A 53,066-nucleotide genomic window follows, 5' to 3' on the forward strand; every position below is an offset into this window, starting at 1 on the left:
CCTCGCCCGAAGCCCTCCGTCTGCCCCACCCCGGCGCGGCCAGGGTCGGACAGACGCTCTACTTCGGCAGAAAAGTCAGTAGACGACTACCGGGGTGCCCGACGGCGCTCCCCACGTGTCCCAGATCCAGTCCATCGCGCTGTTCGACACACGCACGCATCCGTGCGACGCCGGGAACGCGGGCACCGACGCCGAGCCGTGCACCGCGATGCCGCCGGTGAAGAACTTGGGCCGCCACATGTCGCCCAGCTCGAGCGTCGACGAGTGCATCCCGTTCACCTCGCGGAACACGGCGAACGACCCGCGCGGCGTGTACGCGGTGTAGGTGGCGCCCTTCGCCTCGTACGTCTCCCCGTTGCCGGACGACGCGTTGATGATCTTGACGACCTTGCCGTTCTCGACGGCCAGCACGAGCTGCCGGTCGACGTCTATCTCGAGCACCTTGCCCGACGACGTCTGCGCCTTGGGCACGACGCCGTCGTCCGCCGCGTTCTGCGTGGCGTCACCCACCACGCCGTCGCGGTACAGGCCACCCGCCTTCTGCAGCGCGAAGATCGCCTGCTGCGTCTCGCCGCCGTACGCCTTGTCGACGGAGGTGACGAAGTAGCCGAGGTCCTTCAGCCGCTGCTGCAGCTTGCCCACCCGGGCGCTGACCTCGCCGTACTCGATGTAGTCGGGCTTCTCGGGCTCCTCCTTCGGGTCCTTGTCACCCCCCTTGCCCTCGGGCTTTCCCTCACCCTGCGACGTGCCGTCGCCCGGCTCGGACGATTCGTCGCCCTCGTCCTCGCCGGGCTTCGCGGTGCCGTCGCCGGCGTCCTCCCCGGCACCCTCGTCAGCGCCGTCGCCGCTGGGCTCGGACGACGGCTCGCTCGCCGAAGCCTCCGGCTCCGGTTCCTCGGCGCTCGGCCCCGGGCTCGGGGCGCTCTCCTCCGGGCTGGGCGAGCTCGTCGCCGGCGTGTCCACAGGTGGCTGCTCGCCGCCGTCGCAGGCCGACAGCAGGCCCACCGTCAGCGCGACCGCGCCCAGCGAGCCAAGGACCCTCTTACCGACTGCCGTGCCCACACCAGGGGCCGGCCTGCCGTGCATTACCCGCATCGTGACTCCTCCTCGACTGCACCTTCTGGGGTGGTGGTGCAGTACCGCACTCGCGAGACGACGTCGTCCCCTCGCGAGTGTCCTGTATCTCCCACTGACGCGCGGGTGTCCACGATGGTTGCGTCGGTCGATCGTCACCCAATCGTGATCGCCACCCGATGGCGGTCGTCACCCGACAGTCACAGTGCCGCCCGCAGGGAGCGCGTCCAGGGTGTCAGCGGGATCAGGAGCCAGCAACCACGCGTCGACGCCGGCCAGGAGCCGTTCCTTGGTGCTCGACGACGCCCGGCTCGCCCGGATCGACGACGCCGCGAGCCCGGCGAGCTCCGGATCGGTGAAACCGTGCGCGCTCCGCGCGATCTCGTACTGGTCGACGAGCCGCGATCCGAACAGCAGCGGGTCGTCGGCGCCGAGCGCCACCATCGCCCCCGCATCCACCAGGGTGCGCAGCGGCACCTCGCCCGCCTCGCTGTACACGCCGAGGCCGATGTTCGAGCCCGGGTTCACCTCGAGGGCCACACCACGGTTCACGATCTCGTCGAGGAGCCGCTCGTCCTCCGCGGCGCGCACGCCGTGCCCTATCCGGTCGGGAACGAGCTCCCGCATGACCTCGCTGATGTGGTCGGGTCCCAGCAGCTCGCCACCGTGCGGCACGGCCGCGAGGCCGGCGCGGCGCGCGATCTCGAAAGCGTGCCCGAACTGGGACGTGTCCCCGCGGCGCTCGTCGTTCGACAGCCCGAAGCCCACCACCTCGCCCACGCCGTCGCCCGCGTACCGGGCGGCGAGCCGGGCGAGCGTGCGCGCGTCGAGCGGATGTCTCATGCGCGACGCCGCGATGATCACGCCCACCTCGATGCCGTGAGCGGCGCTCGCGGCCTGGGCGGCGTCGATGACTATCTCGACGGCGGGGGTGATACCGCCCACGAACGGGGCATAAGAGGTCGGGTCCACCTGGATCTCGAGCCGGCCGGAGCCCTCGGCGGCGTCGTCCGCCGCGGCCTCGTCGACCAGGCGGCGCATGTCGGCCTCCGAGCGCACGCAGGCGCGGGCGGCGTCGTACAGGCGCTGGAAACGGAACCAGCCACGCTCGGTGGCGGGCAGGCGCAGCGGGTCGTTGTCGATGAGCGCTTCGGGCAGCCGGACCTGGTACGCGGCTGCCATGTCGACGAGCGTCGGCACCCGCATGGATCCGGTGAAGTGGAGGTGGAGGTGCGCCTTGGGGAGGAGTGCGAGGTCGCGCATCTGCGTAGTCTGGCAAAGCGGTGCTCCGGCGGCAGCCGGGAACGTGATACTCCGCACTACTCACACATCCCGCCGTCCATCTTTGGTGTGCGTGCGCTCCGCTCCGTATCCTGAGAAGAACATGCCCCAGATAGCCGAAATGACTGATTTACTCGATGCGCAACCACGGACACCGGTGAACCAGTGAGCGAAGAGACCACGAGCGAGGACAACGCCGCAGAGCATTCGGTGCACGTCGTTCTCGGCGGTAAGTACGAGCTGGTCGACGTTCTCGGCACTGGCGCAACGTTCACGGTCTACGAGGCGCAACGTGTCGCACCCCCTGCGGGTCCGGAGCCCGCGGCGAGCGGCGACGGCGACACCGGCGCCGACGGAGAGACCGGCGCCGACGGAGAGACCGGCACCGCTGAAGCAGACGCCAAAGAGCCCGACGCCGAAAAGCCCGACGCCGACGAGACCGACGCCGACGAGGCCGACGCCGACGAGGCCAACGCCGACGAGGCCGAGTCCGGCGGGACGTCCGACGACGAGACGTCCGGTGCCGACGACGCCGACGCTGCGGACGCCGAGACCACGACAGCTCCCGCGGACGCCGAACCGGACGAGCCCGAGGTCGACCTCGACCAGCCGCTCGTGGTCAAGGTGCTGCACCCCCACCTCGTCGACGACCAGAACGCCCGCGACTCCCTGCGACGCGAGGTCGAGGCCTCGGCGCTGGTGGACCACCCGGGCGTCGTGAAGGTGCTGGACTCGGGCGAGGACGACGTCGCAGGCGCGAACGTCCCCTGGACGGTCATGAACCGGATGCCGGGCGTCTCCCTGTCCGACCTCGCGGGCGACCACGGCCTGCCCTGGCGCGACGCGCTGGCGATCGTCGACGGCCTGCTGGAGGCGCTCGGCGCCGTGCACGCGGCAGGTCTCGTGCACCGCGACGTCGCTCCCCGCAACGTGATGGTCGACAAGCAGGCCGACGGCACGTACGTCGTCGGGCTGCTGGACCTCGGGCTCACCCGGCCCGCGGGTGGCGACGGTGACGGCGCGACGGTGGCCGGTTCCGTCATCGGGATGTCGCCGGAGCAGGCGCGGGGCAAGCCGCTCGACGCGCGCAGCGACATCTACGCCGTCGGTGCGCTCGCGTACTACACGCTCACCGGGCACGCGCCCTACGAGCGGGCGCAGGCGGAGGACGTCCTGCGGGCGCACGTGAACGCGCCGGTTCCTGCGGCCTCGGCGCGCCGTGCGGCCGTTCCGGCGTCCGTGGACCGCCTCGTGTCGCGTGCGATGGCCAAGGACCCGGGGCGCCGGTTCCCCACCGCCGAGGCGATGCGCGGGACCGTGACGATCCTGCTCGGCGGCCCCGCCGGCCGGCTCGGAACCAGCGGCGAGACCATGCAGCTCGGCGTGGGCGCCGGCGGCACCGAGGTGATCGACCCGGTCCTCGGTGCGGGGGCCGGCTCGGGGACCATGAAGCTGGGCCAGGTCGACGAGGGCACCGACCGGACCATGATGGTCGGCGCCGTGGGCGCCGCGGCCGTCGGAGCGGGTGTCGCAGGGGCGGCAGCCGCTGCCGGGGCCCAGGGTGCGTCCGGCGCGGCGCCGACCATGGTGTCCGCACCGCCCTCGGTAGGGCCGCCTCCGATCGGCCCCTACCCGGCGGTGCCAGAGGAGGAGCGGAAGTGGTGGCACCCCCTGACGACCGGGCGCGGCCGCGTGATCACGATCATCGTGTTCGCGCTGCTCGTGCTCGGCGGTGCAGGTCTGGTGATCGCGAACATCCTCAACAGCCAGGGCACGCCGACTCCCACGCCGACCGTCAGTACGATCACTGACGATCCGACGCCGACTCCGTCGTCGTCGCCCGTCCCGAGTCCGTCCGACAACAACGACGACGAGTTCACGCCGACGCCGACACCGACGCCGACCCCCACGCCGACGCCGACTCCCACCCCGACGCCGACTCCCACCCCGACGCCGACGCCGTCTCCCACCCCGACGCCGACGCCGACCCCGACCCCCACGCCGACCCCCAGCCCGGAGGTGACGCCTACCGACGAGCCGGTCGAGCCGACGGGCGAGCCGACCGACGGGGGAGAAGCGGGCGGCGACCCGTCGGCGCCCGCCGACGGCGATGGTCGCTAGGCCGCTTCCCGGGGCGGGGCGGCGACCGGCGATCAGGCGATCCAGCCCCGCTCCCTGGCCACGGTCACCGCTGCCGTCCGGTCGGCGACACCGAGCTTGGCGAACGCCCGGATGAGATGCGTCTTGACCGTCGCCTCCGTGATGGACAGCTCGCGCCCGACCTGTGCGTTCGACCGGCCGAGCGCCACGAGCGCGAGCACCTCCGCTTCTCGGGCAGAGGGCCGTTCCGCAGAGCTGCGTACTGAGCTGACCAGGCGTGTCGCCACGCTGGGGGCCAGCACGGTCTCGCCACGGGCCGCCGCACGAACCCCAGCGACCAGCTCGGCGCGGGGCGTGTCCTTGAGCAGGTAGCCGGTTGCCCCGGCCTCGACGGCGCGCAGGATGTCGGCGTCGGTGTCGTAGGTGGTCAGCACCACTACGCGGGGTCCGGTGCCCACTATCCCTGCGGTCGCGGCCACGCCGTCGAGCACCGGCATGCGCAGGTCCATGAGCACGACGTCAGGCCGCAGCGACGCCGCGAGGGCCACTGCCTCCTGCCCGTCGGCGGCCTCGCCGACCACCTCCAGGTCGTCCTCGACGCTCAGCATGCCCGCCAGGCCCGACCGCACCACCGGATGGTCGTCCACCACCAGCACCCGGATCATCCCGCCACCCCCCGTGTCCTCTCGTGTTCTCCGGCAGCGGTGCGTGCCGCCGGGCCGACCTGCCCATCGACCGGTACCCGGGCGCACAGCGTGGTGCCGCCGTCGTCCCCCGGCCCGACCGCCAGCGTGCCGCCCGCCGACCGTAGGCGCTCCCGCATCCCCGCCAGCCCGAACCCGTCGACGGCTTCCGCGTCGAACCCGCGCCCGTCGTCGGACACCGTGAGCGTCACCTCTCCCTCCGCCTGCCCCAGCCGCACGACGACGGAGCGCGCCCGCGCATGCCGTCGCACGTTCGCGAACGCCTCCTGCGCTGCCCGCAGCAGCACCACCTCGACGGTCGGCGACAGCGACCCGACCCGGTCCGTCTCCACGGCCACCGCAAGAGCGGTCTCCTCGGCGAACCGGCTACCGAGCCGGCCGAGCGCCTGGGGGAGCGACGCGTCCTGCAGCGCCACGGGAGCGAACGCCGCCACCAGGGCGCGGGCCTCGGCGAGGTTGTCGCGGGCCGTGTCCTCCACGACGTGCAGCCGCTCGCGCACCGCGGCGTCGTCCCCGATGTCGAGGGCCGCCGTCGCGGCCTGCGCCTGCATCACCACGCTCGTGAACCCCTGGGCGAGCGTGTCGTGGATCTCGCGGGCCAGGCGCTCGCGCTCGGCCAGGACCCCCGCCTCGTGGCTGGTCAGCGCCAGCTGCTTCTGTGTGGCGTGCAGCTGGCCGAGCAGCCGCACCTGCTCCTCGGCCCGGCGCATCGCCACGTGGAACCACAGCCCGAGCCCGATCGCGAACACGAGGGTGACCAGCATCTGCGGCACCACCTCGCCCATGACCGCGACGTCGAAGTCGTACTGCGACGAGATGCCGACCGACACCGCCGCCGTCAGGGCGACACAGCCGACCACACCGTGCCGTATCGACTCCAGGAGCATCCAGACCTGCGCGAACGCGATGAACAGCAGGAGCGACGCCACACCGCCCTGCGACACCGTCACCCCGGTGCCGGCCACCAGCACCACCAGGTACAGCACGGCCGGCCGCTGGTCCCGGGTCCGGGCCGCCCGCGCGCCCCACAGCAGGTAGGCCAGCACGATCACGCCCATCGCCGAGTACGCGACGGCGAGCTGCGTCCCCCGCGTGCCGTCCAGCGCCAGCGCGACGGCGGTCAGCGCGATGATCACGCCGAACGCGGCGTCCCACCACCGCACCTGGTCCTCCCACCCGGCGTACAGGCGCTCCAGGCCCTGGTCGCGGTCCGCCTCGCCCTGGTCGCCCGCCGTCTCGTCAGCCGTCATCGTGCCGCCGCCACCGGAACGTCCGTGTGCCGATCACGAGCCCCACCACCAGCCATGCCGCCAGTACAGCAGCCGTCGTGCCGGACTGCCAGGCCCCGGACGGCTCCGCCGCGGCGAAGGCGTCCGGCAGGAACACCGACCGCATGCCCTGCGCTATCCACTTGAGCGGGAACAGGGACGACAGGTCGATCATCCAGCCGGGCAGCTGACTGACCGAGAAGAAGACCCCGGACGTGAACTGAAGGACCAGGAGCGGCGTGACCACCACCGCGCTCGCGGACCGCCCGGAACGGGGCACCGACGAGTAGGCGACCCCGCACACGGCCCCTGCCGCCGTGCCGAGCACGAACACCCAGGCGAACGTGGCCCAGCGTCCCGGGTCGTCCGGCAGCGGGACGTCGAAGACGAGCGCCGCGACCGCGAGCAGCAGTGCCGTCTGCGCGAGCACGGTGACCAGCGACAGGAACACCTTGCCGAGAAAGTACGACGTCGCGGGCAGCGGCGTCGCACGCAGACGCTTCAGCGTCCCGTCGTCCCGCTCGACGGCTATCGACATGGCGAGCGTCTGGTACGTCGAGAGCATGACGCCCGTCGCGACCATGCCGGGCAGGAAGTACTGCGCGAAGCTGAGCGTGACGCCGTCGGCGACGATCGGGTCGTCATCGCCGAACACCGTCGCGAAGATCGCGAGCATGACGATCGGATAGGCGAACCCGAAGACCACCGAGTCGCGCTCACGGACGAACTGCAGCAGCTCGACGCCGCCGCGCACCAGCCCCAGGCGAAGCACGCCGGGCAGCCCTCTCTTCGGTCGGTCGAGCTCGTCGGGACCCCGCCCCTCGAGCACCTCCCGCTGGTCGAGCCTGTCGAGCCCCGTCCCCTCCGTCGCGCCCATCACGCCGCCTCCCTGCCCTGGTCGTCGATATCGATGCCGTCAACGGGTGCCTCGCCGATCAGCGAGAGGTACACGTCCTCGAGCGTCGGCCGGGTCACGGCCAGGCCGGGCACCTCGCCGTCGGGTCCGGCGCTCGCGATCAGCCGGGCGACGGCGGCCGTCGGCCGGTCCGTCCGCTCGGTGCGCCGCACGCCGCCGTCGTCCCATGCGACGACGGGTGTGCGGGCCTCGGAGCCGCCAAGGGTCTCGGGAGTGCCCGAGGCGACCACCACGCCGTCACGCACGACCACCACCCGGTCGGCCAGCTGGGCCGCCTCGTCGAGGTAGTGGGTCGTCAGGAGGATCGTGGTGCCGTCGTCGCGCAGGCTCGTCACCAGGTCCCAGAAGGATCTGCGGGCCTGCGGGTCGAACCCGGTGGTGGGCTCGTCGAGGAACAGCAGCTCGGGCCTGCCCACGATGCCGAGCGCCACGTCGAGCCGGCGCCGCTGCCCGCCGGACAACCCGCGCGTCCGCGCCCGGGCCTTTTCCGCGAGCCCCACTGCCGCGATGACCTCAGCGGGGTCGCGCGGGTCCGGGTAGGACGCCGCGGCGGCCCGCACCTTCTCCAGGACGGTGAGCTCGCTCATGTCCCGCGAGTCCTGCATGACGACGCCGATCCGGGCCCGCCAGGCGCGTCCGGCGTGCCGGGGGTCCTCGCCGAGCACCGCCACCTCGCCGTCGTCGCGGTCGCGGAAGCCCTCGAGGATCTCGACCGTGGTGGTCTTGCCCGCGCCGTTGGGCCCGAGGACCGCCACGATCTCGCCCGCGGCGACGTCGAGGTCGAGACCCGCGACGGCGTCCTTGTAGCCGGCGCGTGTGTTGCCGTAGCGCTTGCGGAGGCCGCGTACTCGCACGGCCAGAGGGTCGGAGGTCTGCATACCGTCGAGCATGCTCTCGCCGACGTCCCTGGCGGGACGCCCGTTCGGCTGCACCTGCTGTCCACCGTTCGATGGACACCGGCCCGGCGCGTCGTCGCTGGTCGAGCCCTCGTTGGTCGAAGTTGTCGGGACCCCAAGGGTCCGTCAGGAACGAGTTCGACCTACAGCGTTGGGTACCGTACAGTTGTGCCTCGGTGATCGATCCTCACCCGAAGTGGCGTGCCTCCCCGGAGGCAGTTGTTACCTTGGCAGAGGCATCGAACGCAGAGGGTAGTGGCGCAATTGGTAGCGCAGCGGTCTCCAAAACCGCAGGTTGCAGGTTCGAGTCCTGTCTACCCTGCCAGCGTGAACCCCAGCGGGGCCGCGCGCAGCGGGCCCACGTGAGTGGACCTGGCAAGCCAGTCCGCGCCAGCCGGCGCGCCGGGCCACAGGAGTGGGGTAGCAGTGAGCGACACCGAGGTGATCCAGAGCGCCGCGGAGCGTCCGAGCAAGGGCGGCGGCAATATCTTCGCCCGAATCGCGCTCTTCGTGCGCCAGGTGGTGGCCGAGCTCAAGAAGGTCGTCTCGCCGACGCGCTCCGAGCTCATCACGTACACGACAGTGGTGCTGGTCTTCCTGATCGTGGTCATGTTCTTCGTGGTGGTGCTGGACTACGCGTTCGGCATGCTCGCCGGCTGGGTCTTCGGCTGACCCGGTCCTCCGCGACGGCACGTTGACGCAGCCGTAGACGACCTCGACCACGGTCGGTGTCGGTCCGGGTGCGCCGGACAAGCAGATGGGGCACGCTGCGCAGTACTTCGCTGTGACCGTTCTCGCCTGTTGCTGATTGTCGCTTCGCGGCACTTTCGCGCGACAATGGGCGAACACAGCTCGTAGAAGTACGCACACACGTGCCGGGCGCAGCCCCGGCGCACGAAGAGAAAGCAGGTTCGTTTCGTGTCCCAGGACTCTCTGGACCAGACGGAGAACGTCTCGCCGTCCGACGGCGACGATGCGGCCGTCGACGCGCCCCTGGACGCCGAGAACGCCGACGTGCCTGCGGACGCCGAGACTCCGGTCGACACCGACGCCGAGACCACGGACGAGAGCGAGGTCGAGGGCGTAGCCACCGACGAGCGCACCGTCGACGCCGACGGCGACGTCATCGTGGACGAGGCCGAGGAGTTCAAGCGAACCCTCCGCGGACAGTCCGGCGACTGGTACGTCATCCACTCGTACGCGGGTTACGAGAAGCGCGTGAAGACCAACCTCGAGAACCGCATCCAGAGCCTGAACATGGAGGACTACATCTTCCAGGTCGAGGTTCCGATGGAAGAGGTCGCCGAGATCAAGAACGCGCAGAAGAAGATCGTGAGCCGGGTGCGGATCCCCGGTTACGTCCTCGTGCGCATGGACCTGACCGACGAGTCGTGGGGCGCCGTGCGGCACACGCCGGGCGTCACGGGCTTCGTCGGGCACACGCACCAGCCGGTGCCGCTGAATCTCGACGAGATCTACTCGATGCTCGCGCCGTCCATGCTGCAGCAGCCGGCACAGGCCGGCCAGGCGGCAGCCGGTGGTGGCGCGTCGACCGGTGGCAAGGCCCCGGTCCACGTGGACTTCGAGGTCGGCGAGTCGGTGACCGTGACCGACGGTCCGTTCGACACGCTGCCCGCCTCGATCTCCGAGATCAACGTCGAGGCCCAGAAGCTCAAGGTCCTCGTCTCCATCTTCGGCCGGGAGACCCCGGTCGAGCTGGGGTTCAACCAGGTCGCCAAGATCTGATCGTTCGTCCCTCAGCATTTGCAACCGGGTCATCGCCCACGGCGTCGGCCCAACCGAACAGAAGGTAGAAAAGCATGCCCCCGAAGAAGAAGGTCTCCGGCCTCATCAAGCTGCAGATCAACGCCGGTGCCGCGACGCCGGCCCCGCCGATCGGCCCCGCGCTCGGTCAGCACGGCGTGAACATCATGGAGTTCTGCAAGGCGTACAACGCCGCGACCGAGTCGCAGCGCGGTAACGTCGTCCCGGTCGAGATCACGGTGTACGAGGACCGCTCGTTCACGTTCATCACCAAGACCCCGCCGGCCGCAGAGCTGATCAAGAAGGCCGCCGGTGTGCCCAAGGGCTCGCCCACGCCGCACACGGTCAAGGTCGCGACGATCACGAAGGCTCAGGTCCGCGAGATCGCGACGACCAAGCTGCAGGATCTGAACGCGAACGACCTCGACGCCGCGTCGCTGATCATCGCGGGCACCGCCCGCTCCATGGGCATCACCGTCTCGGAGTGATTCCCTCCGGGGTTGCTTCCAGCCCCGGACCGCACGAGGTGACCGGCGGACGTCGTCGGTCACCACAGTGGCAGGGCCGACAGGTCCGCTACGACCACAAGGAGAGAAAACATGGCAAAGCGCAGCAAGGCGTACCTCGCCGCCGCGGAGAAGATCGACAGCGAGAACCTGTACTCGCCGCTCGAGGCCATCCGCCTGGCCAAGGAGACCGCCACGGTCAAGTACGACGCCACCGTCGAGGTCGCGTTCCGGCTGAGCGTGGACCCGCGCAAGGCGGACCAGATGGTCCGCGGCACGGTCAACCTGCCGAACGGCACGGGTAAGACCGCCAAGGTCATCGTGTTCGCCAACGCCGCCAAGGCGGAGGAGGCCCGCGCGGCCGGTGCCGACGAGGTCGGTGGCGACGAGCTGATCGAGAAGGTGGCCGCCGGCTACACCGACTTCGACGCGGCTGTTGCCACGCCGGACCTCATGGGCAAGGTCGGTCGCCTCGGTAAGGTGCTCGGTCCCCGTGGCCTCATGCCGAACCCGAAGACCGGCACCGTGACGATGGACGTGACCAAGGCTGTCACCGACATCAAGGGCGGCAAGATCGAGTTCCGCGTCGACAAGCACGCGAACCTGCACTTCATCATCGGCAAGTCCTCCTTCACGGAGGCGCAGCTGCTGGAGAACTACGCGGCCGCGCTCGACGAGGTCCTCCGCCTCAAGCCGTCGTCGTCGAAGGGTCGCTACATCAGCAAGGCGACCATGGCCACGACGATGGGCCCCGGCATCCCGCTGGACCAGAGCAAGACCACCAAGCTCCTCGAGGAGCTCTCGGCCTGAGCCGAGCTCTCCTGAGCGCAAGAAGGCCCGCATCCCGCAAGGGGTGCGGGCCTTCTTGATTTGGGTTCAGCAGGATGTATCGAACGCGACGCTCGCCCCTCTTGTCTGATGAGCGGCATTGAGCCGACGTGCGCCGAGGAGAGGGGAGTGCCTGATGGGCACAGTGTTCTATCTCCCCGGATCCGCAACCCCCGCCGTACACTCGGTTGGTCCAAGTGGTTCACGTCCGACACCGGACGTGGAGACATCCGCCAGCAGAGAATCCCGTGGTGCAATGACAGGATCAAGGGAGGCCCTGCCCGACGTCGACGGGTCCGGGCTCACGCTCGGCGATCGCGCTGCGATCGCCTTGACCGAGTACCGCGAGGGCAACCACCAGGCGCTGGGTGATCTGGTCCGCGAGGCGACGCCGCTGCTGTGGCACACGGTCCGCGCGCAGGGCGTCGAGCACGACGCCGCCGAGGACGTGGTGCAGAGCACCTGGGTGGCCCTCGTGCGCCACGCGGACTCGATAGCCGAGCCGAAAGCCGTGCTGAAGTGGCTCCTGGTGACGGCGAAGCGCGCCGCCTGGGAGGCCGTGCGCAAGCACCGTGACGACGAGAAGCGCCGCACCGAGCTCCCGGACGACAGCCCTGAGCACCCGATGGCCCTTCCCGCGAAGGATCCGCTGCCGGACGACGAGGTCCTGCGCGAGGAACGCGATCGCATCCTGTGGATGTCGCTCCAACAACTACCCGGACGCTGCCAAGAGCTGCTGCGTCTGGTTTCGCTCGCCGACCGGCCGGACTACCGGCACATCTCGGCGGCGATCGGAATGCCGATGGGTTCCATCGGCTCGACTCGTGGCCGCTGCTTGGCGAAGCTGCGGACCATCCTCGACGAGCAGGGGGACTTCTCGTGGACGTGACGCCGGAACCGAACAAGGACGAAGAGGCCGTGGGGGACCTCTCGTACGACCCGAAGGGCATGCTCGACGCCGATGACGGGGCTGTGCTGACCCGTCTTGCCGAGCTGGTCGACGCGGTTGACCCGGTGCCGAGCGACCTCGTGGAGCGCTCGCTGTTCGCGATCACGCTGGCCGGCCTGGAGGCCGACCTCATGGAGGCCGTCTATCTCGACGCGCCGCTCGCAGGCGTCCGGGGGGCCGCCGCCGCAGCGCGCGCAGACGACACGGCGCCTGCCGAGGCGAAGACGATCACCTTCACGCACGACTCGCTGACCGTCATGATCAGCCTGTCACCGGCCGCCGGGGGTCGGGTACGGATCGACGGCTGGGCCGCTCCCGCGGCCGGGCTTGACGTGGAGCTGCACCGACCGGGGGCCGACGTCGTCACTGTCGCCTCCGACGAGGACGGCCGGTTCGCGTTCGACTCGGTCGAGCGCGGCCGCGCGAGCCTGGTGGTGCGCAGGACCGACGGCGGTGGCGGTGCGGTGAGCACGCCGGTCATCGAGCTCTGAGCTCCGGAACATTTGAATCTCTGAAATCACCGACCCGGCTGTGGGGGCGCGGCGGGGTTGGCCGAGTGCGCCTATCGATGGAGAGGTAATGCTGTGAGTGAGCCGATGCCTGAGGGAATGCACGTCCGGGACCACACCGGAGGGTGGCGGCCGGTCCGGGAGCTGGACCCGGCCACGGACCGGCTCCCCGGTGGGCGCGTCGCGCCGACGCGTTACGTGCGGGACCGGGTGATCGTCCGCGGTGACTCGGAGGGCGGGCACAACGCGCTCCTCGAGATGATCACTGCCCGTGCCCGCGAGAACGGTGTCACCGTCACGACCGGAGAGTTCCAGCAGGCGCCGTCGCGCGAAGGCGGCGACATCGTGGGCGCCCGGCCCGACGTCGAGGTGCGGCTCGACGACGTGCGGGACGACTGGGACGCGCTCGGGCTGCTCGCTGCGGTGGCGGAGGAAGCGGGCGACAACCGCAGGCGGGTGTCGCTGGACCACGTGGTGATGGGACATCGGCAGAGCGGAGGTTTCGGGGACCCGGACAAGCGGGTTCCTGCCGTGTATCCGGGAAGTGCTCCCGTTCGCGCGGCCGACGGAGTCTCGCCCCTTGTCACGCGGGAAGGCGTCGACCGGCCCGTGGTGGCGATCCTGGACACCGGGATCGGGCGACACCCGTGGTTCGACGAGCCCGGCACCGCGGTGCTTCGCGACGTGCAGCTGGATGGCAGCCCCATCGGGACCTATCCCGAGGAGGACATCGATGCGGAGCGCGAGGGGCGCAGAGATGGTGGGGCGTCCCACCTGGACCCGTACGCCGGGCACGGTACCTTCATCGCCGGCGTGGTCCACCAGGTCTGCCCGGACGCGGCGCTGCTTCCGGTCCGCGTCTACGGCGGGGACGGTACGGCCTCCGAGTGGGACTTCGCCCGGTCGGTGGAGCGGCTCCTGGAATTCCATCTGCGCGGACTCGCGGGCGTTCCCGGGCACTTCCCCGTCGACATCGTGGTGATCGCCAGCGGCTACTACCTGGAGCACCCCGAGGATGACGACGACTACGAGGGTCTCTACCGCGGCAGGCTTCGTGACCTGCGCCGGGCAGGCGTTCTGGTGGTGGTGTCGGCCGGGAACGACGGATCGACCCGCAAGACCTTTCCGGCGGGCTGGGCGCCGCCCGTGCGCCGGACGAGCGGCGGGGTAATCCCTGGTGACGTGCACGATCTCTGCCCGGACTACACGCCGTTGATCGGTGTGGCTGCCTCCAACCCCGATGGGACCTTGGCCGACTTCAGCAACGACGGCCCCTGGATCGCCGCTGTGCGCCCCGGCGTGAATGTCCTGAGCGCGATGCCCACGACGTTCGACGGCGCCGGCGAGGGTAGGCGGTCGGCGGACGGCCTGCGTTATACGGTCGACCCGGACGACTTCACGCAGGGCTTCGGGACCTGGAGCGGCACGTCGTTCTCGTCGCCGTATCTCGCGGCCCAGCTCGCGGCGGAGATGCTTGCACATCGGTCGGCCGGCCAGCCGCCGGCGTCTGACGCGCAAGGTCGTGTCAGCGATGCCTGGCATGCTGTGACCCGGGTCGGGGATCTCTACGCGGAGGTGCCCGGAGTGCCGGTGTGAGGTTCTGATCGGGGGGCGCGTTGGGTACGGCGGAGCTGGAGGCTCTAACCGAGCGGTTCGAACGGGCGCGGGAGTGGAACGTCCGTGCCCGACCGCGCCGCGCTCGCCGCGAGTTCCGTGCGCTTCTTCGCGATCTTGGTCGGTACGCGACGGTGGAGCTGGCGGAGAGTGACCGTGTGGCTCGGGCCTGGCTCATTGCTCGCTCATGGATGGGTCTCGCGCAAGCTGATCTCGCATGCACCGGAGACCTTCCAGCCGCCCTTGAGCTGCTCGATCAGGCGCTGGAGGCGGCCAAGCTGCTCGACGGTTCGGAACGTCGGCGCATCGAAGCGGTGACGGACGGGCAGCGCGGTCTGCTCCTGCTGTGGGTGGCGGGGGAACCCGCGGAGGCAGTGCGCCTCTTCGACCGGGTGCTCGCAGTCGGTGACGCCGGGGAACCGCGAGATCTTGCGATGGCCCACCTCAACCGGGCGATTGCCTTGTCGGACCTCGGAGACGTCGAAGGCGCGCTGGCGGACAACTTCGAGGCCGTCCGGCACGCCGAAGCGGCCGGTACACCGATGCTCGTGGCATTCGCGCGGCACAACTTGGGCTACTACCTGAGCATGCGTGGTGACGCACCAGCAGCGCTCGCCGAGATGGCCGCCGCACGAGAGCTCGCACCAGACCAGGACGATGGCATCCCCATGCTGGGGCGGGCTGAGGTGCTGTACGGCGTGGGCTTGCTGGACGAGGCGGAAGCGCTGCTGGATGAGGCGATTCCGCAGTTACGGGCGGCAGGACGGCGCACCGATCACGCTATCGCGGAGTATGTGCGGGCCCGGTGTCTCCTGGCACTCCTGCGTTTTGAGGAGGCCTCGGTCTTCGCCGCACGGGCGCGTACCCACTTCACGGCTGCGGGCTACGAGCAATGGGCAGTCCTGGCACGAGTTCTGGAGCTCGAGGCAGCGCTTGCACCGTTTCGCCGCGGCGTACGCGTACCGGCACGAGCCGAGATCCGACGTCGGGTCGGACAAGCCCTCACCGCTGCCAAGGACGGCGACGCCGCAGGACCGGTCCTGGGACAGCACCCCGGTCATGCCGCACGTCTGGTCGCTGCGCAGTGGTTCCTGCTGTCCAACGACCTCGATACGGCTCGTGCAACGCTCAAGGGCCTGCCCCGCGGCCTGACGAGCGCTCCGCTGACGATGCGGATCCAGCACTACACGGTTCAGGCGGAGCTGGCGTTCGCGGCAGACGACCGCGCGAAGGGACTTCGTGCCGTGCGGGCGGGTCTGAGGCTGCTTGCCGACCATCGCAGCAGGCTCGGCGCGGTTGAGTCAGTCACGGCCGCCGCCGCTCATGGCGTGGAACTGACGCGTATCGACGTCGGGGCTGCCGCACGCACCGGACGGCCGGCGGCGCTGTTCGACGCGGCGGAGCGAGGTCGTTCCACGTTCGCCGGTACGGGCCGCGTCACTCCGCCGGACGACCCGAAAGCTGCCGCGCTCCTCTCCGAGGCTCGGGGCCTGCTGGCCAGGGCGCGAGAGATGCCTGCTGACCAGGCCAAGGAGCGGGAGCGGCTCACCCGCCGTGCGCACAGGGCCCAGAGCGAGGTGCGGGAACGCTCGTGGCGCCATGCGGGTAACGCGGGCGGGGTGCAGCGTTCGGTGACCGCCCGCGAACTACGGCAGGTGCTCGTCGGGCGAGGCGACGACGCGGCAGTGGTGGCCAACTTCGTGGTGCTCGACGGCATGTTGCGCTGCGTCCGTGTCGATGCCGAAGGTGTGACGGCCATCGAGTTCGGCCCGGCGAAGGACGTGACAGAGCGGGTTCGCCGCCTGGGCGCCGACTTCGCCATGGCCGCCAACGACCTGATCCCGGCTCCGCTCCGGGCCGCGGCCGGTTCCTCGCTGAGACGTAACCTCGAGGCTCTCGACAGCATGCTGCTCGCGCCTCTGCACGCACGGGGCGACCTCTACGTCGTGGGTCGCGAACCCCTGCTCAGCGTCCCTTGGACCGCGCTCCCGTCCCGCAGCGGTCTGCGCACCGCCGTCAACTCACACGTCGCCCGAGGTCGCACCCACGCCCGCCCGAGCGGCAAGCGACGTCTGCTCGCAGCTGCGGGACCCGGCGTGCAGCACGGCACCGAGGAGGTCCACGCCGTCGGCAGGCAGTGGCCGGGCGCAACCGTGCTGACCGGGGACGACGCCGTCACCGAGCACGTCCGTACCGCGCTCGCCACGCACGACGTCGTGCACCTCGCCACCCATGGCCAGCACGACGCGGACAACCCGCTGTTCGCGAGCATCGACCTGGCCGACGGCCCGTTGTTCGCCCACGAGCTCGACGGGACGCCGCTGCCCGGCTCGGTCGTGATCCTGTCCTCGTGCGAGGTCGGCGGCTCCACCCAGGTCCTCGGCGGCGAGGTACTGGGCCTGACGTCGGTGCTCCTGCGCCTGGGTGCGCGTGCGGTGATCGCATCCGTCGCGAAGCTCTCGGACGAGCTCGCCGCCCAGGTCATGCCGCGCCTGCACGCTCACCTTCGCGAGTCCGACGACCCGGAGGCTGCCCTCGCGGCGGCCCTGAAGGACGTTGCCGAGCCGGTCCCGCTGGTCTGTTTCAGCTCGGTCGAGGGCCTCGCCGGCGCCTGATCCCCGGACGGGCGAATTGTGGTCCCATCGGCCCACCTTCATCCAGGCCCGAGCCGCTGACCTGCGGCGTCGGAAAGGGCGGTGACACAAGACATCTCACCCCGCTAGCGTGTCCCGCCTGACGCCCCACGAGGGCGTGGAAAGGGCTAGGGGGCGACATGTGGCCGGAACTGGAGGCGGAGCTGCTGGTCGCGCGGGACCTCAGCTCGCGCTCGCGGCCGGGCGACGCTCTGCCGCGGTTCCGGAAGGTGCTCGACCGGCTTCGGGTCATGGACCTCGCAGATCTCGAGCCCGGGGACCACGAGCGCTGGGCGGAGGGCGTGGTGCGTTCCCTGACGGGGGAGGCGGTCGCCGTCCATGCGGTCGAGGACGCGCTCGACAAGCCGCTGGCCATCCTCGACGACGCCGAGTCCCGCGCCGAGACGGCGCCGCCGGCGGTCCGGGCGCGCCTCGTCGCCGTTGTCGAGGGGGCACGCGGCCTGCTCCTGCAGCGCTCCGGCCGGCTGGCTGATGCCATGGCCGCCTTCGACAAGGTGCTCGCGGATCCGGGAGTGCTCCACGGGCGGGACCTCGCGACGATGCTGCTCAACCGCGGCGCGACAGCCATCGAGCTGGGTCGGCTCGACGCGGCGCTCCGGGACTTCGACGTCTGCCACGAGCAGGCGGTGCGGGCCGGCACGCCCTCGATCGCTTCCCTCGCCCTGCACAACACCGGCTTCGTGCGGTACGCACTCGGTGATCTGCCCGGCGCGCTCCGGGCCATGGAAGCGGCCCGCGCCATCGACCCGGAGCGGGCCGACGGCCTGCTGGACATCGGCCGTGGCGCCGTCCTCTACGAAGCAGGGCTGCTCGAGGACGCAGAGCGCGTACTCACCGAGGCGATCTCCCGCATGGTCGGTCCTGGCCGCGCGCCGCACCGTGCGGAGGCCGAGTACTTCCGCGCCCGCTCCCTCATGGCACTGCACCGGTGGGACGAGGCCCGCTTCGCCGCGGCCTTCGTCCGGCAGTACTACACCGGAGTAGGCCATCCGCAGCGTGCGGCGGTCGCCCGTGTCGCGGAGCTCGAGGCGATCCTCCTGCCGGTCCGGCGTGGCGAGGCTCCCGTACCGGACGACGCGCGCCACCGCGCCGAGCAGGCCATCGAAGCCGCGGAGGCCGGCGACGAGGTGGACCCGCTCCTCGGACAGCACCCAGGCCTGGCAGCGCGGTTCGTCGCCGCACACTGGTACCTCCTGGCCGACGACGCCGTCGCCGCCCGCGCCGTGCTCGACGGCCTCCCGGACGGCATCGTCGACGCTCCGCTGACCACGCGGATCCAGCAGCAGACGGTGCTCGCCCAGCTCGCGTTCGCCTCAGGAGACCGGGACGCCGGGGTCGCCGCCGTCCGGACCGGCTTCGGCCTGCTCGCTGACCACGGTCTGGGGCTCGGATCCGTGGAGTCGGTGACCGCCGCCGCCGTCCATGGCGTAGACCTGCAGCGCACCGACGTCGCGGCAGCCGTGCGGACCGGCCTGCCCGACGCGCTGTTCGAGGCGGTCGAACGCGGGCGTGCCACCTTCGCGGGGGTGGGCGCCGCCGCGGCACCGGAGGAACCCGCCGTGCGCGCACTCGTCACGGAGGCCCGGGGCCTCGTCGTCCGGGCCCGCACGCTCACGAACCGCGAGAGCGCCCCCGAGCGAGCCCATCTCTTCGAACGCTCCGGCAGGCTGCTGGCGACCGCCCGCGAACGTGCCTGGCACCGTACCGCTGCCGAGAAGGCCGCAGCGGAGGAACGCCCCGCCACCGTCGCGGACGTGCGGAACCTGCTCGCCACCCGCGACGACGGCGCAGTGGTCGCCAACTACCTGGTGCTCGACGGCGTCCTGCGGTGCGTCCGCCTGGACGCGGACGGTGCGCGCACCGTGGAGCTGGGCCCACGGGCCGATGTCGCCGAACGGGTGCTGCGCGCCCGGGCCGACCTCGGCGTCTGCGCCAACGACCTGGTGCCGACGGCCCTGCGCGCCGCGGCCCGGCGCTCGCTGACCCGTAACCTGGACGCCCTCGACGAGCTCCTCGCCGTACCGCTGGAGGCGGACGGCTCGTTGTACGTCGTCGGCCGGGACCCGCTCGTCGGCGTGCCGTGGACGGCTCTGCCGTCCCGCAGGGGCAAGCGCACCACCATGCGTTCCTACGTCGCACGCGGACGAGCCCACGCACGGCCGGGGGAGGGGCACCGGCTCCTCGCGGCGCACGGTCCGGGCGTGACCCTCGGTGCGAGCGAGGTGCGGGCGGTGGGCGACATGTGGCCGGGCGCGACGGTCCTCACCGGTCCCGCGGCCACGACGACCGCGGTACGGGAGGCGCTCGCCACGCACGACATCGTGCACCTGGCGACCCACGGCAGGCACGACGCCGACAACCCGCTCTTCGCCTCCGTCGACCTGGCCGACGGCCCGCTCTTCGCGCACGAGCTCGACGGCACCCGGCTCCCCGGCTCGGTGGTGATCCTGTCGGCGTGCGAGGTCGGCGGTTCCTCCCAGGTCGTCGGGGGAGAGGTCCTCGGCCTGACGTCGGTCCTCCTGCGCCTCGGCGCCCGCGCCGTCGTCGCGGCGGTCGCCCCGCTGTCGGACGCCGTCGCCGCCCGCGTGATGCCGCGCTTCCACGCGCACCTGCGCGCCACCGACGACCCGGAGGCCGCGCTCGCCGCGGCGCTCGCGGACGAGCCCGAACCTGCGCCGCTCGTGTGCTTCGGCTCCCTGGAGGGTCTGGAGCGCTGACTGCGCCCGCGCTGAGCATCCGCCGTCGGGCAGCGTGTGGCGCGTGCCACCGCCCGCCCGTGCAGCACCATGCGCGCAGCCATGTATGATTCTCAGGTAACCCAAGACCGCCGGTCGTCCGATGCTGCCCGCTCTTCACGAGCACAGGGCGGAAGAAGACCGAAGTCCCGCTGAGAGCGGGGGCCTGCGCAGGTGACGAACTCGAGTGCGGCTCTGCCGCGCAGACCGAGCCCCGTGCACCTGCGCCGGGGCTCTTTCTCATTTTCCGGGGCACGCCCGGGGCATGCGCCCCAGGGGACGGTGGTACCACCACCGGAAGGATTGCCATGGCGAGGCCGGACAAGGCAGCCGCAGTCGCAGAGATCGCGGGCAAGTTCCGCGACTCCAACGCGGCCGTGCTGACCGAGTACCGCGGGCTCACCGTCGCGCAGCTCAAGGAGCTGCGTCGGTCGCTCAGCGGCAACGCAACCTACGCCGTGGTGAAGAACACGCTGACGGGGATCGCGGCCAAGGAGGCCGGTGTCGAGGGTCTCGACGCCGACCTGAAGGGCCCGTCCGCCATCGCATTCGTGACCGGGGACCCGGTCACGGCTGCGAAGGGTCTGCGTGACTTCGCCAAGGCGAACCCTGCTCTGGTCATCAAGGGTGGCGTGCTCGACGGCCGCCCGATGTCCGCTGCAGAGATCACGAAGCTCGCGGACCTCGAGTCCCGCGAGGTTCTGCTGGCCAAGGTGGCCGGCGGTCTGAAGGCCACGCTGACGCGTGCTGCTTACGCCTTCACCGCCAAGCCCGCCCAGGTCGCCCGCGTCATCGATGCCCTGCGTCAGAAGCAGGAGTCGGAGGGCGCTGCCGCCTGATCCGGCGGTAGCGCTAGAACAAAAACCCCCTGCTTCTCGCGGGCCGCACCGGTCCGCGAAGCGCCAACTGAAAGGAACGCCATCATGGCGAAGCTCTCCACCGACGAGCTCCTGTCCGCCTTCGAGGAGCTCACCCTCATCGAGCTCTCCGACTTCGTGAAGGCCTTCGAGGAGAAGTTCGACGTCACCGCTGCCGCTCCGGTCGCCGTCGCCGCGGGCCCCGCGGGTGGCGCCCCGGCCGAGGCCGTCGAGGAGAAGACGGAGTTCGACGTCATCCTCGAGGCCGCCGGTGACAAGAAGATCCAGGTCATCAAGGAGGTGCGCGCGCTCACGTCCCTCGGTCTCAAGGAGGCCAAGGACCTGGTCGACGGCGCACCGAAGCCGGTTCTCGAGGGCGCCGACAAGGACGCCGCCGAGAAGGCGAAGGCCGCCCTGGAGGGCGCCGGCGCCACCGTCACCCTCAAGTGACCTCTGGCTGTACCGCCTTCGGGCTGGTGTGACGGCGCCCCGGGCTCGTCCCGGGCGCCGTCCGCCGACTGCAGAGGCCCGCACCCCTCGGGGGTGCGGGCCTCTCGTTTTCACCCACGTCAGCCGCAGCGCCGCGGCAGCGCGGGCCGGCAGTGCGGATCCGCAACGATTCGAGGATTATTGCGATCTCGGCGTGCACGTAGTAGGGCGACTGGACATACTAGAACCAGATAGGTATGCTAGCGCTTTGCGCCCGCGTGTGCCCTCGACGCCTCCCCCTGCTTCCCGAAAGTCCTGGTTGCATCCCCTCTTGTGGGATGCCCTCCGGCGACCGGTGAAGTCCGGCAGAGCTTCCTGCAGCACCGCAGAGCGTACAGCGTTCACCCGAACTGCAGGGAAGGACCCCTCTTGGCTGCCTCGCGCACCCCTTCAGCTCCGTCCGCCGAAGCCATTGCGAACCGTACCGCTTCCCGTCGCGTTTCCTTCGCAAAGATCTATGAGCCACTCGAGGTCCCCGACCTGCTTGGCCTTCAGACCGAAAGCTTCGACTGGCTCCTTGGTAACCCAGCCTGGCAGGCCAGGGTAGAAATTGCCAAGACGGCTGGCCGTAATGATGTCCCGGAAACTTCGGGCCTCGAGGAGATCTTCGAGGAGATCTCCCCGATCGAGGACTTCGGCTCCTCGATGTCCCTCTCCTTCTCGAACCACCGCTTCGAGCCGCCGAAGTACACGGCGGACGAGTGCAAGGAGAAGGACTTCACCTACGCGGCCCCGCTGTTCGTCACCGCGGAGTTCGTCAACTACACCACCGGTGAGATCAAGAGCCAGACCGTCTTCATGGGTGACTTCCCGCTCATGACGGCCCGCGGCACCTTCATCATCAACGGCACCGAGCGCGTCGTCGTCTCCCAGCTGGTGCGTTCGCCGGGCGTCTACTTCGAGCGCACCCCGGACAAGACCAGCGACAAGGACGTCTTCTCCGCGAAGATCATCCCGTCGCGTGGCGCCTGGCTCGAGTTCGAGATCGACAAGCGTGACGCCGTCGGCGTCCGCGTCGACCGCAAGCGCAAGCAGTCCGTCACCGTGCTGCTCAAGGCCCTCGGCATGAGCGAGGCGGAGATCCGCGAGGAGTTCGCCGAGTTCCCGTCCGTGCTGGACACCCTCGAGAAGGACCACGTCCACACCGAGGACGAGGCGCTGGTCGACCTGTACCGCAAGATCCGCCCGGGCGAGCCGCCCACGGTCGAGGCCGGTCGCGCGCTGCTCGAGAACTTCTACTTCAACCCGAAGCGTTACGACCTCGCGAAGGTCGGCCGCTACAAGGCGAACAAGAAGCTCGGTGTCGACGCACAGCTGGCCGAGTCCACGCTGTCGCTGACCGACGTCGTGGCGACGATCAAGTACCTCGCCGCCCTGCACGCCGACAAGCAGATCCTCTCGGGGATGCGCAACGGCAAGCCGGTCGAGGTGCGCGTTGAGGTCGACGACATCGACCACTTCGGCAACCGTCGTATCCGCGCCGTGGGTGAGCTCATCCAGAACCAGGTGCGCACGGGTCTGTCCCGCATGGAGCGCGTCGTTCGCGAGCGCATGACCACGCAGGACGTCGAGGCCATCACGCCGCAGACGCTGATCAACATCCGTCCGGTCGTCGCGTCGATCCGTGAGTTCTTCGGCACGTCGCAGCTGTCGCAGTTCATGGACCAGAACAACCCGCTGGCCGGTCTGACGCACAAGCGTCGTCTGAACGCGCTGGGCCCGGGTGGTCTGTCCCGCGACCGTGCCGGCATGGAGGTCCGTGACGTCCACCCGTCGCACTACGGCCGCATGTGCCCGATCGAGACCCCTGAGGGTCCGAACATCGGTCTGATCGGTTCGCTCGCGTCGTTCGGTCGCATCAACCCGTTCGGCTTCATCGAGACGCCGTACCGGAAGGTCGAGAACGGCAAGGTCACCGACAACATCGAGTACCTGACGGCCGATGACGAGGACCGCTACATCATCGCGCAGGCGAACACGCCGCTGCTCGAGGACGGCACGTTCGTCCTCGACCGCGTGCTGGTGCGCACCAAGGGTGGCGAGACCAACGACATCCCGGGTGCCGAGGTCGACTACATGGACGTCTCGCCGCGCCAGATGGTGTCGGTCGCGACCGCCCTGATCCCGTTCCTCGAGCACGACGACGCCAACCGCGCCCTCATGGGTGCCAACATGCAGCGCCAGGCGGTGCCGCTGGTCCGGTCCGAGGCCCCCGTGGTCGGCACCGGCATGGAGCGCCGTGCGGCGGTCGACGCCGGCGACGTCATCCTGGCGACCAAGCCTGGTGTGGTTACAGAGGTCTCGGCCGACCTGGTGCTCGTGGCGAACGACGACGGCACGACGGGCTCGTACCGCGTGCACAAGTTCGTGCGCTCGAACCAGGGCACGAGCTACAACCAGCGCGTGCTGGTCGACGAGGGTGCGCGGGTCGAGGTCGGCTCCGTGCTCGCCGACGGCCCGGCAACGGACGAGGGCGAGCTCGCGCTCGGCCGCAACCTGCTGGTCGCGTTCATGTCGTGGGAGGGCCACAACTACGAGGACGCGATCATCCTGTCGCAGCGCCTCGTGGAGGACGACGTCCTCTCCTCGATCCACATCGAGGAGCACGAGGTCGACGCTCGCGACACCAAGCTCGGCCCGGAGGAGATCACGCGGGACATCCCGAACGTCTCCGAGGAGGTCCTCGCGGACCTCGACGAGCGCGGCGTGATCCGCATCGGTGCCGAGGTCGGCGCCGGCGACATCCTGGTCGGCAAGGTCACTCCCAAGGGTGAGACCGAGCTGACCCCGGAGGAGCGCCTGCTCCGTGCGATCTTCGGTGAGAAGGCGCGCGAGGTGCGCGACACCTCGCTCAAGGTTCCCCACGGCGAGCAGGGCACGGTCATCGCGGTGCGCGAGTTCAACCGGGAGGACGGCGACGAGCTGCCCGCCGGCGTGAACCAGCTGGTGCGCGTCTACATCGCGCAGCGCCGCAAGATCACGGTCGGCGACAAGCTGGCCGGCCGCCACGGCAACAAGGGCGTCATCTCGAAGATCCTCCCGCAGGAGGACATGCCGTTCCTCGAGGACGGCACGCCCGTCGACGTCGTGCTGAACCCCCTGGGTGTGCCGGGCCGGATGAACGTCGGCCAGGTGCTGGAGACCCACCTCGGGTGGATCGCCAAGCAGGGCTGGGACGTCTCGCTGGCCGACGACAAGGGCGGGGAGTGGCTGCAGAGCCTCCCCGAGGTCGCTCACACGAGCGTCCCGGGCCGCCCCGTCGCCACGCCGGTGTTCGACGGTCTGGAGGAGGTCGCGCTCCGTGGTCTCTTCGGGGCCACCCTGCCCAACCGTGACGGCCAGCGCATGGTCAACCACGACGGCAAGGCGATGCTGTTCGACGGCCGCTCCGGCGAGCCGTTCCCCGAGCCCGTCTCGACCGGCTACATGTACATCCTGAAGCTGCACCACCTGGTCGACGACAAGATCCACGCGCGTTCGACCGGTCCGTACTCGATGATCACGCAGCAGCCGCTGGGTGGTAAGGCGCAGTTCGGTGGTCAGCGGTTCGGTGAGATGGAGGTCTGGGCACTCGAGGCGTACGGCGCCGCGTACACGCTCCAGGAGCTGCTCACCATCAAGTCCGACGACGTCCCGGGCCGTGTCAAGGTCTACGAGGCGATCGTCAAGGGCGAGAACATCCCCGACTCGGGCATCCCGGAGTCCTTCAAGGTGCTCCTCAAGGAGATGCAGTCGCTGTGCCTGAACGTCGAGGTGCTCTCCAGCGACGGTGTCTCCATCGAGATGAAGGAGTCCGACGACGAGGTGTACCGCGCCGCTGAGGAGCTCGGTATCGACCTCTCGAGGCGGCCGAACGCCGCCTCCAGCGTCGACGAGATCTGACACCGGTCCGCGCCCGCACAGCGGGCGCGGACCCGGACTCCAGGCGCGGACCTGGACACCAAGGATTTTCGAGAACTTCAGGAAGTAGGACATCTTGCTCGACGTCAACGTCTTCGACGAGCTGCGTATCGGCCTCGCCACGGCCGAGGACATCCGTGCCTGGTCGCACGGTGAGGTCAAGAAGCCAGAGACCATCAACTACCGCACCCTCAAGCCGGAGAAGGACGGGCTCTTCTGCGAGAAGATCTTCGGTCCGACCCGCGACTGGGAGTGCTACTGCGGCAAGTACAAGCGCGTGCGCTTCAAGGGCATCATCTGTGAGCGTTGTGGCGTAGAGGTCACGCGCTCCAAGGTGCGCCGTGAGCGCATGGGCCACATCGAGCTCGCCGCGCCCGTCACGCACATCTGGTTCTTCAAGGGTGTGCCGTCCCGCCTGGGCTACCTGCTGGACCTGGCGCCGAAGGACCTCGAGAAGGTCATCTACTTCGCGGCCTACATGATCACGTCGGTCGACGACGAGGCCCGCCAGGAAGACCTGCCGAACCTGCAGAACGAGATCGATCTCGAGAAGAAGGAGATCTCCGACCGCCGGGACAACGACATCAACACCCGCGCCCAGAAGCTCGAGGCCGACCTGGCCGAGCTCGAGGCCGAGGGTGCCAAGGCTGACGCGCGCCGCAAGGTGCGCGACTCCGCCGAGCGCGAGATGGCTCAGCTCCGCAAGCGCGCGGACCAGGAGCTCGACCGCCTCGAGCAGGTCTGGGACCGGTTCAAGAACCTCAAGGTCGCTGACCTCGAGGGCGACGAGATGCTGTACCGCCAGCTCCAGGACCGCTACGGCACCTACTTCGAGGGTGCGATGGGTGCGAGCGCGATCCAGCAGCGCCTCCAGAACTTCGACCTGGAGGCCGAGGCCGACTCGCTGCGCGAGACCATCCGCTCCGGCAAGGGCCAGCGCAAGACCCGTGCCCTCAAGCGGCTCAAGGTCGTGAACGCGTTCCTCACGACCACGAACTCGCCCACGGCGATGGTGCTCGACGCCGTCCCGGTCATCCCGCCGGACCTGCGCCCGATGGTGCAGCTCGACGGTGGCCGGTTCGCGACGTCGGACCTGAACGACCTGTACCGCCGCGTCATCAACCGGAACAACCGCCTCAAGCGGCTTCTGGACCTCGGCGCGCCGGAGATCATCGTCAACAACGAGAAGCGGATGCTCCAGGAGGCCGTCGACTCGCTGTTCGACAACGGCCGCCGCGGCCGTCCGGTCACGGGTCCGGGCAACCGCCCGCTGAAGTCGATCTCCGACATGCTCAAGGGCAAGCAGGGCCGGTTCCGTCAGAACCTGCTCGGCAAGCGCGTCGACTACTCGGGCCGTTCGGTCATCGTCGTCGGCCCGCAGCTCAAGCTGCACCAGTGCGGTCTGCCCAAGCAGATGGCGCTCGAGCTGTTCAAGCCGTTCGTCATGAAGCGGCTCGTCGAGCTCAACCACGCGCAGAACATCAAGAGCGCCAAGCGCATGGTCGAGCGCACCCGTCCTGTGGTCTGGGACGTGCTCGAAGAGGTCATCACGGAGCACCCCGTGCTCCTGAACCGTGCGCCGACGCTGCACCGTCTGGGCATCCAGGCGTTCGAGCCGCAGCTCGTCGAGGGCAAGGCCATCCACCTGCACCCGCTCGTCTGCGGCGCGTTCAACGCCGACTTCGACGGTGACCAGATGGCAGTGCACCTGCCGCTGAGCGCCGAGGCGCAGGCCGAGGCCCGCATCCTCATGCTCTCGAGCAACAACATCCTCAAGCCGTCGGACGGCCGTCCGGTGACCATGCCTTCGCAGGACATGATCATCGGTCTGCACCACCTCACGAGCGACCGTCCGGGCGCCGTGGGCGAGGGCCGTGCGTTCGGTTCCGTGGCCGAGGCCATCATGGCCTTCGACCGGGGTGAGCTGGACATCAACGCCAAGATCAAGCTTCGGATGTCGGACCTCGTGCCGCCGCTGAAGGACTTCGAGGCGCCCGAGGGCTGGGAGCAGGGGCAGCAGCTCCTGTTCGACACGACCCTCGGCCGGTACCTGTTCAACGAGACGCTGCCCGTCGACTACCCGTACGAGAACGGTGTCGCCGACAAGAAGCGTCTCTCGACGATCGTCAACGACCTCGCCGAGCGCTACCCGAAGGTGGAGGTGGCAGCGGCGCTGGACGCGCTGAAGGACGCCGGCTACCGGTGGGCCACGCGCTCCGGTGTCACGATCGCCATCTCCGACGTCGCTGCGCCGACCGAGAAGGCTGCGATCCTCGACGAGCACGAGGCTCGGGCCCTCAAGGTCCAGCAGCAGTTCGACAAGGGTCTGATCACCGACGACGAGCGCCGTCAGGAGCTCATCGAGATCTGGACCCAGGCGACCGACCGGGTCGCATCGGTGATGCGGGAGAAGCTCGAGAGCAACGCGCGGAACACCGTGATGCGCATGGTGGGCTCCGGTGCTCGTGGTAACTGGATGCAGGTCCGTCAGATCGCCGGTATGCGCGGCCTCGTGGCGAACCCGAAGGGCGAGATCATCCCTCGTCCGATCAAGTCCAACTACCGCGAGGGCCTGTCCGTCCTCGAGTACTTCATCGCGACGCACGGTGCCCGTAAGGGTCTGGCCGACACGGCCCTCCGTACGGCCGACTCGGGTTACCTGACCCGTCGTCTGGTGGACGTGTCGCAGGACGTCATCATCCGTGAGGACGACTGCGGTACCGAGCGTGGCCTCACGCTGCCGGTCGCCGAGAGGCTCCCGGACGGCTCGCTCGTCCCGGACGACCGCGTCGAGACCAGCATCTACTCGCGTACCTTCGCGACCGACGTGGTGGACGCCGACGGCAACGTCATCGCGACCGCCGGTTCGGACGCGGGCGACGTCATCATCGACCAGGTGATCGCGGCGGGCATCGAGAGCGTCAAGGTCCGTTCGGTCCTTACCTGCACCTCTCGCGTCGGTACCTGCGCGAAGTGCTACGGCCGCTCCCTGGCCACGGGCCTGCTCGTGGACATCGGCGAGGCCGTCGGCATCATCGCGGCGCAGTCGATCGGTGAGCCGGGCACGCAGCTGACGATGCGTACCTTCCACACCGGTGGTGTGGCTGCCGCTGAGGACATCACGCAGGGTCTGCCGCGTGTCACCGAGCTCTTCGAGGCCCGTACCCCCAAGGGTGAGGCGCCGATCGCGGAGTACACGGGTCGCGTGACGATCGAGGACACCGAGCGGACGCGTCACCTCGTGCTGACGCCGGACGACGGTGGCGAGGAGATCAAGTACCCGGTCACGAAGCGTGCGCGCCTCAAGATCGCGGACGGCGACCACGTCACCGTGGGTACGCAGCTCGTCCAGGGTGCTGTCGACCCGAAGAAGGTGCTGCGCATCCTCGGCCCGCGTGCCACGCAGACGCACCTGGTGGACCAGGTCCAGGAGACCTACCGCAGCCAGGGCGTGGACATCCACGACAAGCACATCGAGGTCATCGTGCGGCAGATGCTGCGCCGCGTGACCGTGCTCGACTCGGGTGACTCGCAGCTGCTGCCCGGTGAGCTCGCGGAGCGCATGCGCTTCGAGGACGCGAACCGCAAGGCCGTGTCGGAGGGTGGCCAGCCGGCCGCCGGCCGTCCGGAGCTGATGGGTATCACGAAGGCTTCGCTCGCCACCGACTCGTGGCTCTCGGCGGCCTCCTTCCAGGAGACCACCCGAGTGCTCACCGAGGCGTCGATGAGCGGTCGCCGTGACCCGCTGCTGGGCCTCAAGGAGAACGTCATCATCGGTAAGCTCATCCCGGCCGGTACGGGTCTGCCCCGCTACCGCAACGTCGAGGTCGAGCCCACCGAGCAGGCCAAGGCCGAGCTCTACCCGAGCTTCGGCTACGACGAGATCGACTTCCCGACGCTCGGTATGGGCTCGGGCGAGGCGATCCCGCTGGAGGACCTGGACCTCGGCGACTTCCGCTGATCCTTCCGACCGCGAAGTAGAGCGCCTGTCCTGCTTCCGCACGGGATACCCCGTGCGGAAGCAGGACAGGCGCTCTACTTCGCGGCCTTCGGGCGCATCTCACACCCGATTCGTTTTGACCCCCCGTAAACACGTGGGTATTCTTAGAATTCGTGCCCGCGCCGTCGGGCCGCACCTCTTGAAGGCCGCCGCAAGGCAGCTTCGGAAGCGGCCGATGTGAGTGCGTGGGCATCCCGGCAAGAACCTCCCGGGGCACGTCGTGCCCCGATGGCGGAGCCGGGCCATCGAGCCGGTGGTAAGTGGCGCAGCAGTCCCCGTGGGGGGCTGTGGGTGTCGCATGCAATCGGCACGCACAAGCCAAACCATCGACGGGGACGCCGGCAGGGCGTCGCCGAAGCTCAAGAAGACGACGGAGACGTAGTGCCTACGATCCAGCAGCTCGTCCGCAAGGGGCGTACCTCGAAGGTCACGGCGTCCAAGACGCCGGCCCTTCATGCCTCCCCCCAGCGGCGCGGTGTGTGCACTCGCGTGTACACCACCACCCCCAAGAAGCCGAACTCGGCGCTCCGCAAGGTTGCGCGTGTGAAGCTCTCCTCCGGTACCGAGGTCACCGCGTACATCCCCGGTGTCGGCCACAACCTGCAGGAGCACTCCATCGTGCTCGTGCGTGGCGGCCGTGTGAAGGACCTCCCGGGTGTGCGGTACAAGATCGTCCGCGGCGCGCTCGACACCCAGGGTGTCAAGGGCCGCAAGCAGGGTCGGAGCAAGTACGGCGCCAAGAAGGAGAAGAGCTGATGCCCCGCAAGGGTCCGGCCCCGAAGCGGCCGCTCATCGTCGACCCGGTCTACGGGTCCCCGGTTGTCACGCAGCTGATCAACAAGGTCCTGCTCGACGGCAAGAAGTCGACCGCCGAGGCGATCGTCTACGGCGCCCTCGAGGGTGTCCGCTCCAAGACCGACGGCGACCCCGTTGTGGTCCTCAAGCGTGCGCTGGACAACGTCCGCCCCGCGCTCGAGGTCCGCTCCCGCCGCGTCGGTGGTGCCACGTACCAGGTGCCGGTCGACGTCCGCCCCACGCGTGCCACGACGCTCGCGCTGCGCTGGCTCACCGACTTCTCCCGCGCTCGTCGCGAGAAGACGATGACGGAGCGTCTCATGAACGAGATCCTCGACGCGTCGAACGGTCTCGGTGCCGCGGTCAAGCGCCGCGAGGACATGCACAAGATGGCCGACTCCAACAAGGCCTTCGCGCACTACCGCTGGTAGTAGCTTCCGAGCGGCCCCGGGTTACCCCGGGGCCGTCGGTGGATGCTTGACCGCCGGCCCCAACCCACCTTCAGACCAAGGGGTAAGACACCGTGGCACTCGACGTGCTGACCGACCTGAACAAGGTCCGCAACATCGGCATCATGGCCCACATCGATGCCGGAAAGACCACGACGACCGAGCGCATCCTGTTCTACACGGGTGTGAACTACAAGATCGGTGAGACGCACGACGGTGCGTCGACGATGGACTGGATGGAGCAGGAGCAGGAGCGCGGCATCACGATCACGTCCGCCGCGACGACCTGCTACTGGAAGAACAACCAGATCAACATCATCGATACGCCGGGTCACGTCGACTTCACGGTCGAGGTGGAGCGTTCGCTCCGCGTGCTCGACGGTGCCGTTGCCGTGTTCGACGGCAAGGAGGGTGTCGAGCCCCAGTCGGAGACGGTCTGGCGCCAGGCGGACAAGTACGACGTCCCCCGCATCTGCTTCGTCAACAAGATGGACAAGCTCGGTGCGGACTTCTACTTCACCGTCGACACCATCGTCAACCGCCTCAAGGCGAAGCCGCTCGTCATCCAGCTCCCGATCGGTGCTGAGAACGACTTCGAGGGCGTTGTCGACCTCATCGAGATGAAGGCGCTCACGTGGCGCGGCGACACCAAGATGGGTGAGGAGTACGAGGTCGAGGACATCCCGGCCGACATGCTCGAGAAGGCGCAGCAGTACCGCGCCGAGCTGGTCGAGGCCGTCGCCGAGGCGGACGACGAGCTGCTCGAGAAGTTCCTCGGTGGCGAGGAGCTGACGATCCCGGAGATCAAGTCCGGTATCCGGAAGCTCGTCATCAAGTCCGCGGCCTTCCCGGTCCTGTGCGGCTCGGCGTTCAAGAACAAGGGCGTCCAGCCCATGCTCGACGCCGTGATCGACTACCTGCCGACCCCGCTCGACGTCCCGGCTGTCCAGGGTGTCGACGTCAAGGACGCAGAGAAGATCATCGAGCGTCGGCCGGACGAGTCGGAGCCGTTCTCGGCTCTGGCGTTCAAGGTCGCCACGCACCCGTTCTTCGGCAAGCTGACCTACGTCCGCGTCTACTCGGGCAAGGTCGCGCAGGGCGCTGCCGTGCAGAACTCGACCAAGGGCAAGAAGGAGCGCATCGGGAAGCTCTTCCAGATGCACTCCAACAAGGAGAACCCGGTCGAGGAAGCGCACGCCGGCCACATCTACGCGTTCATCGGGCTCAAGGACGTCACCACCGGTGACACCCTGTGCGACCCGCAGAACCAGGTCATCCTCGAGTCGATGAGCTTCCCGGAGCCCGTCATCGACGTGGCGATCGAGCCGAAGACGAAGGCCGACCAGGAGAAGCTGTCGACCGCCATCCAGAAGCTCGCGCAGGAGGACCCGACCTTCCGCGTGAAGCTGGACGACGAGACCGGCCAGACCGTCATCGGCGGTATGGGCGAGCTCCACCTCGACATCCTCGTCGACCGTATGCGTCGCGAGTTCAAGGTTGAGGCGAACGTCGGCAAGCCGCAGGTCGCGTACCGCGAGACGATCCGCCGCACGGCGGAGAAGATCGACTACACGCACAAGAAGCAGACGGGTGGTTCCGGCCAGTTCGCCAAGGTCCAGGTGACCTTCGCGCCGCTGGAGACGTCGGAGGGCGAGCTCTACGAGTTCGAGAACGCCGTCACCGGTGGCCGCATCCCGCGCGAGTACATCCCGTCCGTGGACGCCGGCATCCAGTCGGCCATGCAGCAGGGTGTCCTGGCGGGCTTCCCGGTCGTCGGCGTCAAGGCGACGCTGATCGACGGTGCGTACCACGACGTCGACTCCTCGGAGATGGCGTTCAAGATTGCCGGTTCGATGGTCTTCAAGGAAGGCGTCAGGCGCGCCGACCCGGTCCTGCTCGAGCCGGTCATGGCCGTCGAGGTGCGTACGCCCGAGGAGTACATGGGCGACGTGATCGGCGACATCAACTCCCGACGTGGCATGATCCAGTCCATGGAGGACGCGACCGGCGTCAAGGTCGTTCGCGCCCAGGTGCCGCTGAGCGAGATGTTCGGTTACATCGGTGACCTGCGGTCGAAGACCCAGGGTCGCGCGGTGTACTCGATGCAGTTCGACAGCTACGCCGAGGTTCCCAAGGCAGTTGCCGAAGAGATCATCAAGAAGACCCGGGGCGAGTGAGTCCCCACAGGTCGACCCGCACAACCAACCTGTAGGAAGAACCGCACGCCCCGCAGTTGTAGGCTTCTTGGCCGAGCATCTGCAACGTTCGGAACATCTACCCAAGTCCCAGGAGGACCCCAGTGGCTAAGGCCAAGTTCGAGCGGACCAAGCCGCACGTCAACATCGGCACGATCGGTCACGTCGACCACGGTAAGACGACGCTGACCGCCGCGATCTCGAAGACGCTTGCGGACAAGTACCCGGAGCTCCCGGCGAACACGCAGCGCAACTTCGACGAGATCGACGCCGCGCCGGAGGAGAAGCAGCGCGGTATCACGATCAACATCGCGCACATCGAGTACGAGACGCCGAAGCGCCACTACGCGCACGTCGACGCTCCGGGTCACGCCGACTACATCAAGAACATGATCACCGGTGCCGCGCAGATGGACGGCGCGATCCTGGTGGTTGCCGCGACCGACGGCCCGATGGCCCAGACGCGTGAGCACGTTCTGCTCGCCCGTCAGGTCGGCGTGCCGTACCTGATGGTGGCGCTCAACAAGTCCGACATGGTCGACGACGAGGAGATCCTCGAGCTCGTCGAGATGGAGGTCCGTGAGCTGCTGTCGTCGCAGGAGTTCGACGGCGACAACGCTCCCGTCGTCCGCGTCTCGGGCCTCAAGGCTCTCGAGGGCGACGCCGAGTGGGTCGAGAAGATCGTCGAGCTGATGGACGCTGTCGACGAGAACGTGCCGGAGCCGGTGCGTGACCTCGACAAGCCGTTCCTGATGCCGATCGAGGACGTCTTCACGATCACCGGTCGTGGCACCGTCGTCACCGGCAAGGTCGAGCGTGGCACGCTCGACATCAACTCCGACGTCGAGATCGTCGGTATCCGCGTGCCGCAGAAGACCACGGTCACGGGCATCGAGACGTTCCACAAGCAGATGGACCAGGCGCAGGCCGGCGACAACACCGGTCTCCTCCTGCGTGGCATCAAGCGCGAGGACGTCGAGCGCGGCCAGGTCATCGTGAAGCCGGGTTCGATCACCCCGCACACGAACTTCGAGGCTCAGGTCTACATCCTGGGCAAGGACGAGGGTGGCCGTCACAACCCGTTCTACTCGAACTACCGCCCGCAGTTCTACTTCCGCACCACGGACGTCACCGGCGTCATCACGCTGCCCGAGGGCACCGAGATGGTCATGCCCGGCGACAACACCGAGATGACGGTCGAGCTCATCCAGCCGATCGCCATGGAAGAGGGTCTGGGCTTCGCCATCCGCGAGGGTGGCCGCACGGTCGGTTCAGGCCGTGTCACCAAGATCCTCAAGTGATCTTGGAGAACGGACTCATCTGACGGAAGTCAGCTGAACGATGGGGCCCGGGTGCTTCGGCACCCGGGCCCTGTTGCGTAAGTAGCCCGTGTCACACGTCCTCCGTTTGGTACATGCGGAGACGTATGGCAAGATTGCATAGTTGCCTGTCAAGGGCGCGCTCTTTCAAGTGTCGAACAGTGTGCAGAACCGCAGTCCTTGGTCCCGGATCGTTCGGGGCCAACAGAGGCTGGAGCGGTCACCCTCCCGGGGAGAAACCGGGTGAGGGGTCGCGGGGTTTATCGCCTGTTGTTCGATACGTACGAGGCGCCCCGCGGAGCACACGTCCTTCGGTCTTCCGGAGGCACTGTTCCGAGCAGGCTCTGCAAACGTCGTGGTCGCTCTGGCTTGCAGCCAGCGCAGATCACTTCCCAACGGCCCCGGCACCAGCAATGGTGTTTTGCGCCCGGCTGTGCCGCATTATGCGACACGCCCGAGTGCGTGGGTCGGACAGTAGCGGTTCGAGAGAGAGAGTCAGACGACGCCATGGCGGGACAGAAGATCCGCATCCGGCTCAAGTCCTACGACCACGAGGTGATCGACAGTTCGGCGCGCAAGATCGTCGACACGGTCACTCGCGCTGGTGCGACGGTCGTGGGTCCGGTGCCGCTGCCGACGGAGAAGAACGTCTTCGTTGTGATCCGGTCGCCTCACAAGTACAAGGACAGCCGCGAGCACTTCGAGATGCGTACGCACAAGCGGCTCATCGACATCATCGATCCCACGCCCAAGGCCGTCGACTCGCTCATGCGACTCGACCTGCCGGCGGACGTGAACATCGAGATCAAGCTCTGAGGCTGGAGGACATCATGACCAACCAGCAGAAGAACGTGACCGCGTTGCTCGGGACCAAGCTCGGCATGACGCAGCTCTGGGACGAGGCAGGCCGCCTCGTGCCGGTGACCGTTGTCGCCGTGGGCACCAATGTGGTGACCCAGGTCCGCACAGCAGACGCCGACGGTTATGCGGCTGTTCAGCTCGCGACCGGCCAGGTTGACCCGCGCAAGGTCACCAAGCCCCTCAAGGGCCACTTCGAGAAGGCCGGCGTCACGCCGCGCCGTCACGTGGCCGAGATCCGCACCGAGAACGCCTCCGAGTACACCCTTGGCCAGGAGATCACCGCTGACGCCTTCGAGGCTGGCGCGCTGGTCGACGTGGTCGGTACCACCAAGGGCAAGGGCACCGCCGGCGTCATGAAGCGTCACGGCTTCCATGGCGTGGGTGCCTCGCACGGTGCGCACCGCAACCACCGCAAGCCCGGCTCGATCGGTGGCGCTTCGACGCCGTCGCGAGTCTTCAAGGGCATGAAGATGGCCGGTCGGATGGGTAACGCCCGTCAGACCACCCAGAACCTGACCGTTCACGCGGTCGACGTCGAGAAGGGTCTGCTGCTCGTCAAGGGCGCGGTTCCCGGCCCCAAGGGTGGCGTCGTCCTCGTGCGTAACGCCGCGAAGGGAGCGTGAACCCGATGACCGCTCTGACTGTCGACGTCCTGGACGCCCAGGGCAAGAAGTCCGGCACCGCCGAGCTCCCCTCTGAGGTGTTCGACGTCGCCGTGAACATTCCGCTGATCCACCAGGTGGTCGTTGCGCAGCGCGCAGCAGCCCGCCAGGGGACCGCGTCCACGAAGACTCGTGGCGAGGTCCGCGGTGGTGGCCGCAAGCCGTACAAGCAGAAGGGCACAGGTCGCGCCCGCCAGGGTTCGACGCGTGCTCCGCAGTTTGCCGGCGGTGGCGTCGTCCACGGCCCGCAGCCGCGCAGCTACGACCAGCGCACCCCGAAGAAGATGAAGGCTGCCGCCCTGCGCGGTGCCCTCTCGGACCGCGCCCGTTCGGGTCGCGTGCACGTCGTCTCCGGCTTCGGCATCGAGGGTGTCCCGTCCACCAAGACGGCGCTCGCCACCATCACGAAGCTGACGACGCGTGCTCACGTGCTCGTCGTGACGCTGCGCGACGACGAGGCCACGGTCAAGTCCCTGCGCAACGTTCCCGAGGTGCACCTCCTGGTCGCTGACCAGCTGAACACCTACGACGTGCTCGTCTCCGACGACGTCATCTTCACCGAGGGTGCGCTTGCCGCGTTCCTCGAGGGCCCGACCAAGGGCGCGAAGGCTGTCGCCACGGAGTCCGAGGCCGAGACCGCTGAGGAGACCGCCAAGTGAGCGTCACCGTGAAGGACCCGCGCGACATCCTGATCGCGCCGGTCGTCTCCGAGAAGAGCTACAACCTTCTCGACGAGGGCAAGTACACCTTCATCGTCGAGCCGAGCGCGAACAAGACCGAGATCAAGATCGCTATTGAGAAGGTCTTCAGCGTCAAGGTCGCGTCGGTGAACACGATGAACCGCAAGGGCAAGACGCGTCGCACGCGTTTTGGCCTCGGCAAGCGCAAGGACACGAAGCGTGCGATCGTCACCCTCCGCGAGGGCACGATCGACATCTTCGGCGGTCCGGTCGGCTGAGCTGACGAGAGACGATTGAGGACAGGTTTCCATGGGAATCCGTAAGTACAAGCCGACTACGCCCGGCCGCCGCGGCTCCAGCGTTGCCGACTTTGTCGAGATCACGCGCTCGCAGCCCGAGAAGTCGCTGATCCGCCCGCTGAGCAAGACCGGTGGTCGTAACAACACCGGTCGTATCACGACGCGTCACAAGGGTGGCGGCCACAAGCGCGCCTACCGCGTCATCGACTTCCGTCGTCATGACAAGGACGGCGTGCCCGCGAAGGTCGCTCACATCGAGTACGACCCCAACCGCACGGCACGCATCGCGCTCCTGCACTACGCGGACGGCGAGAAGCGCTACATCATCGCGCCGAACAAGCTGTCGCAGGGCGACCGCATCGAGGCTGGTGCGGGTGCTGACATCAAGCCCGGCAACAACCTGCCGCTGCGCAACATCCCGACCGGTACGGTCATCCACGCCATCGAGCTTCGGCCCGGCGGCGGCGCGAAGATCGCCCGTTCGGCTGGTGCGTCGGTGCAGCTCGTTGCCAAGGACGGCCCCTATGCGCAGCTGCGCATGCCGTCCGGCGAGATCCGGATGGTCGACCTGCGCTGCCGCGCGACGGTCGGCGAGGTCGGCAACGCCGAGCAGTCGAACATCAACTGGGGCAAGGCCGGCCGCATGCGCTGGAAGGGCAAGCGCCCGACCGTCCGTGGTGTCGCCATGAACCCGGTGGACCACCCCCACGGTGGTGGTGAAGGCAAGACGTCCGGCGGACGTCACCCGGTCAGCCCTTGGGGCCAGGCCGAGGGTCGTACCCGCCGTCCGAACAAGTCGAGCGACCGGATGATCGTCCGTCGCCGTCGTACCGGCAAGAAGCGCTGATAGGAGCCTGAAACATGCCTCGTAGCCTGAAGAAGGGCCCCTTCGTAGACGGACACCTCCAGAAGAAGGTGGACGTCCAGAACGAGAAGGGGACCAAGACAGTTATCAAGACCTGGTCCCGTCGGTCGGTTGTCACGCCCGACTTTCTCGGTCACACCTTTGCCGTGCACGACGGTCGCAAGCACGTCCCGGTCTTCGTGACCGAGTCGATGGTCGGCCACAAGCTCGGCGAGTTCGCTCCCACGCGGACCTTCCGCGGCCACGTGAAGGACGACAGGAAGGGTCGTCGCCGCTGAGGCGTGGGTTCTCCCCGCTGAAGCAGTGATGATCTGGACTGTCTGAGAAAAGGAAGCAGGACAGCAATGGAAGCCAAGGCGCAGGCGCGGTTCGTCCGTGTCACGCCCCAGAAGGCCCGGCGCGTCGTGGACCTCATCCGTGGCAAGCAGGCCTCTGAGGCCGTCGCGGTGCTGAAGTTCGCACCGCAGGCCGCCAGTGAGCCGATCCGCAAGGTCGTGGAGAGCGCGATCGCGAACGCTCGGGTGAAGGCCGACCGCGCGAGCGAGCGCTTCGACGAGGGCGACCTCGTCGTCTCCGCCGCGTTCGTGGACGAGGGGCCGACGCTCAAGCGGTTCCGGCCTCGGGCTCAGGGACGTGCTACGCGCATTCTTAAGCGCACCAGCCACATCACCGTGGTGCTCGCCGATAAGGAAGGGGCCCGATAGTGGGACAGAAGGTTCACCCGCACGGGTACCGCCTGGGTATTACGACTGACCACCGGTCGCGTTGGTTCGCCGACAGCACCAAGCCTGGTCAGCGGTACCGCGACTACGTCCGTGAGGACGTTCAGATCCGCAAGCTCATGGGCACCGGCCTCGAGCGCGCGGGTATCTCCAAGGTTGAGATCGAGCGCACCCGCGACCGTGTCCGCGTGGACATCCACACGGCACGTCCGGGCATCGTGATCGGTCGTCGAGGTGCTGAGGCCGACCGCATCCGCGGTGAGCTCGAGAAGCTCACGGGCAAGCAGGTTCAGCTCAACATCCTCGAGGTCAAGAACGCGGAGATCGACGCGCAGCTCGTTGCTCAGGGCATTGCCGAGCAGCTGGCCAGCCGTGTCTCCTTCCGTCGTGCGATGCGCAAGGGCATGCAGTCCGCCCAGCGTGCCGGCGCGAAGGGTATCCGCGTGCAGGTCGCCGGCCGCCTCGGCGGCGCCGAGATGAGCCGTTCGGAGTTCTACCGCGAGGGCCGCGTGCCCCTGCACACCCTCCGGGCGTACATCGACTACGGCTTCTACGAGGCCCGCACCACCTTCGGCCGTATCGGCGTCAAGGTGTGGATCTACAAGGGCGAGGTCACCGAGAAGGAGTTCGCCGCTCAGCAGGCTACTGCCGCACCCCGCGCGGGTCGCGGTCGTGGCGACCGTCCTGAGCGTGGCGAGCGCGGTGGCGAGCGCGGTGGCGACCGTCGCGGTGGTGGCGGACGTCGTAACGAGCGTCCGGCCGAGCGCAGCACTGAGGCAGCCCCCGCGGCTGAGGCAGCTGCTGCTCCGGCCGCTGAGACCGGAACGGAGGCCTGACCATGCTGATCCCGCGCAGGGTCAAGCACCGCAAGCAGCACCACCCGTCGCGCTCCGGTGCGGCAAAGGGTGGCACCCAGATCGCGTTCGGCGACTTCGGCATCCAGGCTCTGGAGCCGGCGTACGTCACCAACCGCCAGATCGAGGCGGCGCGTATCGCAATGACTCGCCACATCAAGCGTGGCGGCAAGGTGTGGATCAACATCTACCCCGACCGTCCGCTGACGAAGAAGCCTGCCGAGACCCGCATGGGTTCCGGTAAGGGTTCTCCGGAGTGGTGGGTCGCCAACGTCAAGCCCGGCCGGATCCTCTTCGAGCTGGCCGGTGTTGACGAGTCCCTTGCACGTGAGGCCATGCGCCGCGCGATGCACAAGCTCCCGATGAAGTGCCGTTTCGTGGTGCGCGAGGGTGGTGTCTGATATGGCTATCGGTACGCAGGGGCTTGCCCCCATCGATCTGGATGGCATGGACGACGAGACCCTCGTCGCCAAGCTGAAGGAAGCCAAGGAGGAGCTCTTCAACCTCCGCTTCCAGTCGGCGACCGGCCAGCTCGAGAGCCACGGTCGTCTCAAGGCCGTCCGTCGCGACATCGCACGGATCTACACGATCCTGCGTGAGCGCGAGCTCGGCATCCGTACGGCTCCGAGCGTGAGTGAGTGAGGCAATGAGCGAGAAGACGACGCCTGAGGCCCCCGAGGCCCAGCGCGCGACGCGTAAGGTGCGCCGTGGCTACGTGGTCAGCGACAAGATGGACAAGACCATCGTGATCGAGGTCGAGGACCGGGTTAAGCACCCGCTCTACGCCAAGGTCATCCGTCGCACGACCAAGGTCAAGGCACACGACGAGCAGAACAGCGCCGGCATCGGCGACCTGGTCGTCATCATGGAGACCCGCCCGCTGTCCGCTACCAAGCGGTTCCGGCTCGTGGAGATCCTCGAGAAGGCCAAGTAAGGACTTCTACATCGGCAGGGGCGGTGCGTGACACACGTACGCGTGCCGTCCCGGCCTAGCACAGCAACTATCCGTTCGACCAGGCTCGCCGGAAGCAGTCCGCGCGAGAACCAGTTCGACGACAGGAGTTCATTCAAATGATCCAGCAGGAGTCGCGACTTCGGGTCGCCGACAACACGGGTGCCAAGGAGATTCTCTGCATCCGCGTTCTCGGTGGTTCGGGCCGTCGCTACGCCGGAATCGGCGACACCATCGTCGCCACCGTCAAGGACGCGATCCCGGGCGGCAACGTGAAGAAGGGCGACGTCATCAAGGCTGTCGTCGTCCGGACCGCCAAGGAGCGCCGCCGTCCAGACGGTTCCTACATCAAGTTCGACGAGAACGCCGCCGTCATCCTCAAGAACGACGGCGAGCCTCGTGGAACCCGCATCTTCGGCCCGGTGGGCCGCGAGCTGCGTGACAAGCGGTTCATGAAGATCATCTCGCTGGCACCGGAGGTGCTCTGACCATGGCGAAGATCAAGAAGGGCGACCAGGTCATCGTGATCTCGGGTCGTGACAAGGGCAAGACCGGCCGGGTGCTCGAGGTCCTCAAGGACTCCGACCGCCTCGTGGTCGAGGGTGTTCAGCGAGTCACGAAGCACACCAAGGTGGGTCAGTCGCAGCGCGGCGCCCGCACCGGTGGCATCGAGACGGTCGAGGCGCCGATCCACGTGAGCAACGTGATGATCGTCGACCCGGAGACCAAGAAGGGCACCCGCGTCGGGTACCGCGAGGAGCAGGTGGAGCGCGACGGTCGTACCAAGACCGTCCGGATCCGCGTTGCGAAGCGCTCCGGGAAGGACATCTGATGACCGAGACGACCATCGAGGCCCCGGCCCAGCCGCGCCTCAAGCAGAAGTACCGCGAGGAGATCCTCCCGGCGCTGATCGAAGAGTTCGGCCACAAGAACCTGCACCAGGCCGGCGGTCTCACGAAGATCGTCGTGAACATGGGTGTGGGCGACGCGGCCAAGGACTCGAAGCTCATCGAGGGCGCTATCCGCGACCTCTCGGCGATCACCGGTCAGAAGCCGCAGGTCACCAAGGCTCGTAAGTCCATCGCACAGTTCAAGCTGCGCGAGGGCATGCCGATCGGTGCGCACGTCACGCTTCGCGGTGACCGCATGTGGGAGTTCCTGGACCGCCTGCTGGCGACCGCCCTGCCGCGTATCCGCGACTTCCGTGGTCTGTCGCCCAAGCAGTTCGACGGGCACGGCAACTACACCTTCGGTCTCACGGAGCAGTCGATGTTCCACGAGATCGACCAGGACAAGATCGACCGGGTCCGCGGTATGGACATCACGGTCGTGACGACGGCGACGACCGACGACGAGGGCCGCTCTCTGCTGCGCCGTCTCGGCTTCCCCTTCAAGGAGAACTGACATGGCGAAGAAGGCCCTGATCAACAAGGCGGCCGCCAAGCCGAAGTTCGCGGTTCGCGCCTACACCCGGTGCCAGAAGTGCGGTCGCCCGCACTCCGTTTACCGCAAGTTCGGCCTGTGCCGCATCTGCGTCCGGGAGATGGCCCACCGTGGCGAGCTTCCGGGCGTCACCAAGAGCAGCTGGTAACACAACTACGCCGTAGGTCTGTTCAGCCCCTCGAGGCTGTTCGGATACCCCGGCGAGGAAGGGCAAGAGCCCGATGACTATGACCGACCCGATCGCAGACATGCTGACCCGTCTGCGTAACGCGAACTCGGCGCACCACGACACGGTTTCCATGCCGTCGTCGAAGCTGAAGACGCACATTGCTGAGATCCTGCAGGCCGAGGGCTACATCGTCGGCTGGAACGTGGAGGACGCCCAGGTGGGCAAGACCCTCACGCTCGAGCTGAAGTACGGCCAGAACCGGGAGCGCGCCCTGGCGGGCGTGCGCCGCATCTCGAAGCCCGGTCTGCGTGTCTACCGCAAGTCCACCGATCTGCCCAAGGTGCTCGGCGGCCTGGGCGTGGCGATTCTGTCCACGTCCTCCGGCCTCCTCACCGACCGTCAGGCACAGGCCAAGGGCGTCGGCGGCGAAGTCCTCGCCTACGTCTGGTAATCCGGAAAGGAGAAAACGCCAATGTCTCGAATCGGCAAGCTTCCCGTTCCGGTCCCAGCCGGCGTGGACATCACTGTCAGCGGCGCGCTCGTGACCGTGAAGGGCCCCAAGGGTTCTCTCGAGCACAACGTGCCCGCACCCATCAATGTCGCTCAGGAGGACGCCCAGCTCGTGGTGTCGCGTCCTGACGACGAGCGGAACTCCCGTGCGCTGCACGGCCTGACCCGCACCCTGATCGCCAACATGATCACCGGTGTGACGCAGGGCTACGAGAAGAAGCTCGAGATCGTCGGTACTGGTTACCGTGTCGTGGCGAAGGGCTCGAGCCTCGAGTTCGCGCTCGGCTTCAGCCACCCTGTTGTCATCGAACCGCCCGCAGGCGTCACGTTCGCAGTCGAGAGCCCCACCAAGTTCTCGGTCTCGGGCATCGACAAGCAGCAGGTCGGCGAGGTCGCAGCGAACATTCGCAAGATCCGCAAGCCCGAGCCTTACAAGGGCAAGGGCGTGCGTTACGCCGGCGAGAACGTCCGCCGCAAGGTCGGAAAGGCTGGTAAGTGACGATGGCTATCAAGATCCTGGGCAAGGGCAAGTCCGTCGCTCGTCAGCGTCGCCACCTTCGCCTGCGCAAGAAGATCGCTGGCACCGCCGTTCGTCCGCGTCTCGTCGTCACCCGTTCCTCGCGCCACATGGTGGCGCAGGTCGTGGACGACAGCGTGGGCAAGACCGTCGCGTCTGCGTCGACCCTCGAGGCCGACCTGCGTGCGTTCGACGGCGACAAGACGGCCAAGGCCCGCAAGATCGGCGAGCTCGTCGCCGAGCGTGCCAAGGCTGTCGGCGTCGACACCGTCGTGTTCGACCGCGGCGGCAACAAGTACCACGGTCGCGTCGCTGCAGTGGCTGACGGCGCCCGCGAGGGCGGTCTGGCCCTGTGATGACCAACGCACGGAAGAAGAGGACTCTCTGATGGCTGCAGGGCAGCGCAGCGGCGCCCCCCAGGGTGCCGCCACCGAGAACAAGGACCGTAACGACCGCCGTGGTGGCGGCCGTGGCGGCGACCGTCGTGGGGCGCGCGAGGAAAAGAGCGCCTTCATCGAGAAGGTCGTCTCCATCAACCGCGTCTCCAAGGTCGTCAAGGGTGGCCGCCGCTTCAGCTTCACCGCGCTCGTCGTGGTGGGCGACGGTGACGGCACCGTAGGCGTCGGCTACGGCAAGGCCAAGGAGGTGCCCGCGGCGATCGCCAAGGGTGTCGAGGAGGCGAAGAAGAACTTCTTCCGCGTCCCTCGTATCCAGGGCACCATCCCTCACCCCATCCAGGGTGAGAAGGCCGCCGGTGTCGTGTTCCTGCGTCCGGCGTCGCCGGGTACCGGTGTTATCGCCGGTGGTCCCGTGCGCGCCGTGCTGGAGTGCGCCGGCATCCACGACGTGCTGAGCAAGTCGCTCGGTTCGTCGAACGCGATCAACATCGTGCACGCCACGGTCGCGGCCCTGAAGGGCCTCGAGGAGCCGGCTGCTGTTGCCGCTCGTCGTGGCCTCCCGCTCGAGGACGTGGCCCCGGCCGCGCTCCTGCGTGCGCAGGCCGCTGGTCGTGCCGAGTCGACTGCAAAGGCGGGTGCGTGATGGCTCGACTCAAGGTGACTCAGACCAAGTCCGCCATCGGCGGCAAGCAGAACCAGCGTGACACGCTGCGAACCCTCGGCCTCAAGCGGATCGGCGACACCGCCGTGAAGGAGGACCGTGCGGAGATTCGTGGCATGGTCAAGACGGTGGCGCACCTCGTCGCCGTCGAGGAGGTCGAGTGATCATGGCGGAGAACAAGCCGCTGAAGATGCATCACCTCCGTCCGGCCCCCGGCGCCAAGACCGCGAAGACCCGTGTGGGTCGCGGTGAAGGCTCGAAGGGTAAGACGGCAGGTCGCGGTACCAAGGGTACGAAGGCTCGTTACCAGGTCCCCGCAGGCTTCGAGGGTGGGCAGGTGCCTCTGCACATGCGCCTCCCGAAGCTGCGTGGATTCAAGAACCCGTTCCGGGTGGAGTTCCAGGTCGTGAACCTGGACAAGCTCTCAACGCTGTTCCCCGATGGTGGCTCCGTCACCGTCGAGGACCTCGTCGCCAAGGGGGCGGTCCGCAAGGGTCAGCCCGTGAAGGTGCTCGGCAACGGTGAGATCACCGTCAAGCTCGAGATCGCGGTCGACCGCGTCTCGGCAACCGCCAAGGAGAAGATCCTGGCGGCCGGCGGTACGGTCTCGGAGGCCTGATACAGCTACAGGGCCGGCGGCGCATGATGCGCGGCCGGCCCTGTGTGCTCTCTTGAGAATTTCCCGGGGCTCTTGTGGTCCGAAAGACCCCGTGAGCAACGTAGAATCCGACACGGTCTGGCTGCACCGTTGTGGTCTGGCCCACGTTCGACACATCTCGCCGGCGTTGCGCCGGCGACACTAGATCCCGCAACGGCGGGCCAGGAGGATAGGGTGCTCAGCGCTTTCGGCCGGGCTTTCCGGACGCCAGACCTGCGGCGCAAGCTGCTGTTCACGATCGCGATCATGGCGATCTTCCGGCTCGGGTCGTTCATACCGACTCCCGGCGTGGACTACCAGAACGTGCAGCAATGTATCGCGACGCAGGGTGACAACACCCTGCTCGGCCTGATCAACGTCTTCAGCGGCGGTGCTCTGCTGCAGCTGTCGATCTTCGCCCTCGGGATCATGCCGTACATCACGGCAAGCATCATCGTGCAGCTGCTTCGCGTGGTGATCCCACGCTTCGAGGCGCTGCAGAAGGAGGGCCAGTCGGGTCAGACCAAGCTGACCCAGTACACGCGCTACCTCACCATCGGTCTCGCGATCCTGCAGTCGACCACCGTCATCACGACGGCACGTCAGAACCTGCTCTTCCAGGGCTGTGCCGTCCCCGTCATCCCGGACGACAGCGTCCTGACCTCGATCTTCATGGTCATCACCATGACCGCCGGTACAGGCCTCGTCATGTGGCTCGGCGAGCTGATCACCGAGCGCGGCGTCGGCAACGGCATGTCGCTCCTGATCTTCACGTCGATCGCCGCGAGCTTCCCGACGTCGCTCTGGTCGATCGCCGGTGGCGCCAACGGCGTCCTGAACTTCACCATCATGATCCTCGTGATCATCCTGGTCATCGGCCTCGTGGTGTTCGTGGAGCAGTCGCAGCGCCGCATCCCGGTGCAGTACGCGAAGCGCATGGTGGGCCGCCGGATGTACGGCGGCACCAGCACCTACATCCCGATCAAGATCAACATGTCCGGTGTGATCCCGGTGATCTTCGCGGCATCGATCCTCGCCATCCCAGGTCTGCTCGCGCAGTTCGGGGACCAGACCTCCGACTGGGTCGTCTGGATCTCCAACAACCTGGTCCAGCAGTCGTCGCCGCTGTACATCGCGATCTACACGCTGATGATCATCTTCTTCTGCTTCTTCTACACCTCGATCACGTTCAACCCGGACGAGGTCGCGGACAACATGAAGAAGTACGGCGGCTTCATCCCCGGCATCCGGGCCGGCCGCCCGACGGCGGAGTACCTGGACTTCGTGATCACCAGGATCACCTCCGCCGGTTCCGTGTACCTCGCGCTGGTTGCGCTGATCCCGACGCTGGTGCTCGTCTTCCTCGGCGTCAGCACGGCCCTGCCCTTCGGCGGTGCCTCGATCCTCATCGTGGTCGGCGTCGGGCTGGATACGGTCAAGCAGATCGATTCACAGCTGCAGCAGCGCCATTACGAAGGATTTCTCCGTTGAGTCAGACCCCCTCCACCGCCTCTCGCCGCGAGCTCCACGCTCGTCCGGACAAGGAGGGCCAGGTCACGCGCCTGGTCATCATGGGCCCGCAGGGCGTCGGCAAGGGCACCCAGGCCGCGCGCCTCGCCGAGGTGTTCGGCATCGTGGCGATCTCCACCGGCGACATCTTCCGGGCCAACATCAAGGGCAACACGGAGCTCGGCACGACGGCCAAGGAGTACATCGACAAGGGTGAGCTCGTCCCCGACGAGCTCACCAACGCGATGGTCCGCGACCGCCTCGGTGACGAGGACGTCAAGGGCGGGTTCCTGCTGGACGGCTACCCGCGCAACGCGGCCCAGGTCGCTGAGCTGGACACCACGCTCGCCGGCTTCGGGTGGGAGCTCGACGGCGTGATCGAGCTGACGGCCGACCGGGACGTCCTGATGGAGCGTCTCACCAAGCGTGCCGAGGACGAGGGCCGTGAGGACGACACCCCTGAGGGGATCGCCCGCCGGCTCGACATCTACGGCACGGAGACGGCGCCCCTCACCGCCGCGTACGCGGAGCGCGGGCTGCTGGCGAAGGTGGACGGCGTCGGTGAGATCACCGAGGTCACCGACCGCATCGTCGCCGCCCTCGCGGCCCAGCTGGGCTGAGGCGTGGTCTTCGGGCGGGACCGGGTCGAGTACAAGACACCGGACCAGGTACGCCTCATGCGGCGTGCCGGTCTGGTGGTCGCGGACACTCTTGCCGCGGTCCGGTCCGCGGCCCGGCCTGGCGTCAGCACCGCGGACCTGGACGGCGTGGCCGCCAAGGCCATCGACGACGCCGGTGCGGCGCCGTCGTTCCTTGGCTACCACGGGTTCACCGGAGTCATCTGCACATCGGTCAACGACGAGGTCATCCACGGCATCCCGGGCAGCCGGGTGCTGGCAGCGGGTGACCTCGTCTCGATCGACTGCGGTGCGATCGTCGAGGGCTGGCACGGTGACTCGGCCGTCTCGTTCGTCCTGGGCCCCGACGGGGCCCTCGACCACACGCTGCCCGACGACGACCTGGTCGCCGCGGGTGCGGACCTCGCCGACATCGCGCTCATCCGGACCACGGAGACCGCCATGTGGGCGGGCATCGCCACGCTGGCGTCCGCGAAGCGCCTGAACGCGGTGGGCGAGGCGGTGGAGGCCGCCGTCGAGATGGCCGGCGAGTTCAACGGCATCGACTACGGCATCGTCGAGGACTACGTCGGGCACGGCATCGGCAGCGCGATGCACCAGCCGCCGGACGTGCACAACTACAAGACGTCCGGTTCGGGCCCTCGGCTGCGGTCGGGGATGTGCCTGGCGATCGAGCCGATGATCACGCGCGGCGGGTCCGAGACCAGGGTCCTCGAGGACGACTGGACAGTCGTCACCGTCGACGGATCCCGTGCGGCGCACTGGGAGCACTCCACCGCGATCATGGAGGACGGCATCATCGTCCTCACGGCGGTCGACGGGGGAGCGGAGCGTCTCGGCGTCTTCGGCGTGGAGCCGGTCTCGCTCGGCTGAGCCCGAAGCGGAACCGCAGGCTCAGTCGATACAGGTAGAGACCGAGCCGGAGGCGACTTTCACCCGAGGCCTATTTAAGTCGGAGTCAGTTGGCTACGATCGGCCTGTGACCGATGAAGCGCACACCTCGCCCGGCGGTGCCGGCACGCCTGTGCCCGGCGCGGGCAGGCGAGCTCTTCCGGCTGCGCGCCGTGGCCTCGAGCGGTCCGGACGCTGGATCGCCACCTGGGGCCGCCGGCTCGCGCCGAGCCCGTTCCTCTGGGTCGGCGCGGTGCTCGGGTTCGGCACCTCGCTGTTCGTGTGGGAGTCGGTCCTGCTGCTCGGCGCGGTGATGTGGCTGCTCGGCGTGTGGCTCTGGAAGACACAGGGCAGGCACGTGCTCGTCGCGCTCGGCCTCGGCATGGTGCTCGGCTGGCTCCCCATGCTGTTCTTCTTCGTCACCAGCCTCCCGCACACGATGATCGGCCTGCCGGGCGTCGAGTACGACCTCTGAAGGGCCTCCCGTGGCGAGGCTCACGGCCGGGAGCTGGGTTCGCCGTCGTCCTGCGCTTTGAATGCTTTCCGAAGTGACGTAGGCTGGACCGCTGGGTGTAGTCCGTTCAACGCCTCCAGTTCTTGAAAGGGTGCCGAGGCGCCTGCCGGTCCCCGCGCGAGCGGGGCGCAGGCCGAGGCACACGAGGTTGGCGGTACACGGGCACACACGACATCCACACCCGACTGTCGGCTCCGCAGGGCTCCTGCGGTGCCGTGGGCGTGGAAGCAGTCACGACGAGAGTTAGCGGAGGATATGGCAAAGAAGGACGGTGTCATCGAGATCGAGGGCAGTGTGATCGAGGCTCTGCCGAACGCGATGTTCCGCGTCGAGCTGTCGAACGGTCACAGGGTTCTCGCGCACATCTCGGGCAAGATGCGACAGCACTACATCCGGATCCTCCCCGAGGACCGCGTGGTGGTGGAGCTCAGCCCGTACGACCTGTCCCGCGGCCGGATCGTCTACCGCTACAAGTAGTCAGTCCCCGATCCGGGGCTATGTCACTCGCGGCCTGGCCAGAGGTGACGTCGCCGCACGATCGACCACCCACGACACTGCTGCGTGCGCACCGAGAGACCGGGCGCCGTGGTGGAGGAAAAACCATGAAGGTCAAGCCGAGCGTCAAGAAGATCTGCGACAAGTGCAAGGTGATTCGCCGGCACGGTCGCGTCATGGTGATCTGCGACAACCTGCGCCACAAGCAGCGCCAGGGCTGATCACGTCCCGGGCATCCGCCCGGGGTCGGTGGCTGAGGCCACCACCAGCGCACCACCTCGAACCTCATCCAGCGGGCAACCGCACAGGTGAGGGGAACCCTCGGCCCGGAGGCCGGGGCTCGCGTGAATCGCGGGATGGCGGTGCGGCAGACCTCCGATGAGCAGTACAGGAGCCGGAAGGCACATGGCACGTCTTATCGGCGTCGACCTCCCCCGCGACAAGCGGCTTGAGGTTGCGCTCACTTACATCTTCGGTGTGGGTCGTACCCGCGCGAAGGAGACCCTGGCCGCCACGGGCATCAGCCCGGACGTCCGCGTCAAGGACCTCGGCGACGCCGAGCTCGTTGCGCTCCGCGACCACCTCGAGGGCAACTTCAAGCTCGAGGGTGACCTCCGCCGTGAGGTCGCGGCCGACATCCGCCGCAAGGTCGAGATCGGTACCTACCAGGGCATCCGCCACCGTCGCGGACTGCCGGTGCGTGGTCAGCGCACAAAGACCAACGCGCGTACCCGCAAGGGTCCCAAGCGCACCGTCGCGGGCAAGAAGAAGGCCCGCTGATAGCAGTCCGTGGAGCGGTCGGCTCATCGAGCTGAGACCGCCCCGGTCCGATCAGACCAGGAGATCTAAAAACACATGCCTCCCAAGACTCGCGCCGCAGCCGGCCGCAAGCCGCGCCGCAAGGACAAGAAGAACGTCCCGCTCGGCCAGGCGCACATCAAGTCCACGTTCAACAACACGATCATCTCGATCACCGACCCCTCGGGTGCTGTGATCGCATGGGCGTCCGCCGGCCACGTCGGCTTCAAGGGCTCCCGTAAGTCGACCCCGTACGCCGCGCAGATGGCAGCCGAGTCGGCCGCCCGTCGTGCGCAGGAGCACGGCGTCAAGAAGGTCGACGTCTTCGTCAAGGGCCCGGGTTCCGGTCGTGAGACCGCGATCCGCTCGCTCCAGGCGACCGGCCTCGAGGTCGGCTCGATCCAGGACGTGACGCCCCAGGCTCACAACGGCTGCCGCCCCCCGAAGCGTCGCCGCGTCTGATATCCGTCGCGCCGCGGTGCGGCCGCGCGGCCCCTGGGCCGCGGGACCGCACCGCGATGCGACAGCGCTCACCGCATTCGGTGAGCACCTTGCCCGGACGGTGACAGAGATCCGTCCAGGCCGCGAGAGATCGCAAGCCGTGATGCGTCATATAGCGGACGCACACTCGAAAGGACACCCACAGTGCTTATCGCACAGCGCCCCACGCTGACCGAAGAGGTCATCTCGGAGAGCCGTTCCCGCTTCTCCATCGAGCCGCTCGAGCCTGGCTTCGGCTACACGCTCGGCAACTCGATGCGTCGCACCCTGCTGTCGTCCATCCCGGGCGCGGCCGTCACGTCCATCCGTATCGACGGTGTGCTGCACGAGTTCAGCACCGTGTCGGGCGTGAAGGAAGACGTCACCGAGATCATCCTCAACATCAAGAACCTCGTCGTCTCCTCGGAGAACGACGAGCCCGTCGTGATGTACCTGCGCAAGCAGGGCGCCGGCGTCGTGACCGCTGCGGACATCGTTCCGCCGGCGGGGGTCGAGGTCCACAACCCCGACCTGCACATCGCCACCCTCAACGACAAGGGCAAGCTCGAGATCGAGCTGACCGTCGAGCGGGGCCGTGGGTACGTGTCCGCCGCGCAGAACAAGCAGTTCGACGCGGAGATCGGGCGCATCCCGGTCGACTCGATCTACTCGCCGGTCCTCAAGGTCACGTACAAGGTCGAGGCCACCCGAGTCGAGCAGCGCACCGACTTCGACAAGCTCATTGTCGACGTCGAGACGAAGCAGGCAATCACGCCTCGCGACGCGCTCGCCTCGGCTGGCAAGACCCTGGTCGAGCTGTTCGGCCTGGCACGTGAGCTGAACGTCGAGGCCGAGGGCATCGAGATCGGGCCGTCGCCGACGGACACCGCGCTTGCCGCGGACCTGGCGCTGCCGATCGAGGAGCTCAACCTCACCATCCGTTCGTACAACTGCCTCAAGCGCGAGGGCATCCACCAGGTGGGCGAGCTTGTTGCCCGCAGTGAGGCGGACCTGCTCGACATCCGCAACTTCGGTGCGAAGTCGATCACCGAGGTCAAGGAGAAGCTGGCCGAGCTCGGCCTCAGCCTCAAGGACTCGCCGCTGGACTTCGATCCGGCCGGCGCTTCGTACTTCGAGGGTAGCGACTCCGCGGCCTACAGCGGCGACGAGCAGTCGTACTGACGTCCCACGTCCGGCCTAGGCCGGACGTGCGGAACCACTTCCAAGGAGACAAGTAATGCCTACCCCTACCAAGGGCGCGCGGCTCGGCGGTAGCCCGGCTCACGAGCGTCTGATTCTCGCGAACCTGTCCACCTCCCTCTTCGAGCACGGCCGCATCACGACCACGGAGACCAAGGCCAAGCGCCTGCGTCCCCTGGCCGAGCGTCTGATCACGTTCGCGAAGAAGGGCGACCTGTCCGCCCGTCGCCGCGTGCTCACCGTCGTGCGTGACAAGGGCGTGGTGCACACGCTCTTCACCGAGATCGCCCCGGCCATGGCCGAGCGCAACGGTGGCTACACGCGCATCACCAAGATCGGCACCCGCAAGGGTGACAACGCGCCCATGGCGGTCATCGAGCTCGTCACCGAGCCCGTGAGCCCCAAGCAGGCAGTCGTCAAGGAGGCCACCAAGGCCACCGAGAAGGCCGCCCCCGTGACCGAGGCCCCGGCCGAGGACGTCGTCGTCGAGGACGCTCCGGTCGAGGACGCCCCGGCCGAGGATGTCACCGACGCCCCCGCCGAGGACGCCGCTGCCGAGGCCCCCAAGAAGAAGAAGGCGGCTCCCAAGAAGAAGGCCGCCGAGGAGACGAAGGAGGCCTGAGCCTCTTTCTCCCCTGCACGACGCCGGGCCGCACCTTCCGTACGGAGGGTGCGGCCCGGCGTCGTCGTGCGCGGCTGCACGTCACTGAGCAGGCAGCAGGTCCCAGGCACGCGCGCCGCCCACCAGGGCGGCGGAGTTCGGGACGATGACGACGTCGTCGCCGAGCCGGGCGAGCGCCGACGGTGTGATGCGCCGCGCGTTGCCGCCCCCGAGGTAGAGCCGGTCCCAGTGGAAGACGGGCCGCAGCCCGTCGACGACGGTGACCACGCGTCGTGACCACAGGCCGTCGCCCAGCCGGCGTCGCTCGGGCTCGCCGATGTACTGGTCGTACGTCAGGCTGCGGCGCACCGGGGCGTGCGACCACTCCAGGTGCGGCGCGATCCGGCCGCCGTGGAACATGGCGGTCCCTAGACCCGTGCCGAGCGTGATGACCAGCTCGAGGCCGGACGCGGCGACCACGCCCGCGCCGTGCACCTCTGCGTCGTTCAGGACCAGCGCGGGCAGGTTCAGCCGGCTGGCGACGGCAGCGCGCATGTCGAAGCTGTGCCATGCGTCGAGCAGGACCGGATCCACGCGGGAGCGCGGCCCCGACCGGGTGATGTAGTGCGGCGTGTGCACGACGACGCCGCTGCGGATCATGCCGGGCATGCCGACCGTGACCCGTCCGGCCGCCGGGAGGTCGGTGGCGATCTTCGCGATCGTGTCCACGAGGAGCTCGGGCGGCAGCGGGTAGGGCGTCGGTACGCGGACCGGCGCCGCGTGAGCGGTGCCCGACGAGTCGAGAACCGCTGCCTTGATCCCGCCGCCACCGCAGTCGACTGCCAGCGTGAGGATGTCTGCCATGACGTCACTGTACGAACTCTTGCATGGGGATCGGGGAAGATGGCTGGCGTGAACGAGTTCATCAGGGTCCGGCTCGACCTCGCCTACGACGGCACCGACTTCGCCGGCTGGGCGCGCCAGCCGGGTCTGCGCACCGTGGAGGGTGCCCTCGAGGACGGTCTGGCACGGGTCCTGCGCAGCGAGCAGCTCGGTCGGCCGACGCCTCGCTTCACCGTCGCCGGGCGGACCGACTCGGGCGTCCACGCGCGAGGCCAGGTCGCGCACGTCGACCTCGAGGCCGATGCCTGGGCGGCGCTCCCCGGCCGTTCGGGGCGGTCCAGCCGAACCCCTGCGGAGGCGCTGGTGTCCCGGCTGACGGGCGTGCTGCCCACCGACGTCGTCGTGCGCGGCGCCAGGCAGGCGGCGCCCGGTTTTGATGCGCGCTTCTCCGCCCTGCGCCGCCGCTACACGTACCGGATCGCCGACGCGCCGGGCCTCCGGGATCCGCTGCGGCGCAGGCACGTCCTGTGGTCCCGCAAGCCGCTCGACGCCGTCGCGATGGACGACGCCGTGCGCCCGCTCATCGGGGTGCGCGACTTCGCCTCGTACTGCAAGCCCCGCCCGGGCGCGACGACCATCCGGGAGCTGCAGCACATCGCCTGGGAACGCCCCGCCGATGGGCCCGATGCGGGCCTCGTGGTCGGGCACGTCGTCGCCGACGCGTTCTGCCACAACATGGTGCGGGCCCTCGTCGGCGCGTCGATGGGGGTGGGAGAGGGGCGCCGCCCCGTGAGCTGGCCCGCGGAGCTCCTGGCGTCCCGCCGACGGGACGCGGGCGTCTTCGTCGTGCCCCCGGAAGGGCTGTGCCTCGAGGAGATCACGTTCCCGCCGGACGAAGAGCTCGCCGCGCGCGCGGACGCCGTCCGCGCCAAGCGCATGGACGAGGACGTCTGGGACGACACCCCGGCTGCGAAGTAGAGCGCCTGTCCGAGTCTCCCCGGCATCACCAGGGAGACTCGGACAGGTCTACTTCGACAGTCGGGCGTCAGGCCATCAAGGCGTCGA

General features: G+C 68.4%; 57 protein-coding genes and 1 tRNA gene. 51 read left to right on the plus strand and 7 right to left on the minus strand.

Annotation, left to right across the window (positions count from 1 at the left end):
• Positions 1-75: 75 nt before the first annotated feature.
• Positions 76-1,095 (minus strand): L,D-transpeptidase family protein, encoded by a 1,020-nt coding sequence (locus tag AB0I32_RS23140; RefSeq protein ID WP_357510348.1) that lies wholly within the window; start codon positions 1,093-1,095, stop codon positions 76-78.
• Between the two features lie 168 nt (positions 1,096-1,263).
• A complete protein-coding gene (locus AB0I32_RS23145) occupies positions 1,264-2,337 on the minus strand; it encodes an adenosine deaminase (RefSeq protein WP_357510350.1) in 1,074 nt (357 codons plus the stop codon).
• A 183-nt stretch (positions 2,338-2,520) separates the two neighbouring features.
• On the opposite strand from AB0I32_RS23145, the gene AB0I32_RS23150 reads away from it, so the two are divergent.
• Entirely contained in the window at positions 2,521-4,476 is a 1,956-nt protein-coding gene (locus AB0I32_RS23150) for a serine/threonine-protein kinase (RefSeq protein ID WP_357510352.1), read from the plus strand.
• Between the two features lie 32 nt (positions 4,477-4,508).
• Here the strand turns inward: AB0I32_RS23150 and AB0I32_RS23155 are convergent, their stop codons facing one another.
• The 4 genes from AB0I32_RS23155 to AB0I32_RS23170 form a co-directional block, all read right to left on the minus strand.
• Complete coding sequence (locus AB0I32_RS23155) at positions 4,509-5,120, minus strand: response regulator transcription factor (protein WP_357444003.1); 612 nt, start codon at positions 5,118-5,120, stop codon at positions 4,509-4,511.
• Positions 5,117-6,409 (minus strand): sensor histidine kinase, encoded by a 1,293-nt coding sequence (locus tag AB0I32_RS23160; RefSeq protein WP_357510354.1) that lies wholly within the window; start codon positions 6,407-6,409, stop codon positions 5,117-5,119. The genes AB0I32_RS23155 and AB0I32_RS23160 overlap by 4 nt, the downstream gene beginning before the upstream one ends.
• Entirely contained in the window at positions 6,399-7,181 is a 783-nt protein-coding gene (locus tag AB0I32_RS23165; protein WP_357510406.1) for an ABC transporter permease, read from the minus strand. The genes AB0I32_RS23160 and AB0I32_RS23165 overlap by 11 nt, the downstream gene beginning before the upstream one ends.
• 122 nt (positions 7,182-7,303) lie before the next feature.
• Positions 7,304-8,221 (minus strand): ABC transporter ATP-binding protein, encoded by a 918-nt coding sequence (locus AB0I32_RS23170; protein WP_357510357.1) that lies wholly within the window; start codon positions 8,219-8,221, stop codon positions 7,304-7,306.
• A gap of 267 nt (positions 8,222-8,488) precedes the next feature.
• On the opposite strand from AB0I32_RS23170, the gene AB0I32_RS23175 reads away from it, so the two are divergent.
• From AB0I32_RS23175 to rplQ, 49 genes are all read left to right on the plus strand, one after another.
• Positions 8,489-8,564 (plus strand) — tRNA-Trp (locus tag AB0I32_RS23175).
• A gap of 101 nt (positions 8,565-8,665) precedes the next feature.
• Entirely contained in the window at positions 8,666-8,911 is a 246-nt protein-coding gene (gene secE, locus AB0I32_RS23180; protein WP_357510359.1) for a preprotein translocase subunit SecE, read from the plus strand.
• Positions 8,912-9,157: 246 nt separating this feature from the next.
• Positions 9,158-9,985 carry a transcription termination/antitermination protein NusG gene (nusG, locus tag AB0I32_RS23185; RefSeq protein WP_357510361.1) on the plus strand — a complete coding sequence of 276 codons (828 nt, stop codon included), beginning with the start codon at positions 9,158-9,160 and terminating at the stop codon, positions 9,983-9,985.
• Positions 9,986-10,059: 74 nt separating this feature from the next.
• Positions 10,060-10,491, plus strand: coding sequence for a 50S ribosomal protein L11 (gene rplK / locus AB0I32_RS23190; RefSeq protein ID WP_116673573.1), 432 nt, complete (start codon positions 10,060-10,062; stop codon positions 10,489-10,491).
• Between the two features lie 111 nt (positions 10,492-10,602).
• Positions 10,603-11,319: a 50S ribosomal protein L1 gene (gene rplA / locus AB0I32_RS23195; RefSeq protein WP_357510363.1), complete on the plus strand. Its 717-nt coding sequence runs from the start codon at positions 10,603-10,605 to the stop codon at positions 11,317-11,319.
• A 274-nt stretch (positions 11,320-11,593) separates the two neighbouring features.
• A complete protein-coding gene (locus AB0I32_RS23200; protein ID WP_357510365.1) occupies positions 11,594-12,226 on the plus strand; it encodes a sigma-70 family RNA polymerase sigma factor in 633 nt (210 codons plus the stop codon).
• On the plus strand, positions 12,217-12,777 hold the full coding sequence (locus AB0I32_RS23205) for a hypothetical protein (RefSeq protein ID WP_357510367.1): 561 nt from the start codon (positions 12,217-12,219) through the stop codon (positions 12,775-12,777). The genes AB0I32_RS23200 and AB0I32_RS23205 overlap by 10 nt, the downstream gene beginning before the upstream one ends.
• 93 nt (positions 12,778-12,870) lie before the next feature.
• A complete protein-coding gene (locus AB0I32_RS23210) occupies positions 12,871-14,391 on the plus strand; it encodes a S8/S53 family peptidase (protein WP_357510369.1) in 1,521 nt (506 codons plus the stop codon).
• A gap of 176 nt (positions 14,392-14,567) precedes the next feature.
• Positions 14,568-17,024: a CHAT domain-containing protein gene (locus tag AB0I32_RS23215; RefSeq protein ID WP_357510371.1), complete on the plus strand. Its 2,457-nt coding sequence runs from the start codon at positions 14,568-14,570 to the stop codon at positions 17,022-17,024.
• 158 nt (positions 17,025-17,182) lie between these two features.
• Entirely contained in the window at positions 17,183-19,780 is a 2,598-nt protein-coding gene (locus tag AB0I32_RS23220) for a CHAT domain-containing protein (RefSeq protein ID WP_357510373.1), read from the plus strand.
• A 326-nt stretch (positions 19,781-20,106) separates the two neighbouring features.
• Positions 20,107-20,637, plus strand: a complete 531-nt coding sequence (gene rplJ / locus AB0I32_RS23225) for a 50S ribosomal protein L10 (RefSeq protein ID WP_357443978.1) — start codon at positions 20,107-20,109, stop codon at positions 20,635-20,637.
• An 84-nt stretch (positions 20,638-20,721) separates the two neighbouring features.
• Positions 20,722-21,105 (plus strand): 50S ribosomal protein L7/L12, encoded by a 384-nt coding sequence (gene rplL, locus AB0I32_RS23230; protein ID WP_357510375.1) that lies wholly within the window; start codon positions 20,722-20,724, stop codon positions 21,103-21,105.
• Between the two features lie 408 nt (positions 21,106-21,513).
• Positions 21,514-25,026, plus strand: a complete 3,513-nt coding sequence (gene rpoB / locus AB0I32_RS23235) for a DNA-directed RNA polymerase subunit beta (protein ID WP_357510377.1) — start codon at positions 21,514-21,516, stop codon at positions 25,024-25,026.
• Positions 25,027-25,120: 94 nt separating this feature from the next.
• On the plus strand, positions 25,121-29,005 hold the full coding sequence (locus AB0I32_RS23240) for a DNA-directed RNA polymerase subunit beta' (protein ID WP_357510379.1): 3,885 nt from the start codon (positions 25,121-25,123) through the stop codon (positions 29,003-29,005).
• 420 nt (positions 29,006-29,425) lie between these two features.
• Positions 29,426-29,800, plus strand: coding sequence for a 30S ribosomal protein S12 (rpsL, locus tag AB0I32_RS23245; RefSeq protein WP_108492305.1), 375 nt, complete (start codon positions 29,426-29,428; stop codon positions 29,798-29,800).
• Positions 29,800-30,270: a 30S ribosomal protein S7 gene (gene rpsG, locus AB0I32_RS23250; protein ID WP_182620558.1), complete on the plus strand. Its 471-nt coding sequence runs from the start codon at positions 29,800-29,802 to the stop codon at positions 30,268-30,270. Before rpsL ends, rpsG begins: the two co-directional genes overlap by 1 nt.
• A 92-nt stretch (positions 30,271-30,362) precedes the next feature.
• A complete protein-coding gene (gene fusA, locus AB0I32_RS23255; protein WP_357510381.1) occupies positions 30,363-32,465 on the plus strand; it encodes an elongation factor G in 2,103 nt (700 codons plus the stop codon).
• Positions 32,466-32,587: 122 nt separating this feature from the next.
• On the plus strand, positions 32,588-33,784 hold the full coding sequence (tuf, locus tag AB0I32_RS23260) for an elongation factor Tu (protein ID WP_357510383.1): 1,197 nt from the start codon (positions 32,588-32,590) through the stop codon (positions 33,782-33,784).
• A gap of 525 nt (positions 33,785-34,309) precedes the next feature.
• Positions 34,310-34,618: a 30S ribosomal protein S10 gene (gene rpsJ, locus AB0I32_RS23265; protein WP_019146773.1), complete on the plus strand. Its 309-nt coding sequence runs from the start codon at positions 34,310-34,312 to the stop codon at positions 34,616-34,618.
• 14 nt (positions 34,619-34,632) lie between these two features.
• Positions 34,633-35,286 carry a 50S ribosomal protein L3 gene (gene rplC / locus AB0I32_RS23270; protein ID WP_357510385.1) on the plus strand — a complete coding sequence of 218 codons (654 nt, stop codon included), beginning with the start codon at positions 34,633-34,635 and terminating at the stop codon, positions 35,284-35,286.
• Between the two features lie 5 nt (positions 35,287-35,291).
• Positions 35,292-35,984, plus strand: a complete 693-nt coding sequence (gene rplD, locus AB0I32_RS23275) for a 50S ribosomal protein L4 (RefSeq protein ID WP_357510387.1) — start codon at positions 35,292-35,294, stop codon at positions 35,982-35,984.
• Positions 35,981-36,283, plus strand: a complete 303-nt coding sequence (gene rplW, locus AB0I32_RS23280) for a 50S ribosomal protein L23 (RefSeq protein WP_357510389.1) — start codon at positions 35,981-35,983, stop codon at positions 36,281-36,283. The genes rplD and rplW overlap by 4 nt, the downstream gene beginning before the upstream one ends.
• A gap of 31 nt (positions 36,284-36,314) precedes the next feature.
• The gene (gene rplB / locus AB0I32_RS23285) at positions 36,315-37,151 is read left to right on the plus strand and encodes a 50S ribosomal protein L2 (protein WP_116673589.1); all 837 of its coding nucleotides are present in this window, start codon (positions 36,315-36,317) and stop codon (positions 37,149-37,151) included.
• Positions 37,152-37,165: 14 nt separating this feature from the next.
• Positions 37,166-37,447: a 30S ribosomal protein S19 gene (rpsS, locus tag AB0I32_RS23290; protein ID WP_253869175.1), complete on the plus strand. Its 282-nt coding sequence runs from the start codon at positions 37,166-37,168 to the stop codon at positions 37,445-37,447.
• Between the two features lie 66 nt (positions 37,448-37,513).
• Positions 37,514-37,873, plus strand: coding sequence for a 50S ribosomal protein L22 (gene rplV / locus AB0I32_RS23295; RefSeq protein WP_116673591.1), 360 nt, complete (start codon positions 37,514-37,516; stop codon positions 37,871-37,873).
• A complete protein-coding gene (gene rpsC, locus AB0I32_RS23300; protein WP_116673592.1) occupies positions 37,873-38,727 on the plus strand; it encodes a 30S ribosomal protein S3 in 855 nt (284 codons plus the stop codon). Before rplV ends, rpsC begins: the two co-directional genes overlap by 1 nt.
• Before the next feature lie 2 nt (positions 38,728-38,729).
• Entirely contained in the window at positions 38,730-39,146 is a 417-nt protein-coding gene (gene rplP, locus AB0I32_RS23305) for a 50S ribosomal protein L16 (RefSeq protein ID WP_108492297.1), read from the plus strand.
• 1 nt (position 39,147) lies between these two features.
• Positions 39,148-39,387, plus strand: coding sequence for a 50S ribosomal protein L29 (rpmC, locus tag AB0I32_RS23310; protein ID WP_116673593.1), 240 nt, complete (start codon positions 39,148-39,150; stop codon positions 39,385-39,387).
• Between the two features lie 4 nt (positions 39,388-39,391).
• Positions 39,392-39,679, plus strand: coding sequence for a 30S ribosomal protein S17 (rpsQ, locus tag AB0I32_RS23315; protein WP_357443709.1), 288 nt, complete (start codon positions 39,392-39,394; stop codon positions 39,677-39,679).
• Positions 39,680-39,816: 137 nt separating this feature from the next.
• On the plus strand, positions 39,817-40,185 hold the full coding sequence (rplN, locus tag AB0I32_RS23320) for a 50S ribosomal protein L14 (RefSeq protein ID WP_020016123.1): 369 nt from the start codon (positions 39,817-39,819) through the stop codon (positions 40,183-40,185).
• A 2-nt stretch (positions 40,186-40,187) separates the two neighbouring features.
• Positions 40,188-40,529 (plus strand): 50S ribosomal protein L24, encoded by a 342-nt coding sequence (rplX, locus tag AB0I32_RS23325; RefSeq protein WP_116673595.1) that lies wholly within the window; start codon positions 40,188-40,190, stop codon positions 40,527-40,529.
• Entirely contained in the window at positions 40,529-41,101 is a 573-nt protein-coding gene (gene rplE, locus AB0I32_RS23330) for a 50S ribosomal protein L5 (protein WP_116673596.1), read from the plus strand. The genes rplX and rplE overlap by 1 nt, the downstream gene beginning before the upstream one ends.
• A gap of 1 nt (position 41,102) precedes the next feature.
• Complete coding sequence (locus tag AB0I32_RS23335) at positions 41,103-41,288, plus strand: type Z 30S ribosomal protein S14 (protein WP_021480434.1); 186 nt, start codon at positions 41,103-41,105, stop codon at positions 41,286-41,288.
• Between the two features lie 73 nt (positions 41,289-41,361).
• On the plus strand, positions 41,362-41,760 hold the full coding sequence (gene rpsH, locus AB0I32_RS23340) for a 30S ribosomal protein S8 (RefSeq protein WP_357443703.1): 399 nt from the start codon (positions 41,362-41,364) through the stop codon (positions 41,758-41,760).
• 21 nt (positions 41,761-41,781) lie between these two features.
• The gene (gene rplF / locus AB0I32_RS23345; protein WP_357510392.1) at positions 41,782-42,318 is read left to right on the plus strand and encodes a 50S ribosomal protein L6; all 537 of its coding nucleotides are present in this window, start codon (positions 41,782-41,784) and stop codon (positions 42,316-42,318) included.
• A gap of 2 nt (positions 42,319-42,320) precedes the next feature.
• Complete coding sequence (gene rplR / locus AB0I32_RS23350) at positions 42,321-42,692, plus strand: 50S ribosomal protein L18 (protein ID WP_274993158.1); 372 nt, start codon at positions 42,321-42,323, stop codon at positions 42,690-42,692.
• A gap of 31 nt (positions 42,693-42,723) precedes the next feature.
• Complete coding sequence (rpsE, locus tag AB0I32_RS23355) at positions 42,724-43,377, plus strand: 30S ribosomal protein S5 (RefSeq protein ID WP_116673600.1); 654 nt, start codon at positions 42,724-42,726, stop codon at positions 43,375-43,377.
• A complete protein-coding gene (gene rpmD, locus AB0I32_RS23360; RefSeq protein ID WP_020016131.1) occupies positions 43,377-43,559 on the plus strand; it encodes a 50S ribosomal protein L30 in 183 nt (60 codons plus the stop codon). The genes rpsE and rpmD overlap by 1 nt, the downstream gene beginning before the upstream one ends.
• 2 nt (positions 43,560-43,561) lie before the next feature.
• Positions 43,562-44,014: a 50S ribosomal protein L15 gene (gene rplO / locus AB0I32_RS23365; RefSeq protein ID WP_116677494.1), complete on the plus strand. Its 453-nt coding sequence runs from the start codon at positions 43,562-43,564 to the stop codon at positions 44,012-44,014.
• Positions 44,015-44,227: 213 nt separating this feature from the next.
• Positions 44,228-45,523, plus strand: coding sequence for a preprotein translocase subunit SecY (gene secY, locus AB0I32_RS23370; RefSeq protein ID WP_357510394.1), 1,296 nt, complete (start codon positions 44,228-44,230; stop codon positions 45,521-45,523).
• 80 nt (positions 45,524-45,603) lie between these two features.
• Positions 45,604-46,161: an adenylate kinase gene (locus tag AB0I32_RS23375; RefSeq protein ID WP_357510408.1), complete on the plus strand. Its 558-nt coding sequence runs from the start codon at positions 45,604-45,606 to the stop codon at positions 46,159-46,161.
• Positions 46,162-46,164: 3 nt separating this feature from the next.
• On the plus strand, positions 46,165-47,052 hold the full coding sequence (map, locus tag AB0I32_RS23380; protein ID WP_357510396.1) for a type I methionyl aminopeptidase: 888 nt from the start codon (positions 46,165-46,167) through the stop codon (positions 47,050-47,052).
• A 106-nt stretch (positions 47,053-47,158) separates the two neighbouring features.
• A complete protein-coding gene (locus AB0I32_RS23385; protein WP_357510398.1) occupies positions 47,159-47,545 on the plus strand; it encodes a hypothetical protein in 387 nt (128 codons plus the stop codon).
• Between the two features lie 294 nt (positions 47,546-47,839).
• Complete coding sequence (gene infA / locus AB0I32_RS23390; RefSeq protein ID WP_116673604.1) at positions 47,840-48,061, plus strand: translation initiation factor IF-1; 222 nt, start codon at positions 47,840-47,842, stop codon at positions 48,059-48,061.
• Positions 48,062-48,186: 125 nt separating this feature from the next.
• Positions 48,187-48,300, plus strand: a complete 114-nt coding sequence (gene rpmJ / locus AB0I32_RS23395) for a 50S ribosomal protein L36 (protein ID WP_003956441.1) — start codon at positions 48,187-48,189, stop codon at positions 48,298-48,300.
• 184 nt (positions 48,301-48,484) lie between these two features.
• Positions 48,485-48,859, plus strand: coding sequence for a 30S ribosomal protein S13 (gene rpsM, locus AB0I32_RS23400; protein ID WP_253869160.1), 375 nt, complete (start codon positions 48,485-48,487; stop codon positions 48,857-48,859).
• A gap of 75 nt (positions 48,860-48,934) precedes the next feature.
• The gene (rpsK, locus tag AB0I32_RS23405) at positions 48,935-49,339 is read left to right on the plus strand and encodes a 30S ribosomal protein S11 (RefSeq protein WP_116673606.1); all 405 of its coding nucleotides are present in this window, start codon (positions 48,935-48,937) and stop codon (positions 49,337-49,339) included.
• A 183-nt stretch (positions 49,340-49,522) separates the two neighbouring features.
• Positions 49,523-50,539: a DNA-directed RNA polymerase subunit alpha gene (locus tag AB0I32_RS23410; protein ID WP_116673607.1), complete on the plus strand. Its 1,017-nt coding sequence runs from the start codon at positions 49,523-49,525 to the stop codon at positions 50,537-50,539.
• 55 nt (positions 50,540-50,594) lie between these two features.
• Complete coding sequence (gene rplQ / locus AB0I32_RS23415; protein WP_357510400.1) at positions 50,595-51,179, plus strand: 50S ribosomal protein L17; 585 nt, start codon at positions 50,595-50,597, stop codon at positions 51,177-51,179.
• Positions 51,180-51,260: 81 nt separating this feature from the next.
• Here the strand turns inward: rplQ and AB0I32_RS23420 are convergent, their stop codons facing one another.
• A complete protein-coding gene (locus tag AB0I32_RS23420) occupies positions 51,261-52,022 on the minus strand; it encodes an ROK family protein (RefSeq protein WP_357510402.1) in 762 nt (253 codons plus the stop codon).
• 39 nt (positions 52,023-52,061) lie between these two features.
• On the opposite strand from AB0I32_RS23420, the gene truA reads away from it, so the two are divergent.
• Positions 52,062-52,979 carry a tRNA pseudouridine(38-40) synthase TruA gene (truA, locus tag AB0I32_RS23425; RefSeq protein WP_357510404.1) on the plus strand — a complete coding sequence of 306 codons (918 nt, stop codon included), beginning with the start codon at positions 52,062-52,064 and terminating at the stop codon, positions 52,977-52,979.
• Positions 52,980-53,066: the final 87 nt, after the last annotated feature.

The sequence above is a fragment of the Promicromonospora sp. NPDC050249 genome (genome assembly GCF_040656015.1).
GTDB lineage: Bacteria > Actinomycetota > Actinomycetes > Actinomycetales > Cellulomonadaceae > Promicromonospora.

Excerpts from the sequence above, each read along its gene's own strand:
- rplB (WP_116673589.1), top strand. The coding sequence starts at position 36,315 with ATGGGAATCCGTAAGTACAAGCCGACTACGCCCGGCCGCCGCGGCTCC.
- rplN (WP_020016123.1), top strand. The coding sequence starts at position 39,817 with ATGATCCAGCAGGAGTCGCGACTTCGGGTCGCCGACAACACGGGTGCC.
- truA (WP_357510404.1), top strand. The coding sequence starts at position 52,062 with ATGGCTGGCGTGAACGAGTTCATCAGGGTCCGGCTCGACCTCGCCTAC.
- rpsH (WP_357443703.1), top strand. The coding sequence starts at position 41,362 with ATGACTATGACCGACCCGATCGCAGACATGCTGACCCGTCTGCGTAAC.
- AB0I32_RS23375 (WP_357510408.1), top strand. The coding sequence starts at position 45,604 with ATGGGCCCGCAGGGCGTCGGCAAGGGCACCCAGGCCGCGCGCCTCGCC.
- rplP (WP_108492297.1), top strand. The coding sequence starts at position 38,730 with ATGCTGATCCCGCGCAGGGTCAAGCACCGCAAGCAGCACCACCCGTCG.
- rpsE (WP_116673600.1), top strand. The coding sequence starts at position 42,724 with ATGGCTGCAGGGCAGCGCAGCGGCGCCCCCCAGGGTGCCGCCACCGAG.
- AB0I32_RS23160 (WP_357510354.1), bottom strand. The coding sequence starts at position 6,409 with ATGACGGCTGACGAGACGGCGGGCGACCAGGGCGAGGCGGACCGCGAC.
- rpsG (WP_182620558.1), top strand. The coding sequence starts at position 29,800 with ATGCCCCGCAAGGGTCCGGCCCCGAAGCGGCCGCTCATCGTCGACCCG.
- rpmC (WP_116673593.1), top strand. The coding sequence starts at position 39,148 with ATGGCTATCGGTACGCAGGGGCTTGCCCCCATCGATCTGGATGGCATG.
- rplO (WP_116677494.1), top strand. The coding sequence starts at position 43,562 with ATGGCGGAGAACAAGCCGCTGAAGATGCATCACCTCCGTCCGGCCCCC.
- rpsQ (WP_357443709.1), top strand. The coding sequence starts at position 39,392 with ATGAGCGAGAAGACGACGCCTGAGGCCCCCGAGGCCCAGCGCGCGACG.
- AB0I32_RS23140 (WP_357510348.1), bottom strand. The coding sequence starts at position 1,095 with ATGCGGGTAATGCACGGCAGGCCGGCCCCTGGTGTGGGCACGGCAGTC.
- rplK (WP_116673573.1), top strand. The coding sequence starts at position 10,060 with ATGCCCCCGAAGAAGAAGGTCTCCGGCCTCATCAAGCTGCAGATCAAC.
- rplL (WP_357510375.1), top strand. The coding sequence starts at position 20,722 with ATGGCGAAGCTCTCCACCGACGAGCTCCTGTCCGCCTTCGAGGAGCTC.
- rplD (WP_357510387.1), top strand. The coding sequence starts at position 35,292 with ATGACCGCTCTGACTGTCGACGTCCTGGACGCCCAGGGCAAGAAGTCC.
- rpsK (WP_116673606.1), top strand. The coding sequence starts at position 48,935 with ATGCCTCCCAAGACTCGCGCCGCAGCCGGCCGCAAGCCGCGCCGCAAG.
- infA (WP_116673604.1), top strand. The coding sequence starts at position 47,840 with ATGGCAAAGAAGGACGGTGTCATCGAGATCGAGGGCAGTGTGATCGAG.
- rplA (WP_357510363.1), top strand. The coding sequence starts at position 10,603 with ATGGCAAAGCGCAGCAAGGCGTACCTCGCCGCCGCGGAGAAGATCGAC.
- rplQ (WP_357510400.1), top strand. The coding sequence starts at position 50,595 with ATGCCTACCCCTACCAAGGGCGCGCGGCTCGGCGGTAGCCCGGCTCAC.
- AB0I32_RS23200 (WP_357510365.1), top strand. The coding sequence starts at position 11,594 with ATGACAGGATCAAGGGAGGCCCTGCCCGACGTCGACGGGTCCGGGCTC.
- rpsM (WP_253869160.1), top strand. The coding sequence starts at position 48,485 with ATGGCACGTCTTATCGGCGTCGACCTCCCCCGCGACAAGCGGCTTGAG.
- AB0I32_RS23220 (WP_357510373.1), top strand. The coding sequence starts at position 17,183 with ATGTGGCCGGAACTGGAGGCGGAGCTGCTGGTCGCGCGGGACCTCAGC.
- rplE (WP_116673596.1), top strand. The coding sequence starts at position 40,529 with ATGACCGAGACGACCATCGAGGCCCCGGCCCAGCCGCGCCTCAAGCAG.
- rpsJ (WP_019146773.1), top strand. The coding sequence starts at position 34,310 with ATGGCGGGACAGAAGATCCGCATCCGGCTCAAGTCCTACGACCACGAG.
- rpmJ (WP_003956441.1), top strand. The coding sequence starts at position 48,187 with ATGAAGGTCAAGCCGAGCGTCAAGAAGATCTGCGACAAGTGCAAGGTG.
- rplR (WP_274993158.1), top strand. The coding sequence starts at position 42,321 with ATGGCTATCAAGATCCTGGGCAAGGGCAAGTCCGTCGCTCGTCAGCGT.
- rplC (WP_357510385.1), top strand. The coding sequence starts at position 34,633 with ATGACCAACCAGCAGAAGAACGTGACCGCGTTGCTCGGGACCAAGCTC.
- AB0I32_RS23170 (WP_357510357.1), bottom strand. The coding sequence starts at position 8,221 with ATGCAGACCTCCGACCCTCTGGCCGTGCGAGTACGCGGCCTCCGCAAG.
- rpmD (WP_020016131.1), top strand. The coding sequence starts at position 43,377 with ATGGCTCGACTCAAGGTGACTCAGACCAAGTCCGCCATCGGCGGCAAG.
- AB0I32_RS23420 (WP_357510402.1), bottom strand. The coding sequence starts at position 52,022 with ATGGCAGACATCCTCACGCTGGCAGTCGACTGCGGTGGCGGCGGGATC.
- AB0I32_RS23155 (WP_357444003.1), bottom strand. The coding sequence starts at position 5,120 with ATGATCCGGGTGCTGGTGGTGGACGACCATCCGGTGGTGCGGTCGGGC.
- rplJ (WP_357443978.1), top strand. The coding sequence starts at position 20,107 with ATGGCGAGGCCGGACAAGGCAGCCGCAGTCGCAGAGATCGCGGGCAAG.
- AB0I32_RS23335 (WP_021480434.1), top strand. The coding sequence starts at position 41,103 with ATGGCGAAGAAGGCCCTGATCAACAAGGCGGCCGCCAAGCCGAAGTTC.
- rplF (WP_357510392.1), top strand. The coding sequence starts at position 41,782 with ATGTCTCGAATCGGCAAGCTTCCCGTTCCGGTCCCAGCCGGCGTGGAC.
- rplV (WP_116673591.1), top strand. The coding sequence starts at position 37,514 with ATGGAAGCCAAGGCGCAGGCGCGGTTCGTCCGTGTCACGCCCCAGAAG.
- AB0I32_RS23145 (WP_357510350.1), bottom strand. The coding sequence starts at position 2,337 with ATGCGCGACCTCGCACTCCTCCCCAAGGCGCACCTCCACCTCCACTTC.
- rpsS (WP_253869175.1), top strand. The coding sequence starts at position 37,166 with ATGCCTCGTAGCCTGAAGAAGGGCCCCTTCGTAGACGGACACCTCCAG.
- rplX (WP_116673595.1), top strand. The coding sequence starts at position 40,188 with ATGGCGAAGATCAAGAAGGGCGACCAGGTCATCGTGATCTCGGGTCGT.